Genomic DNA, 55,950 nt, shown 5'->3' with positions numbered 1-55,950 from the left:
ACCGGCATCGGGTCGTCGTTGAGGACGTTCACGACACCGGTGTAGTCGCCGACGACCAGACCCTGCTCCGCCTTGGCGAGCACCACCTGCGCCTCGCCCTCGCCGTACAGGGTGTCGCCGGGCACATCCACCGGCACCTCGATCAGCCCGGTGCCGGGCGCGACGGTCGCCTGCCAGGTCACGCTCCCGCCGGAGAGCCGGTCGAGGATCGCCAGCCGCAGCCGGCCGCCGCCACCGTCGCCGCCGCTGATCCGCACCGGCACCTGATAGGTCACCGAACCGGTGTCGCCCTCGGTCACGGTGAGGCCGCCGATGTCCACCCGGGGCAGGGCGACCGGGCGCGGATCGGGGGTGCCGGGCCGGTAGCCCCACGCGTCGAGCAGCCAGGCCTGCCCGCTCGCCGTCCGCGGGGTCAACTCCAGCCCCGCCATCCGGCCGCGGAAGCCTCCGAGCGGCACCCGCAGCTCCTGCGCCCAGTAGGAGGCCCGCATCATGCCGGCCGGCAGGCCGTCGGCGGCGGCGTCGCCGAGCACGGTACGCCGCCCGGCCGTGTCCACGATCGTCACACCGAACCGGGTTCCGGTCGATTCCGGCGGCACGATCAGCCGCAGCGCCAGGTCCCGGGAGTCCCCGAGCGACACCGGCCGGGCCGGCGCCAGGGTCAGTGGTGTTCCGGCCGACGACCAGCTGACGTCGGCCGCCCACCGGCCGGGCTCCGGAACCGTGTTGCGGAACGGGGTCCCGTGCACCGACGGGAAGTAGGTGGCCCGCGGCGCCAGGCACCGGTCGTCGTCGCCGCTGACCAGCGCACAGATCCGGGCCCCGCCGCCGGTGACCGTCGCCGGATCGGGCAGCAGCGCCGGAACCCGGTTGCCGCCGAGCGCGTGGCTGAGCACCCGGGCCGGGCCGGCCGACGGTGCGCGTACCCCACTGCCGTCCAGCAGCGGGCGCATCCGGTCCTCGCCGGTGAACAGCCGGGCCGCGGCCGCGATGTACGTAACCCCGGCGTCCTGCTGCTGCGCCGCGGTCAGCCGGGTCGGCGCACCGGTGCCGCAGACCGGGTCGTCCGGGTCCCAGCCGGCCCAGTCGTCGAACGCGAACGCGACCGCCTGTCCCGGCGTCCACTCGGTGTTGAAGTAGTTGTGATTGGCACCGATCATGAACAGCGCACTGTGCAGGGCCCGGCCCCGGCCGACACCCCGGGTCGCGTCGACGAACATCTGCCCCTGCAGGTCGGCGACGTCGCCGTCGCAACCGGGCAGGATCGTCACCGACGGCACGTCCGGCACCGGATCGTGGCCGAAGATCGTCGGGCCGATCAGCATGAGGCCGCGGATCGTCCAGCGGGTGGCGATCCGGTCACCGGGCGGCGGGGTCAGCGAGTCCATCGCGGCCCGGTTGACGCCCTCACCACCCCGGGAGTGTCCCATCAGGAAGACCTGGCCCATGTCGGCGCGCGGCGCGGACCGGACGATCGCGGGGGCGCCGGCCCGGCCGGTGCCGGACCAGTCCGCCCACCGGGCGAGGTGTTCGCGGACCAGCGAGGAGCGGCCCTGCGCCCCGGCGTCCTCCAGCCCCGCGTCCTGTCCGTTGATGCCGTTGGCCGAGATCGACACGGTGATCCAGCCCTGCGACGCGAGCAGTTCCTGCGCCTGCAGGTAACCCCGGTGGCTCGGGATCGGCTGCGTCCCCTCCGAGCAGGGCCACTGCATCGTCCAGTCGTCACCGGAGTAGCAGGTCGGGTGGCGTCCGTGCAGGAACAGTGCCAGGGGACGGGGACCGGTCGCCCCCTTCGGCGCGACCACGACGGCTTCCATCTCCACCGGCTCGGGATAGTCGGGCAACGTGACGCTGCTCAGCGCGTACCCGCCGGAGATGGTCTTGAACTTGCCCTTGACGCCCGGATCGGTGGTGGTGGCGGGCAGGGTCGGTGCCGGCGACGGTGTGGGTGCGGCGGTACGCCGGGGCAGCGCCTCGACCCGGTCGAGGCGCCGTCCGCCGGTGCGCACCGACAGGTCGGCCAGGCTGAACACCCGGCTCAGGTCGAGGGTGAACGTGGTGTGATCGGCGGTGAACGCGGGCACGCCGAGGCGCCGCTCCCCGGACCAGAACTCGACGGCGGCGTCCCCGGCCGGCACCTGCCGCTCGGCCCGCCAGCCGAGCTTGCCGCCGGCCACGAACCAGCCGTCCGGCAGGGCGGCACCCGGTCCGGCCGGCACGACCGGCGCCGCCGCCACCGGCCCCGTCCCGCTGATCACGAGGGCCGCCGCCAGCAGGACGGCCCCGAACAGTCTTCGCATCCGTCCATGCTTAGTCGACAGATGCAAATGAATGAATCAGCTCTTGCGGCCGACTCCACCGCGCCCGTCGATCGCCGACGCCACCTCGCCGCCGGTCGGACGCCAGTGCGGCGTCGGCACCACACCCGGCTCGACCAGGTCGAGGCCCTCGAAGTAGCCCTCGACCTGAGCCACCGTCCGCGGGGTGTAGGCATGACCCTGCTCCGCGGCCACCTGCTTGCCGGACTGCGCCTGATCGCTGGTGGCGGTCCCCTCCGACAGCGCGAGGTAGCTGCCCGGCGGCAGCGCGCCGAGGAGCCGCTTCAGGATCCCGCGGGCCTCGTCGTAGGAGGCGACGTTCCCGAGGATGCCAAACATCATCAATCCCACCGGCTTGCCGAAGTCGAGAGTCCGGGCCGCCTCGCGCAGGATCCGCTCCGGGTCCTGCACGTTCGCGTCGATGTAGTCGGTGGCGCCCTCGGGGCTGCTGGTGAGCATCGTCCGCGCGTGGGCGAGCACCAGCGGATCGTTGTCGACATAGACGATCCGCGACTCGGGCGCCAGCCGCTGGGCGACCTCGTGCGTGTTGTCGGCGGTGGGCAGGCCGGTGCCGATGTCGAGGAACTGGCGCACCCCGGCCTCGCGGACCAGGTAGCCGATCGCGCGCCCGAGGAACCGGCGCTGCTCGCGGGCCAGCACCGCCATCCCGGGGAACGCCGCCAGCATCCGGTCGGCCAGCGCCCGGTCGACCTCGTAGTTGTCGGTGCCACCGAGGATGTAGTTCCAGACCCGCGCGCTGCTGTGTGTGGTGGTGTCGACATCGGGTTCGTTCATACCGCTCGTCGGATTCACACCGTCCACCGTCCCACCGTGATCCAGGAGGATCAATAAGGGAGGCCGGCGTAGCGGGCGGAGGCGCCCAGCTCCTCCTCGATGCGGATCAGCTGGTTGTACTTGGCGGTCCGGTCGCTGCGCGACAGCGACCCCGTCTTGATCTGCCCGCATCCGGTGGCCACCGCCAGATCGGCGATCGTGGTGTCCTCGGTCTCGCCGGAACGGTGCGACATCACCACCCGGTAGCCGGCCCGGTGCGCCGTCTCGACCGTCCGCAACGTCTCGGTCAGCGTGCCGATCTGGTTGACCTTCACCAGGATCGCGTTGGCGTAACCACCCTCGATGCCACTGATCAGCCGGTCGGCGTCGGTGCAGAAGACGTCGTCGCCGACGAGCTGGAGACGGTCACCGGCCTGGTCGGTGAGCTTCCGCCACCCGGCGAAGTCGTCCTCCGCCATCGGGTCCTCGATCGAGGAGATCGGATACCGCCCGGCCAGGTCCAGCAGATAGCCGATGTGCTCGTCCACCGACCTTTCCACCCCTTCTCCGGTGTACGCGTAAACGCCGTCCCGGAAGAACTCGGAGCTCGCCGGGTCGAGGCACACGGTGATGTCCACCCCCGGCCGGTACCCGGTCTCCTCGACGGCCCGCACCACGAACCGCAGCGCCTCGTCAGCGTCCGCGAAGTCCGGCGCGAACCCGCCCTCGTCCCCCACATTGGTGCCGTGTCCCGCCGCGGCCAGCTGACGCCGCAGCGTGTGGAACACCTCCGACCCCATCCGCACCGCCTCGAAGAAGGACGTCGCCCCCACCGGAGCGATCATGAACTCCTGGAAGTCGAGCGGATTGTCGGCGTGCGCCCCGCCGTTGACGATGTTCATCATCGGGACGGGCAGGACCCGCGCACCGACCCCGCCGACATACCGGTAGAGCGGCTGCCGGTGGGCCTGAGCCGCGGCCTTCACCACCGCCAGCGACACCCCGAGGATCGCGTTGGCGCCCAGACGGCCCTTGTCCTTCGTGCCGTCCAGTTCGATCATCGTCGCGTCGACGAGCGCCTGATCCTCGGCGTCCAGTCCGGTCACCGCCGCGGCGATCTCCCCGTTGACGGCGGCGACCGCCCGGCCGACCCCCTTGCCGTGGAACCTGGCCGGATCCCCGTCCCGCAGCTCGACGGCCTCGTTGGCCCCGGTCGACGCCCCCGACGGCACGGCCGCCCGCCCCGACGATCCGTCCACGAGCACCACGTCGACCTCGACGCTCGGGTTGCCCCGGCTGTCGAGGATCTGCCGCCCGATAACCCGGCTGATGGCTGTCATCCCACGCTCCCTGTTCCGTCGTAACGGCACCAGCCTGGCCCGTGGTGGGCAGCCTTGTCATCGCGAGAAGAATCGCGTTGACCCGTACCCCGAGGTGCGGGTTTAAGGTCCCCGGCAGGCGGCTCCGCAGCCGTGCGGCATCCCGCCTACCAGCAACCGCAACGCGTCGGGACCTCAGTTTCTTACTCAGCCCCGAAGGTCAGCAGGTGCCCGGCCCGGCCGGCGCCGTGCCTGAGCCGGTCAAGGCCGCCCACCCGGAGTTCCACGTGGTCAGGTGAGGGTGAACAGGGTCAGGGCGGCCAGGGACGGCGCGTCCACGATCTGGCCGGTGCGGATCATCGCGGTGATCTCGGCGTCGCTGAACCAGCGGTGGATCATGTCCTGTTCGCTGGCCTCGCGGTCGGGTTCGCCCTCTTCGAGGCCGGTCGCCAGGTAAACGTCGAAGCCCTGCGTCGAGTAGCCGTACGCCTCGTAGAGATGCCCCAGGTGGACCATCGACGCGGCGCGCAGGCCGGTCTCCTCGGCCAGCTCGTGGCGGGCCAGGTCGGCCTGGTCGCCGCCGGTGGCCTCCATGCCCCAGCCGCCCTGCGGGAACTCCCACGCCCGCCGCCCCACCGGATAGCGGAACTGTTCCACCATCCAGAACCCTTCGCGGGTACGGGGCAGGACGAGCGCGAAGTCCGGCTTCTCCACGACGCCGAAGATGCCGGGGCTGCCGTCCGCCCGCCGAATCTCGTCCTCCCGGACCGTCATCCACGGATTGCGATAGACCACGCGACTGCTGACCTGTTCCATCGCGTGATGATCTCAACACCGGGCAACAGGGTTAGGCTGACGCGGTGCCCCTGTTGTTCTCCTACGGAACGCTGCGCGACCCGGCCGTGCAGAAGGCCACGTTCGGCCGTGAGTTGACCGCCCGCCCGGACCGGATCGTCGGGTTCCGCCTCGACCGGGTGCTGATCACCGATCCGCACGTGCTCGCGGTGAGCGGCCTGACCCACCACCCGATCCTGCTCGCCACCGGCGACACCGCCGACACGGTGGACGGCTCGGTCCTCGAGGTCACCGACGCGGAGCTGGTGGCCGCCGACCAATACGAGGTCGACGACTACCAGCGGGTGTCAGCGCCGCTGGCCTCCGGAGACACAGCCTGGGTGTACGTCGCGGCGCCCCAGAACTAGTCACGTTTCGTCATCGGGGTCCGCGTGGTGACAGCCACCCATCCCGCCCGAAAACACCACACCCCACCACGGGTGTGGTGACTTGGGGCGTCCAGCCCGCCCGTAATCACCACACCCCCACCGGTGTGGTGATTTGGGGCGTCCAGCGCGCCCGAAATCACCACGCGGACGGGCTTCGCACCCTGACCACGAAACGTGTTCAGGCGAACTGGGCGGTCCGCCACGCGTCGTAGTCGGCGTCGGACTGCCGGCGGGCGGCGGCGCCGTCCAGGGTGTCGCCGCCGACCCGGAAACGGGTCAGGCCGCTCTCGTCGGTGGCCGCGGTGAACACGGTCGCGGCCACGTCGTCCTCGGTGGCGAGGTATCCGGCCGGTGGCTGGACGTCGAAGGCGGCGATCTGCTTCTGGATGTACGGCAGGTACGCCTCCGGCGCCGGAATGGCCGCGAACCGCGCACTGGTCTGCGTGAAGAATCCGGTCGTCGGCACGAATCCCGGCTCGACCGTCCGGACCTGGATGTTCTGATCGGCCAACTCGTATTCGAGCCCCTCGGAGAACACCGTCAGCGCCGCCTTCGACGCGCCATAGGCCGCCTGCAACGGGGTCGGAACGGTCGCACTGCTGGAGGTCACGTTCACGATCCGGCCACCACCCTGGGCCTGGAACACGGGCAGCACGGCACGGATGACGCGCATCGGCCCGTACACATTGGTCTGGAAAAGGTCGTCGATGACGCTCTGCGGGGTCGTCTCGAAAACCGAGAACAGTCCCATCCCGGCGTTGTTGACCACCGCGTCCAGGTGCCCGAAACGCTGGGTCGCGGCGGTCACCGCCGTATCGATCGAGGATTCATCGCGTACGTCCAAAGCCCGCACCAGCAGTCGGTCGGATGCCTCACCGTCCCAGGCCGCCGGGTCGCGCAGTGTCGCGACGACGTTCCACCCCTGGGCGAGGAACGTGCGCACCGTGGCGCGGCCGAAGCCGGACGAGCTGCCGGTGACGAGAACGGTCCGTGTCATGTCGACCCCTTAACTATATGCCGTAAATTTACGGCGTATAGCGACCGTAGCCGGAGCCGGGGACGATCGTCAACGGCCCAGCTATACGAGATATAGTGAACCGCATGGCACCCCGACCACCGGCCTCCGAACGCCTCGACCGCACCGAGGTGCTGGCCGCCGCCCTCGCCATCGCCGACACCGACGGCCTCGACGCGGTCACCCTGCGCCGGGTCGCCACCGCGTTCGGTGTCACGCCGATGGCTCTCTACTGGCATTTCAAGGACAAGGACGCCCTGCTCGACGCCCTCGTCGAACGGGTCCTCGGCGAGATCGACCTGAGCGACGGCCCCAGCCGGGGCGACGGTTCCGACCTGGGCGACGGCCCCGAGCTGCGGGCGGTGATGACGGCGGTGCTGCGCGTCCTGCGCGCCCACCCGGCGCTCGCCGAGATCATGCCGATCCGGCTCATGCGGACACCCGCCGGCCTCGACCTGGGCGAACGGGTCCTCGGCCTGCTCCGCGCCGACGGCCACCCCCCGGTGGCGGCGGCCCAGCTGAGCATCCTGATCCTCACCACCCTGATCGGCCTGGTGACCAACCAGCCCGACGACGTCGCGGTGCCCGACCCGGCCCTGCGCGCGAAGCTGCTCGCCGACAAGCGCGCGAAGCTGAAGTCCCTGCCGTCGCAGGACTATCCGCACCTGACCGAGACCGCCGACTTCTTCCTGGAGGTCCCGGACGAGCAGGACTACTACGAGCGGGGCCTGACCCTGCTGATCAATGGAGTCCGCCACGGCTGACCGGTGAGCGGCGGCGGACTCAGCGGCGGCGAAGGCGGGGAATGCCGCACAGGGTCACCGGGACGTCGAGGACGGCCGGGCTTCCCGAACTCTTGATGAAGTCGTCCTGGTAGATAGTGCGGCCGATGTCGATCCTGGTCTCGATCGCGGCGGACGCAGGGAGGGCCGAGGTCGCCAGTGCGGCCGTCAGCAGTCCGAGCGCCGTGCCGATCGCGGTGAACTATCGCGATCGTCGCCTGATTCACCCCGGCACTGTATGCGGTTCACCGGCGTGGTCCTCGACGACTACGGGCGCTACACGGCCCGTTTCACCGAGGCCCTCGACGACTTACTCCGGCCCGCAGGTCAGCAGCCGCCGCCGGGGTAGCTGCTGTAACCACCCGGCGGCGTGGCGGATGGCATCGCGGACGCGCTCACACCGGTCCACCTGCCCTGCGGTTGCGCGTTTGCGGGGCTCGCCACCACCACCTCGCTGGGCAACCGGGCGAGCTCGCCGTGCCGGTCCTGGCCGGCGAGCAGTCGGCGCAGCGCGGCCAGGGCGTGGGCGTCCTTGCCCTTCGTCCACCGCAGCCGGGCATCCTCCTCCAGTTCGGCCACCAGGCCGTGCTCCAGCAGGAACTCCTCGGCCTCCGGGAAGGCCGGCCGGGTGCCGGGGTCCCCGTCCCGGATCAGAGCGACGGCCTCGGCGAACCGGCCGCTCCCGGCCAGATGCCGCGCCAACCGCAGGTGGAAGCCCTTCGCCCTGGCCCCGACCAGAGCACGCCACACCTCCGGATCGGGGCGGCCCGCCGCCGTCAGCAGAACATCGAGGCTGCGTAGGGCGGCGGAGGGTTCGGTGAGCACATGCCGCTCCCGGTCGGCGACGGCCAGCAGCGCCTCCCCGTCGATGCCCGGCCAGGGCGTGCCGAGCGGGTCGTCCGGGCGCAGACCACCGCCCCGGCTCACGACGCGGCACCGCAGATCCGTCACGTCGGACGGTTCGCCGTGCTCGGTGAGCGTCGCCAGCAGCATCCGGTAGCCGTCCCGGTCGCCGCAGTCCACCGCCCGGCGCAGCAGCCAGATCTGCTCGTCGTGGTCACCATCGGCCGCCCGCCGAGCGGCGAGCTTCACGTACAGCGGACCCGCCTCCGCGGACCCGGCGTCGGCGATCTGTGCCCGCAGTGACGTCTCCGAGATCGGCAGGACCAGGAAGAGGAGGATCCCCAGCGGATACACCACGATCACCGCGATGGCCAGGGCGATGCCGGCGGCCCACGGCACGCGGCCCTGCATCAACGCCCAGGAGATCAAGAACCCTCCGACGACCACACCCAGCACAGCGAGCCAGGAGGTGCGCACCGCTTCCTTCAGCTTCCGCTCGTACCTGATGGACTGCCCCATCCCTCCAGAGTGCCCCACCTCGCGGCCACCCGGAAGATGTCAGGACGGCGGCCATCGGGTGGTCCAGGCAGAATGACGACGCCGGCCAGCAGGACGACGACGAGCGGCAGCGCCCCCGCGCCGATCCCCGAGCCGGCCTGACCGCACGCGTACGCGGCCCACATCAGGCGCAGCGCCCGGCCCGCACCCTCGTCCACAGTGTCCTCCACGAGCGCGCCGGGAATTGAGGGTCGAACACCCCTGGCATAACAGAAAGAATTGTGATGTGCATTCGATAAGGCTTTACTTAACCATTTACGAATTCGCTAATTTGCCATTCATGCCTTACGATCTTGCCGACCGGACGCCCGAACCGGGAGCGACGGCAAATCATGGGGAATCGCATGGGGAAAGCAACCCACCACACTCGACGATGGCTTTCGGCCGTTCTGGTGGCCTTGATGGCGACGATCGGCCTGAGTGTCGTGTCGCCCGGCGCGGCCGGGGCGGTCCCGCCGGACTGCGCCGAGTTCGCCACCACGACCAACGGCAACGGCAGCGCTCTGATGCTCGACACGTACCCGCTGAAGACCGGCCCGTACGGTGACTGCGCCAAGACCTCCACGGACGGGGTGAAGGCGGGAACCCGCCTCTACTTCTGGTGCTACACGATGAATTCGTACGACAACAAATGGTGGTACGCCCGGGTCGACGGCACCACCGACTACGGCTGGATCTACGAGACGCACCTGACGTCGGTGAATCTCTCCTCGGATGCTGACACGAGCACCCCGGTCAAGGAGTGCGTCTTCACCGGGCAGCCCGCGGTCGGCGCCCGGTCCAGTGTCCCGGCGACCACCTGCGTCACGTCCGGCTCCGGACCGGTGCTCGCCACCACCCGGCCGTCGTTCTCCGCGGTGGTCACCGACCCGCAGGGCGATCCGGCCCGGGCCGAGTTCGAGTGGTGGACCGCCGACGGCGCCACCCTGGTCGGCGGCGGGATCAGCGCCACGGTGGCGTCCGGCGGCACCGGCTCGGTGACCGTCCCGGCCGGCGCGCTGGCGAACGGCACCGGATATTCCTGGCGGGCCCGCGCCACCGACGGGGCGACGCTGTGGAGCCCGTGGAGCGGCCTGTGCCGGTTCACCGTCGACACCGGTGTCACCGCGGCCGCGACCGCGACGTCGGCGACCTACCCGCGGGACACCTGGTCGGGGGCGGCCGGCACGGCGGGCACGTTCACGCTGTCGCCGCCGCCCGGGCAGACCGCCACGGCGTACCTGTACGCGCTCAACAACACGTCACCCACGTCCAAGGTGGCCGCGGCCGCCGACGGCACCGCCACCGTCACGCTCACCCCGGGCCGGGGTGGCATGAACCGTCTCTACGTGCGGGCGTTCGACGCCGCGGGCAACCTGACCTCGGCGCTCGGCTACCACCAGTTCGGTGTGGGCCGCGGCGCGGAGGACGTGGCCGAGCAGCCCGACCGGGCGATGACCGCGGCCGAGACGACCGCGATGGCCACTCTGGAACCGCTGGCCCTGACCTTCCTGAAGAACCGGGCCGCGGCCATCACCGGCGAGAACCCGTCCGGCACGGTCCCGCTGTGGACCGGCATGGCCGCGCAGGAGGCGACCGGCGCGGGCGAGCTGGCCCAGGCCCGGGCGGCGCTCGCCGCCGACGGCCTGTCGTACGTGTCCTCCACCGTCACCGTGGACGAGGGCATGGTGCAGCTCAGCGGCAGCGGCAACGAGGCGTACTACTGGACGGTCGAGTCGGCGGCCCTGACCCCGGCCGCGGGCAGCGACGAACCCGCCAACGAGTACCAGGCGAACCGGGTCTTCGTCTTCGTCCGGGACGGCTCGGCGTACAAGCTCGCGGACGAGTCCCTGACATACGGCGCGCACCTGCCGCCGGTCACCGAACCGGCCGGCCGGATCAGCACGGTGATCCCGCCGTCCGTCGAGGAGGCGACCGCGGCGACCGACGACGAGGCGCTCTACGACAGCGACCCGTCGGAGAGCTACAACGCGGCGGACGGAATGATCTACCCGGATGCGGTGCAGGCCACGGTCGCCGGCAGCGACCCGGTGGGCACGGTGGAGAAGGTCGACGACACCACGGCCGAGGGGACCTTCTCGGCCCAGGCCATCCCGAAGGGCCTGTGTTACAGCTGCATCGTCAAGTACGCCCGGAAATACGCGAAGAACCGCAACAAGGACTACCGCGATTTCACCAAGAAGGGCGGCGACTGCACCAACTTCGTGTCCCAGGCGCTGCGGGCCGGCGGCTGGAAGAACGACACCGGCTGGTACCGCAGTGACAAGAACTGGTGGTACAACTGGGCCAACCAGACGTACACCTGGACCTCGGCCGAGCGCTGGTCCCGCTTCGCGCCCCGCCGCACCAAGGCCCTGACCAACGTGTGGCAGCTGAGCCTGGCCGACGTCCTGCAGGTCGACTTCAACCGGGACGGCCGGATCGACCACACCACCATCGTCACCAAGGTGACCAAGAAAGAGATCTATCTCAGCTATCACACCAACAACACCTTGGACAAGCCGCTCAGCTCGTTCCTGAAGGCTTATCCGAACGGCTGGTTCTACGCCTACCGCACGTAGGGAACCGGACGGCGGGCCCGGCCGCAACGGCCGGGCCCGCGTCGGGGTCAGGCGACGTCGATCGCGTCCAGCTCGGCGAAATTCGTCCCCTTCGCGTACGCGACGAGATTGTCCCCGGCCTTGAGCGTGATCGACCGCTCGCTGATCTGCCAGTTGTCCCAGCCCGTCACGGGATAGTCCACGGTGCCGGCGTCGACCCCGTTCACGGTCAGGGTGTGGCCGGCCGCACCGGCGTCCGAACCGTTCGCGTACCGGCTGAAGAGCCGGTAGGTGCCGGCCCGCGGCACATGCACGGTGAACGTGATCCGGCTGTCGGCGAAATCGATGCCGCCGACGACGACGCCGTTGCTTGCCCCGCCCGCCGCGTAGCGCGCGTTGGCACGGGTGAAAGCGGCGTCCTCGGCCTCGTAACGGATCTTCGCCCCGGCCACGATCGGCCGGCTGCCCTGCCAGTCGAGCCGCTGCGAATACACCGCCCGGTAGGTGAAGTCCGCGTTCCAGCCGTGGAACACGATCCGGTCCCGGCCGTCCGGTCCGGTCACGATGTCCTGGCCGCCGGGACCGCGCACGTCACCGGCGAAGGCATCGGTGGTCATCAGGGGCTTCTCCGCTTTCGTGTACGGTCCGCGCAGACTGGCCGAGGTGGCGTAGCCGCTCACGTAGCTGCCGTTGCCGAAGAAGTTCGCCGAGTAGAACAGCACGTACGTGCCGGCGTGCTTCCACAGTGTCGGCGCCTCCACGAGGGTGCCCTCGAACGGCTTGCTCTGCTTGATCAGCTGAGTCACCGGCCCAGTGCGGCGCAACCCGTCCGCGCTGACCTGCTGCAGGTGCAGCCAGGTGTCCTGGGAGCAGCAGTTGCCGTCGTTCTTCCACAGCAGGTAACGGCGGCCGTTCTCGGCGTACGAGGACGCGTCGATCGCGCCACCGATCTCCGGCGTACAGACGAGGGAGGTCTCCTGCGGCTGGAACGGCCCGCCGGGCGCGGTGGCGGTGGCCGCGCCGATGCACTGTTTGCCGGAGGCCCGGTCGTGCGCGGTGTACCACATGACGAAGCTGCGCGGTCCGGTGGCGAACACCTCCGGCGCCCAGACGCCGTGGTCGCCGGACCCGCCGGGCGGGAACGACCAGTCCGGATCCACCCAGGCGCCCAGGGCGGGCAGCGCGTCGCTCTCCCGCACCTGCCAGGTGACCAGGTCGGTGGAGGTCGCCCACTTGATGTTCCGGCCGTCGCTGTTGGTCGCGTACGCGTAGTAGGTGCCACCGACCTTCATGACGTCCGGGTCCGCGAAGTTCTGATCGATGACCGGCCTGATGACGGCCGGGGCCACCGCCGCCGTGCGCAGACCCGCCGCCGACGACAACGCGCCGGCGACCAAACCCGGGACCAGCATCACCGAGGCGACGGCGACGGCGACGGCCGCCAAGCCCGTCGATCCGAACCGGGCACGGAACTGAATCATGAAGTCTCCTGCCATCGATGGATCTTCATCATGGTCATTTCCGCGGGATTTCTGTCAAGAGAAGTTTGTCGATCAGCGATGATCGGGGGGTGGAGCTCACGACCTGGTACCTGGAACAGACCGACCCGTCCCGGATCCGCCCCGCGCGACAGCCGGAGGTCCCGGTGGAGATCCGGCGCGCCGAGGTGCCCAGCGTCGAACTCAACCGCTACCTCTACACCGCGGTCGGCGGCGGCTGGCACTGGACCGACCGTCTGGGCTGGGACTGGCAGCAGTGGCAGGACTGGGTGACGGCGCCCGGCGTGGAGACCTGGATGGTGTCGGTCCGGGGCACTCCCGCCGGGTACGCCGAACTGGACGGCCGCACTCCCGGCGAGGTCGAGATCGCCTATTTCGGTCTGCTCCCCCAGTTCGCCGGGCAGCGGATCGGCGGCCACCTGCTCACCACCACCCTGACCGAGGCGTGGCGGCTGCCCGACCGCTGGCCGGACCGGCCCCCGGTCGGCCGGGTGTGGGTGCACACCTGCAGCTGGGACGGCCCGGCCGCGCTGGCCAACTATCAGGCGCGGGGTATGGAGCTGTATCGCACCGACGTGACCTCAGTCGACGAGCCCGCCGCCACCCCCGGCCCCTGGCCCGGGGCGAACCGCCCCTGACGCGAACCGCACGACCCGGTCGGCGCGCTCGCCGGGCTCCCACATCACCAGGTCGTGAGCGGCACCGGGGACGATCTCGGCGACCGCGTGCGGCATGTGGGCGGTGACCCGCGCGGCGACCTCCCGGGCATCGTAGAGCTGACTGTGCCCGCCGACCACCAGCAGCGTCGGCGCGGTGATCCGGGCCAGGTCGCCGTCGGTGAGCGGCGTCGGCAGGATGTGCCGGCGCCGGAACCCGAACGTCGCCTTGACCAGCCGCACCGCGTCGTCGTCGCGCAGGGTCACGTTCCGCAGGGTACGAGCCAGCGCGTGCCGCACCGGCCGGGGCGTGAACGTGGTAAGCCCGCCCGCGATCATCCAGACGATGAACCCGCGGCTGACCTCCCCGAACCCGCCCGGGTCGAACAGCGACAGACTCGCGACGGACTCCGGCGCGTGCAGCGAGTGACAGAGGGCGACCCAGCCGCCGTAGGAGGTCCCGACCAGGTGGGCCTGCCGGACGCCCAGCCCGGACAGCACCTCGCCGAGCCACCGCGACCAGTCCGCGCCACTGTCGATCGCGCGGGTCTGCACGGACGGCCCCGGCTCGCCGACCGGGTCGACGGCGATCACCGGGCGGGACGCGGCGAGCCGCCGCACGTAGGCGTGCCACATCAGCGACGGCCCGCCCGAGCCCGGGAGCAGCACGAACGGCACACCGTCGCCGGCACCCCCGCCCAGCCGGTGCACGCGGGTGGTGCCGAAACCGGTGTCCACGTCGGAGGGGACCGACTCGGGCGGCCAGAGCCGGTCCATCAGCTCCTGGTGGACGGCGTGGAATCGATCGCGGGCCTGGTCGTTGCGGAACTCACCGACGGGCATCAGGGCCTCCTCATCGATACTAAGCGATGCGCGCCGCCCCCACGTGGGTCGCGGACCGCCACACTTGCCGGGCCCAGGCCAGGTCGTCCTCGTCGTCGTAGAGGCAGGTCACGCAGAGGACCCCGGTGGCCGTCGCGGCGTACCCGTAGAACTCGTGGTGTGCCGTCGTCAGCCAGAAGGCCGCACGCAGAAGGTCACCGTCGTTCTCGGTCAGGCGGCCCGCGCAGCGCTCGGCGAGACCCGCGCTCAGCGCCGCGACGGCGGACGCGGCCGTCTCCCCCGCCGGCACGGCGAACACCTCGACCCGCACCGTCCGTCCCGGACCGGCGAACACCGTGACACCGTCGTCGTCACGCGGACCGAGACCGGCCGTACGCTCGAGCGACCACTCGGCGGTGACCGGCTGCCGCACGCTCATCGGCAGCGGATGCGCGATCCGGCTGAGCACCAGGTCCCGGTCCCACCCGATCGGAGTGGCTGCGCAAGCACCTCGGCTCCCTCGTCTCCTGAGCCTGCGCCCTCACGCCGAGACAGCCGAAGGCGCTGAAGGTCCCGAAGGCAGCGCCGGGTAGTCGGTGTAGCCGGTCTCGCCGCCGACGTACATCAGGTGGCGGTTGCGGACCTGGTTGACCGGCGCGCCGGTGCGCAGACGCTCGACCAGGTCGGGGTTGGCCAGGAACGGCCGGCCCAGGGCGGTCAGGTCGGCGCGAAGCCCGCGTCGACGGCACGCCGGGCGGTGGTGGCGAACTCGGCGACCGTGGCCCGGATGCCCGCGCCGGTCATCTCCCGCGGCACCACCGGCGACGGCGGGCTCGAACAGGCCGGCGATGGAATTCATGCCGCCACCATAGGAGTTGACACCAGTGTCAGCTTCAAGTCCCGATGGCCGCGATCCTCGCGGCAGCATCTCCCGTCACACGTCCGTGAGCGACGGTGTGAACAGGAGATTTCCGGATTGTGGATGACGGAACCCGGGCCGCCTCTCCCCACTAGCCTTATGCGCAATAAAGGGCTTATGTCAGGGGAGGTGGAGGATGCGACGGCTCGCGGCGATCCCCGTCGCTCTGCTGGCCTTCCTCCTGCTGCTCCTGCACATGTCCATGCCGCACCACGGGCAGCCCCGGGCCACGGCCGGACGGGTCTCCACGGTGTGTACCGGCCGGGTCGGCTACCAACCGCAGCCGCCCGCGCCGGAGATGCACGAGCCCGCGACCGAACGGGTGAACCTGCCCGACCGCCAGGCTCCGGCCGCGGTCAGCGACGTGGAGTCCGAGGTCGTCTGCGAGGTCTCGGCCCCCACGCCCCGCGGGCACCGCGGCACCACCCGGCCGGCGACGACCGGCCGGCAGCCCGCATTACACGTCGTCCTTCAGGTGTTCCGGTGCTGACAGGTTCCCGGCACGACCGCTGATCGCTGACTCCGCCGCCACGGGCCGCGGGTCACGGCGATGCGTGCCGTCCCGCCACCGTCAGTCTCGTTCCCGGGCATCGAAGGAATCCACCATGCGCATTTTCGGTCTCCCCGCACCACCCCGTGCCGACCTCACCGCCTCCCTCGTCGTCTTCCTGGTCGCGCTGCCGCTGTGTGTCGGCGTCGCCGTGGCCTCCGGCGTCCCCGCCGAACTCGGCCTGGTCACCGGAATCGTCGGCGGTCTCGTCGTCGGCGTCCTGCCGGGCAGCACCCTGCAGGTCTCCGGCCCGACCGCCGGACTGGCCGTGCTGGTCGCCGAGGCCGTCGGCACCTACGGGCTGCCCGCTCTCGGCACGATCGTGCTGGCCACCGGTCTGGTGCAGGCCGCCCTCGGCGTCGCCCGTCTGGGCCGCTGGTTCCGGGCGACGTCGGTGGCCGTCGTCGAGGGCACGCTCACCGGCATCGGCCTGATCATCATCGCCGGTCAGGCGTACGCGATGGCCGGTCTGACCGCGCCCACCAGCGGCTGGGACAAGATCCGGGGGTTGGCCGTGCTCCCGGCCCGGATCGCCGCGTCGCCCACCGCCCCGGCCACGTTCGCGGTCGGCGCCGGAACGCTCCTGCTGCTTCTCGCCTGGCGGCACCTGCCGTCGCGGATCAGGTCGGTCCCCGGCCCGCTGGCAGCGGTCGCCGCCGGGACCCTGGCCACCAGGATCGGCGACCTGCCCGTCGCCCGCATCGAGATCCGCGGCCTGCTGGACGCCGTCCAGCCCCTCGGCGGCGGCTCGATCGCCGTGCTCGGCGCCACCGGATTCGCCGGGACGGTGGTCGCGTTCACCCTGATCGCCTCGGCGGAGAGCCTGTTCAGCGCCGCAGCCGTCGACCGGTTGCACAACGGTCCGCGTACCGACTACGACCGGGAACTCATCGCCCAGGGCGCCGGGAACGCGGTGTGCGGTCTGCTCGGCGCGCTGCCGATGGCCGCGGTGATCGTCCGTAGTGCCGCCAACGTGCAGGCCGGGGCGCGTACCCGAGCATCCCGCGTGATGCACGGCGCCTGGCTGCTGCTGTTCGCCGCACTGCTGCCGGCCGTCCTCGCCCAGCTCCCGGTGGCAGCGCTGGCGGCGGTCCTGGTCCACTCCGGCGGAAAACTCATGCCGGTCGGTTTCCTGCCCGGCCTGTGGCGCGAACACCGCGGCGAAGCGGTGATCCTGATGTCCACCGCCGGAACGGTCGTGCTGTTCAGCCTCTTCGAAGGTGTCCTCGCCGGCCTGCTCCTGGCGATCACCAAAACGGCGTGGCAGTCTTCGATGCTGTCGGTCGTCACCCACGACACCGGCAGCGGCCCGGTCCGGGTGCGTGTCGCCGGAACCGCCACGTTCCTGCGGCTCCCGGTGCTGCTCGACGCGCTGGAGGCGGTCCCGGCGGACCGGCCCGTCCTGCTGGATCTGACCGCGAGCCGCCTCGACCACGCCTGCCGCAGCGCGGTCACCGGCTGGATGGAACAGCACGGCAACCGCTGCGAACAACCACCGGGCACACCTTCTCCGGCCTGACGGTCACTCTCCTTCTCTCGTACGCGTAAAAGCACGCCGCCGTGGTCAGCCGGCCTCCTGGATCAGTCGAGTCCGCACGGCGGTCACGTCCTCCGGTGACAGACCGGCCGCGACCAGCACGGCCTGCGCGTCGAGTCCGGCGAGCAGGTCGTGCAGGACCGCCGCGATCGTGGTGCCCCGCTCGGCCAGCCGGTCCGCCACCGGATCAGCCACCGTCGGATGCGCGAAATAGGCCCGCAGCCGTTCCCCGCTCGCCGCATAGTCCTCGACGATCGCACCCGGCTCCACCCCGGCCAGCGCCAGCAGGAGCAGGGCGACCAACCCGGTCCGGTCCCGGCCGATCCCGCAGTGGATCACCACACCGCCGGGGCCGGCCCGGGCCACGGCGCGGACCGCGGCCACACACCGCTGCGCCTTGTGTTCCAGGAACGGCCGGTAGATGAGCGGCGTGCCGTCGATGTCCTCGTCGATCCAGCGGTACCAGAACGCCGTGTCGTCGTTGTCATCCAGCGGCACCGGGACCACGGTGATCCCTTCCGGACGGGACACCGCCTCGGCACGCTCGTCGTCCTCCCGCAGGTCGACCACGGTGCGGATGCCGTGCGCGTACAGCTGAAGCCATCCCTGCGGCGTCAGCCGATCCAGGCTGTCCGTGCGCACCACCGCGCCCCACCGCGTGGCCCGGCCGTCCGAGGTGGGGAGTCCGCCCAGGTCACGGGCGTTGTAGCAGCCCGCCCACTCGAGATGTCGATCGACGTTCATGCACCGACCCTAGACACGTTTCGTGGTCAGGGTGCGAACCCCATCCGTGTGTTGATTTGGGGCGCGCTGGACGCCCGAAGTCCACACACCCATGCGGGGTGTGGTGAATACGGGCGCGCTGCACGCCCCAAATCAACACACCCGTGGGGGCGTGGTGAATACGGGCGGGATGGGCGGGCTGAAGTCACCACGCAGGCAGACCCTGATGGCGAAAGGTGTCCAGCGGCGGCAGCCAACAGCGCACGACGTGCGACGGCAGCCTCGGGATAGTCTGTCGTCGCGCACTCTCCTTATCGGTGGGTGCTGGAGACCGCGGGCAGGATCACGTTTCGGTACGTCCGGTGTCTTCGGAACGTGTCTCCAGGCGTTCGTACCTCTGCTTGGCCGCCTGCGGTGTATTGAGTCCCAGGCCGAAGGCGATGTCCTGCCACGTCATGCCTCTGCTCCGGGCAATCCTCAGCAGGGCCAGCTCGGTGGAGTCAAGGTCGGCCCGGACGCTGGGCAGCAGGGTCAGCGCCGCGACGACGTCGTCGTGATCTACATCCTGCTCACCCGGCTCCGGGATGATCGAGCCGCTGGCAAGTCCCGCTACGAGTCGAATCACCTCATGTGGAGCGGGCATGGTGGGATGCGCCTGCCGTGATCGGCGGGCGGGACTGTCGGCGTGCCGGTCGATCAGATGCGTCAGGGATCGGTAGGTGCGCGACGCGCGCTGCGCCGCAGAGTCAGGTCGAGCAAAGAGGTCGGACACGCGTTGAAGCATGACTTATCAACGCCACGTTTTCAACTATCTGTTGAAAAAAGAATCGCTGACCTTGATGTGAAGCACGGCAAAGCGGTCGGGCCCCTTCGATGAGGATGAGCAGACCGATCCCGATCAACAGGACGTGTCTTTGCACCTTCGCGACGACCCGTCGGGCGTCGAAGACCGGCATGTCAGGTCACCACCAGAACGGCCGGTCACCAATAGAAGAAGAACGCTCTGGCCAACGTGGGCCCCAGGGTCCAGAACGGCGGGAACGGCTCCTCGGGGTCGCCGGAGAGGAGAGCCGCCAGGATGAGGACCGTGAAGGGAACGAGGACGAGCGCCGGTGGGGTGAGGACGACGATCAGCGGCACCGGGTGGCGGCGCCAGGCGTGTCCGGCCGCCGCTCCGGCCAACGCGCCGAACAGGGCGCCGATCAGCGCTCCGGCGGTCGGCCCGATGGTGGCGCGGTAGAACGTCAGCTCCGGCCCGAGCCCGTGGTTGACGTAGACCACGACCAGGTCGTCCTTCTGCGCGCGCCAGCTCGCACAGATGTACCCGGTGATCTCGGCGAAACCCGCCCAGCCGTGCCGTTCCGCGCTGTCCCGGGCGAGCCCGTCCAGGCTGCAGTCGCGGGCTTCGTCGAGGGTGGCCTCGTCATCCTCGGAGGCGTACAGGATCTCGACGTACCCCTGGCCGGACTCCTCGTCGCCCAGCCGCGAACCGTAGACGTAGTCGCGCCGGTCGAGCTCACCGGCCGGGACGACACCCGGCACGATGTCCGCGGCCATCCGCAGTGCCTCCACGTTGTCCGGCAGGGGCCCCGGGTTGAGGCTGCCGATCCACGAACCCGCGGTCGCGCCGATGATCCCGAACGCCACCGCACCGAGGACCACCGCCACCGCGCGGGCGAACCGCTCGCTTTCCGCCACTGTCGTCCGGCCCCTCTCCACGGCTCCGCCGACCGGGACCAGACCATAGACGATCTTGTTATATCTCGGGTACGCGCCGCCGCAACAGGCAGAACTCGTTGCCCTCCGGGTCGGCGAGCACGTGCCATGTCTCGTCGCCGGTCTGCCCGACGTCGGCGGGGCGGGCGCCGGCCGCGAGCAACCGGTCCAGTTCCTCGGCCTGGTCCCGGTCGGTCGGGTTCACGTCGATGTGCAGGCGCAACTGGCCGCTCTTGGGTGTGTCGGTACGGCTGAGGATGATCGTGGGCTGCGGGCCGCCGAACCCGGCACCGGGCGGGCCGATCTCGATGTCGTCGCCGTCCCGGCCGAGTTCCACATAGCCCAGCACCTCGCACCAGAACCGGGCCAGCAGCTCCGGATCGCGGGCGTCCAGGACGAGTTCGGTGATACGCGCTGCCACGCCGCCACGATACGCCGCGATCACCCGTCGCAGCGGGACCAGCGCAGCGCGTACCCGAGCAAGGGCGCCTCAGGGCAGCGTGGCGCATTAGGATCGCGGCATGGCTCGGACGGATACGGCTTCCCGGACGATCGTGGCACCGCTCGACCGGGTCTATGCGGCGCTCGTCGACCCCGCGGCGCTGACCAGGTGGCTGCCTCCGGAGGGGATGAGCGGCCGGTTCGAGCGGTTCGACCTGCGGCCCGGCGGGTCGTACCGGCTGGTCCTCACCTACGCCGACGCCTCGGCCGCGCCGGGCAAGACCACCGCGGACTCGGACGTCGTCGAGGCCCGGTTCGTGGACGTCGTCGACGGTGTGCGGGTGGTGCAGGCGGTCGACTTCGTCTCGGACGACCCGGACCAGGCCGGCACCATGACGATGACGTGGGAGGTCACCGCGGTGCCGGACGGCACCCGGGTGGACATCCGGGCCGACGACGTTCCGGCCGGCGTCTCCGCCGCCGATCACGCCGCCGGCATGAACTCCTCGCTGGCGAACCTCGCCGCGCATCTCGAGGACTGAAGAACGGGATTCAGGACAGGCCGGCGGCGGTGTCGTAGCGGCGGCGCAGGTCGGCCATCTCCGTCTCGGTCAGCGCCTCGGTCCGGGCCACCTCGGCGTACTTCGGCGGGAACATCTGCCGGAGCCGGTCGGCGTACCGGATCTGCTCGGTCGCCTCGACCACCTGGATCCCGGTGGGGTCGGTGGACATGTCGAGGATGACCGGGCCGGCCAGTTTGACCGCGATGTCCCACGGGCTGTTCGGCTCGGCGACGCCGCAGAGGTGGAAGCCGTAGACCGTGCGCACCTCGGTGATGCCGGCCGCCCCGGACGGTTCGTAGCCGTAGACGCGGACGCCGCAGATCACCGGCGCGGATCCGGCCTGATGGCCGGCGTGTTGATGCTGGTCGGGACTCGACTGTTCGAGAGTGTCCCGCATCCGGGCGGTCAACAGCTCGTCCAGGTCGGGTGTGCCGCCGGCCCGGGTCAGGACGACCGTGCCCGCTGCGACGACCAGCAGGACCAGTGCCGCCCACAGATAACGCCACCGCATGACATCACCCCTGCCCGAGGAGAGAACATCCGGTCCGGGACGCCGGTGGGACGTCCCGGACCGGTGACGCCGGTCAGGCGAAGGTCACGTCGCTGCACCACATGTAGGCCTGGTCCAGGTGCGAGGCCTGCCAGATGACGAACAGGACGTGGTGGCCGGTGTAGCCGGAGGTGGTGATCGGGAACGAGATGTTGTTGGCCGGCGCGTACTTGCCGGTCTGCGTGATGAAGTCGAGGTTGCCCCAGCCGAGGGTCTGGGTGGTCGGGTCGAACCCCTGCTTGCTGACGTAGACCTTGAAGTAGTCGGCGCCGTGGCTGGCCTGGTCGTACAGGTTGACGGTGAAGTTGCTGGTCACCGTGGTGGACTTCCAGTTGCCGGCCTTGTTGAGGCTGGCGTTGCGGGACAGGTTGTTGCTGCACAGGGTCCCGTCCGGGGTCTGTGCCTGGAACTGTCCACCGAGGCCGTCGCGCAGGGCGCTCATCCAGTTCCACATGGTGTCGGGGTTCGCCTGGAACGCCTGGTAGCACGTCGGGTCCTGCGTCTGCATGAGCGGGTCGGTGTGGTGGGTGCCCCAGTCCTGCCAGCACTGATAGGCGCGGCTGGCCGGGTTGACGATGGTGCCGTGGGCCTGCGCGGCGCCCGCCGACTGCAGGGTGCCCACCACGAGCGCCACGAGCAGGACCAGGATTTTGAGGGTACGCGGAAGAGCTGAGCGACGAGACGTGTGAGGACGCACGGTTCGACCTCCCAGAGGGGGTTTCGGGGGATACGGGGATTGGGAGCGCTCCCAGGTAGGATTCCACCCCACTGTCCGAATATCAACCCAGATCTATGCCTAAAGTCGCGACGGCCCCTCCGCGCCACGGGCGTGCTTCACCTCGTACCCGATAAGGGGATTTTGATCTCTTTCGGTACTCTGGGCGTCCCCCGCGGCCATGGAGCTGAATGTGATCGAGCAAGGCAGGCCCGGACACGGCCCGCTGCAACCGGACGACCCCCGCTTCCTCGGCGACTACGAGGTGGTCGGCCGACTCGGAGCCGGCGGGATGGGCGTCGTCTACCTCGCACGCGGCACCAACGGCCGGCTCGTCGCCGTCAAGGTCGTACACGCCGCGGTCGCCGACGACCCCGAGTTCCGCAGCCGGTTCCGCGACGAGGTGGCCCGAGCCCGGCAGGTGCCGCCGTTCTGCACCGCCGAAGTCCTCGACGCCGACCCGGACGCCTACCGCCCCTACCTCGTCGTCGAATACGTGGACGGGCCGACACTGGGCCACGAGGTCCGCTCGAAGGGCCCGCTGTCCCCGTCCAACCTGCACGGCGTCGCGATCGGGGTGGCCACCGCACTGGCCGCGATCCACGGCGCCGGAGTCATCCACCGCGACCTGAAACCGGGAAACGTCCTGCTCGCGCCGGGCAGCCCCAAGGTGATCGACTTCGGCATCGCGCGAGCACTGGAGGACACCCAGAGCCGGCTCACCCGCACCGGCGTCTACATGGGCACGGTCAGCTACATGGCGCCGGAACGGTTCGACGAGCCCGCCACTCCCCTGACACCTGCGGCCGACATCTTCGCCTGGGGCTGCGTGATCGCCTTCGCCGGGACCGGGAACCCGCCGTTCGACGGCGGCACCCCGATGGCCACCATGGCACAGATCATCAACGGCAAGCCGCGGCTGGACGGCATGCCGGACGGTCCGCTGCGGCAACTGGTCGAGGAGGCGCTGGCCACCGACCCGCGGCGGCGGCCGACAGCGGAGCAGTTGCTGGCGCGGCTGCTCAACGGGCGTCCGGCTGCGGCAGCGCCCGCGTCCGGCCCCTCTTCCGCCTCCGGCTCCTCTTTCACCTCGGCTTTCTCCTCCCTGGAGCATCCGACGCGGCTCCTGGGTGACCCGGCGTCTCCCCGTCGCCAGCGGCGGCGCCTGGTGGTCGGCGCGGTGGCCGCCGTGGTGCTGGCGGCCGCGGCGGTCGGCGGGATCATCGCCGCCACCTCGTCGTCGTCCTCCTCCGCAGAACCCGTCGCCTCGCCGACGACACCCTCCCCGACGCCCACGGTGGAGGAACGCGACCAGCCGCCGATCAACGCGGTCGACGTCGCCGAGGGCACCGCGGACTACGGGCCGTACTTCGTGCACAACATGGCCACCGGCCTGTGCGTCGACATCCCCGGCGAGGGCCCCGGCCAACCGAACGGTCCCGTGCTGCAGGACCTCTGCAAGAAGCTGACCGAAGACAACCAGGAGTTCCTCTTCGTCCCGAACGGCGAGGACGAGGACGGCAACCAGCTCTACTGGATCCGCAACACCGACGACGACATGTGCCTGGACGTGCCGGGCGCGGAGGCGGTCGACGCCGGCACCGACGTCAGCGAGGTACAGTGCTTCGCCGACGACAACCAGGACTACCGCCTGGAGAAGCAGCTGACGTCCCGGGGCTGGGACTACTACCGCCTGGTCAACGCCTCCTCCGGCCTGTGCCTGGACGTGTCCGGCGTGGGGGACGGCGGCCAGGGCGCACGCCTGACCCTGACCACCTGCACCTCCGGCGACGACCACGAGTGGGCCCTGGTGAAGAAGTCCGAGTGGTGACGGCGTCCACCGCGACGTCACGCCGCCAGGTATCTGTTCCCGTGCGGCATCGTGCCATCGACATGCCGATCGCGGGCTGACCGTCGACCGGAGACTCCACCCGTGATCGGCGGCGTCCACCAGGCGTGCCGTGGGGCCACGTACAGTGATGGGGCACAACGAAGGAGATCCACGGTGACCGACATTTCCCCTGAAGACTGGCAGATGCTGCGCACTCGCGCCCGCGAGGCGATGGCCAAGGCCTACGCGCCGTATTCGAAGTTCCCGGTCGGGGTGGCCGCCCTGGTCGACGACGGACGGGTGGTCACCGGCGCGAACGTCGAGAACGCGTCGTACGGTCTCGGCCTGTGCGCCGAATGCTCTCTGGTCACCGACCTCATCATGACCGGCGGCGGCAGCCTGACCGCGTTCGTCTGCGTGGACGGCGACGGCAACACGCTGATGCCGTGCGGGCGGTGCCGTCAGCTGCTCTACGAACACTCGGCCGAAGGCATGCTCCTGGAGACCCTGACCGGCATCAAAACCATCGACGAGGTCCTGCCGGACGCGTTCGGGCCGCGTACGCTACGCGCCTACCAGGACAGCCACTGATCAGTCCGGGTCGTCGGGCGGGTCGAACGTCAGCGTGAGCGTGCTGCGGTAGGCGCCGCCGCCCGCAGACCGGGTCCGCTCGACGGGTTCCGTTCCGTGCCGCCACAGCCGGGTCGCGCGGAACGCCCAACCGTCCTGGCGCGCCGCCTCCCACTCCAGCATCACCTGGTCACCGGCGTCGAGGGCGGCATACCCGGCGACCGCCACCGCGCTGAAACCCGCCCAGCAGCCGCCCGGCGTCTCCGGCGAGTCGACGACTCCCCAGCCCTCGTCCGCGTCCCACAACCGCACCGTCCCCCGAACCGCCATCCCCGACATCATCCCTCACCCCGCCGCGGCAGACCGGGTCCATCAGCCGACGCCAGCCGCTTGCCACTGGACACGTTCAGTCGTCGGAGCCAGCGTGGTGATTTCGGGCGCCCAGCACACCCGAACTCACCACACCCACAACAGCGTGGTGATTTGGGGCGTCCAGCACACCCGAACTCACCACACCCACAACAGCGTGGTGATTTGGGGCGTCCAGCGCGCCCGTAATCACCACACCGCCACGGGTGTGGTGAATTGGGGCGTCCAGCGCGCCCGTAATCACCACGCGGACGGGCTTCGCATCCTGACCGCGACTCGGCGACTCGGCGACTCGGCGATTTTGGTGCGGAGACCACCGCATGAGGTGGCCGTCGCACCAAGATCGCCAACGAGGCGCGGGCGGGCGAGCGGGGGCGGGCGAGCAAGTGCTCAGGGACGGCTGGGCTCCGCGAAGCGGGCCTGCGCGTCGGTGACCACGTCGGCGTAGCGGGTGGCCCACTCGCCCATCGCCTGCATCGGTTCCAGCAGGGCCGCGCCGGCCTCCGTCAGCGCATAGTCGACCCGCGGCGGCGCCTCCCGGTAGGCGCGGCGTTCCACCAGCCCGTTGCGTTCCAGGCGGCGCAGCGCGTCGTTGAGGGACTTCGGGCTGATGCCGCCGATCCGGGCGAGCAGCGTCGCCGGGCGGGCCGGGCCGTGTGCGTCGATCGTCAGCACGACGACGCTGTCCCAGCGGTTGGCCAGCACCTCGAACGCCACCCGGGCCTGGCAGTCGGCCGTGAATCCGGATCTCATCGGACCATCCTGCCCGACCCCACGCACACCGTTCGGTGCGTATCGGCCTGCCTACCGTTTCCCCGCACAACCGCTGCTGCATCAAGGGGACACAAAACATGAAGATCGGCATTTGGGGTACGGGGACGATGGCCGCCAACCTGGGCGGCGCCTGGGTCGCGGCCGGCCACGACGTGGTGGTCGGTGGCCGGGACGAGCGGCGGGCGGCGCGGACCGCCGAACGGATCGGCGCCACCGGACACGGGAGTCTCCGGGACGCCGCCGTTCACGGTGAGGCGATCCTGCTCGCGGTGCCCGCAGGCGAGGCGCCGACGCTGGTGCACGGTCTCGCCGGGGAGGTGGCCGGGCGCACCCTGATCGACTGCACCAATCCGCTCGAGCACACACCCGACGGCCTCATGCTCGGTGCGGGCGGGGCCGCCGCGGTGGCGGCGAGCGCGACGGAGGCGTACACCGTGAAGGCTTTCCATCTCTGTCATGCCAGCATCTGGACCTTGCGGCCGCCGGTGTTCGAGGGTGTGCCGCTGGCCGTCCCCTACTGCACCGACCATGCCGGGGCCGCGGCCGTGACCGAATCGCTGATCACGTCGCTGGGCTGCACCCCGGCCGCGTGCGGCGGGCTGGCCCGGGCCGGTTACCTGGAGGCGGCGTCGGCGCTGGCGATCGGCCTGTGGTTCAGCGGCGCCCAGCCGCGGGCGGCGTTCCCCTTCCCCGCCGAGGCCTGACAGCGCAGGCCGGTGATGATTAGGCGTGTCGTTGTACTGGGATCCGACGGGCGCCCTGACGCCCGGACAGCGTGAAGACTTCCGGGGCCGCTGGGAGGATCTCCTGTGGCTCAACGTTCCCGGGCCGTTCTGGACCGGCGAGACCGACAACGGCTGGACTGGCCGGATGTACGCCCCCGGCCACGTTCTCTACGGCGGCGAACACTTCACCGAGTTCGTGTTCCGGCAGCCACGAACGACGGCCGAGGTGGCTGCGGTCGTCGCCGCAGCCGGGGATGATCCCTTCGGCGGGTACGGCTGCGACGGCGACGACCGGTGGACGCCGGAGACCGTCCGCGCGTGGTGGCAGGACCGCGACCGGGCCGTCGAGCACGTCGAGGGATTGCGCCGGCAGTGGACCGACGGTGAGCGTGCGGACGAGCGGGAGGCCGCGGACGGGCTGGCCGACTTCGCCTCCTATCTCGACGGGTCGCTGCGGGAGGATCTCCGGATCTACCTGTTCTGGTTGATCGAGCGCCGGTCGCCCCGTCCCGGGGAGCCGCTGCCGGCCCTGTGAGCCGCTCAGCGGGATCCGGCGGCGACCAGCTTCGCGGTGATCGGCTGCAGGAGGGTGATCAGTTCGTCGAGCTCGGCGGGGGTGAGGGTCTCGTAGGGCGCCTCGGCCAGCTCGTCGGTGGACGCCTCGATCGCCTGCCGGGTGGCGCGGCCGGCGTCGGTGAACCGGCCGTCCGCGTCGACGAGACCGCGGGTGCGCAGGCCGTCCAGCACCGCGGCCAGGCGCTTCTTCGGCAGGTGGTGGATGCGCCCGAACGTCTCCGGCGGGTGGATGCCCATGGCCAGCGCGCTGAGCACGTGTGCCTCGGTGCCGCCGATCCGCGCGCCGACGAGCGCCGCGATGTGCCCGTCGGCGCGGTGTTCGCGCAGCATGGTCGCCGCGTGCCACAGGCGGGCCACCGGGTCGGCGGGGATCGGGAGGGTGCGCATGCCCGCGTACATCATCCGGCCCGCGGTGGGCGCGCCGGTCGCGGCCCGGGTGGTCAGGTCGGCGGCCCGGGACAGGCCTGGCGAGCCGGCGAGTTCGGCGCCGAGGATCCGGCGCAGCGAGTTCGCGCTGCCCCGTTGCCGCGCCGCGACGGACTCCTCGGGCGGGATCGTCTCCCACGCGCTCGGGATGTGCCGCGCGGCTTCCCCGTCGGCGAAGCTGTAGAACGCCGCGTGCACCACCTCGGCCGGCACCCGGCCCAGCGGGGCGGCCCGGCTGGCGAAGTAGCCGTCCCAGTAGGTGCGGTGGCCGAGGGCGGCCAGTTCCGCATTGCACTCGTCGGCGAAGAAGGTGACCAGGCAGATCGGTTCGAGCAGCTCGTACATCCGGCGCGCGGTGGTGGGCATGGCCGCCATCATCGCCCGGCACGGCGGTGGGCAGCCGCGACACTCCCCCGGCCGGGTGAGGAATCACCCCGGCACCGGCATCGGCGCCTAGCGTTGTGATCATGAAGAAGGGGTCAGACAGCGACTCGGACATGAGGGCGTCCGACGCCCGCGGCGACAACAAGGCGATGATCCTGACGGGTGTCGGGGTCGGGCTGGTCGGCTTGACGATGGCGAACTTCCCCGCACACGACTGGGCCGTCCTCCTCGGCACCGCCGCGGTCGCGTTGACCTACGTCGCGATCGGCATCCTGATCTGGGCGCTGCGGTCGAACATCGGACCGGGCAGCGGACTGGGCAGCACGTCGTGGTCGCGGCTGAAGGACGCCGAGGACGTCGACGAGGTGCTGGCCATGACGACCCACGAGTCGCCGGAGGCGCGGCAGCGACGCGAGGCCGAACTCCAGTGGCTGCTGGCCCGCCGGGTGTGGCGCAAGCACCGCCTGATCGTGACCGCCGTCCAGCTCATGCTGGTGGCCGTGGGCATGTTGACCGTCGCCCAGATCCCCGACGGCCTGGATCGCCTTCACCACTCGGTGACGTCGACGGTGACCGGCGAGGTGGGACGGGTGACGCAGGACGGCACCAGCCCGGCCTCCCGCTGACGGGGCGTCAGACAGTTCGGCTCGCTCGTCACCACCGTGCCGGAACGCAACTTCACCAGGCACTCGCCGCAGTTGCCGACCGTGCACGAGTAGGGCATCGTCACCCCGGCGGCCAGGCCCGCGTCGAGCAGGGTCGTTCCGGGGTCGACGACGACCGTGGTGACCGGCTCGCCGTCCTGTTCGACGGTCATCGGGTGTGGTCCGGTCGCCGGGACGTCCCCGTCGAGCGCGCTGGCGTAACTCTCCACATGGATCCGCTGCGCCGGCACGCCCCGCGCGGTGAGCACGGCCCGCGCCGCCTCGAGCACCCCGTCCGGGCCGCACACGAGGTATTGCGCCGACTCGGCGGGGGCGATCGCGTCCAGCCAGGCGGTGATGGCCGGCTCGTCGAGGCGTCCCCGGTCGCCGGTCCAGCCGGGTGCGGGCCGGGTCAGCCGGTGCGTCACCGACAGGCGACCGCGGCGCTTGCGGGTCAGGCGGGCCAGTTCCGCTGCGAACAGTGTGCCGCCCTCGTCCCGGTTGCCGTAGAGAAGGGCCATCCGCCCGGGCGCGCCGCCGCGGATCATGCTCATCATCGGGGTGACCCCGCTGCCCGCGGCGATCATGACGAGATCGGTGGCGTCGGGACCGCTGTGGAACGTACCCGATGGTCCCTTGACCTCGAAGTGATCTCCGGGGCGGATGCTCTGGCTCGCGTGGGTGGAGAACAGCCCGCCGGGAACCCGTTTGACGGTGACCTCCAGGTTTCGTGAGCCGGGCGCCGACGACGCCGAGTAGGCGCGCCGGACCGGACGACCGTCCACCTCGGTGACCAGGGTGAAGAACTGTCCGGGCCGGAAGTCGATCGGCCGGCGTGACGCGGTGTCGCGCAGCACGACGGTGACCGCGTCCGGTGTCTCCCGGCGCACCCGCACGACCCGCATCCGCCGTGTCCCGCTCACCGGCTTGTCCGATGCCGCATAGCCCTCGTCGGCCAGCGCCTTGCGGTAGGAGAGGTCCATCACCCGGCGCAACACCCCGGACAACGCGGTGACCGGCCGCAACAGCACGCCTGCGGGGATCCCGGCGATCCGGTCGGCGCCGCCGGTGGCATGCCGGGCGCCGATCGCCACCATGTTCGGTGTCCGCGACGGATCAGCTCGCTGCGCGGCCCGCCACAACCGCGACCCGGTCACGGCCGCGTTCTTGCGCAGCGACGCATCGTGTACGCGAAAAAGCAGCGCCGCCTGCGGTGCGACGTCCCGCAGTCGCATCGTGTCCAGCAGTTCCGGATCGACGGTGATCGTGGCGGTGCCGTGCACGTGCAGGACGTCGGCGCTGCCCGGGCGCAACGCGGCGAAGGCGATGCGGTCGTCGTCGAGCAGGTTGTGGAAGGTGTCGGCCCGCTGGTTGCCGCGGCGGTCCGGGATGATCAGGGTGTGCCCGTCGAGCACCCGCACGAAGCCGGGCTGGTCGCCGCGCGGGCTGGTGTCGTCACCGGTGCTCAGCACCAGGAACGGGCTGACCTGCAGGAACTCCCGGACCAGCCGGTCACCGAGCGGGCCGCCGAGCTCCGGCACGTCCCGGAATTCCCGGTCGACGGCCGGCTGCCACAGCCGGGACCGCAGCACCGCCCGGGCACAGTGGATGTACGTCTCCCGGACGTCGACTGTCAGCCGCCCGTCGCGGAATCCGGCCGCCACCCCGTTGAGCCGCAGCGTCTCCCCGACCCCGGGCAGCAGGAACAGCATCGACACGCCCGCACCCACCACCGGTCCGTCCCCCGCCACTTCGAAGGAGATCCGCTCCGGTGACTGGACCCGGGCGAACCCGGCTGCCCCACCGACGTACGTCGACCGGCGGTTGCCGTCACCATCGAGATAGCCGAGACCGGCGATCGGGGAGAACTCCAGCACCTGCACGCAGCCGTCGTCGAGCCGGTCGAGCTGCTTCCTCATGACGATCGCGGCGGGCCGCCCGATGGTGGCCTCCAGTCGCTCCACGGCCTGCACGGTGTTGGTATTTTCCCAGCTCATGACACTATTCTGAGCTGTTGCTCACCTTTCGGCTACTCGCTTTTGCGGCCCTCGAGGAGGACCCCTGTGCCCCGCGACAACAGCCCACGTCGCAAGCCCCGGCAGGTACGCGCGGAACTCACCCGCGACCGCATCCTGACCGCCGCTGCTCACATTTTCACCGAGCACGGGTACGCCGCCGGCACCACCAACCGCATCGCCGAACGGGCCCGCGTCTCGATCGGCTCGGTGTACCAGTACTTCCCCAACAAGGAGTCGATCCTCGCCGCGCTCCTGGTCGACCACATCGAACGCGACGCCGCGGCCGCCCTCGACCTGGACGGTCTGCCCCTGCCGGAGGCGCTGCGCCTGTTCGCCCGCCGCACCATCGACAACCACCAGCACGACCCACGGTTGCTCCGCATGATGATCGAGGAGGCCCCGATCGACGCGGACTTCATCGGCAAGGTCCTCGCGTACGAGCAGGAACGCGTCGCCCAGGTCCGCGCCCTGCTCGCCGGCCACCCGCAGATCCGCGTCGACGACCTGGACACCGCCGCCCTGATGATCGTCAACACGGTCGAGATGCTGCCGCACAAACTGCTCGCCACCCGGCAACTCGACCCGCGCCGGCTGGAGGACGAGCTCGTCACCATGCTCACGCGCTACCTGACAGCGTCTGACCAGACCGCGGGGTGACCGGCTGGGATCGACTCGCACGGGGCCGGCCGCCGGCATCGCCCGTCTCGGCGGCGAGCTGCGAACGGACGACGCCGGCCCCGCCGTATCAGGGACGGCACTTCCGCGCGTACCAGAAAATCACGCCGCACCGGACACGCGGTCGCGACCCTCGCGTTTTGCCTGGTAAAGGCGGGAGTCGGCGGCCCGCAGCAGCGCCTCGACCGGAGTGCCGGGACCGGCGGGGGCGGTGGCCACGCCGATGCTGACCGTGACGTGGCCGCGAGGGGCGGCGGCGTGTGGTTCGCCGAGGGCGTGGACGGCGGCGCGGATGCGTTCGGCGACCTGCAGGGCGATGTGTTCGTCGGCGTCGGCGAGCAGGACCGCGAACTCCTCGCCGCCGTAGCGGATCACCACGTCGGTCTGGCGCACGGCCGCGCCGATGGCGGACGCGACCCGGCGCAGGCATTCGTCGCCGGCCTGGTGGCCGTAATGGTCGTTGTACGGCTTGAACCAGTCGATGTCGATCATGGCGACGGCGACCGTGTCGTGGGCGTCGTCGAGGCGGCGCCGGTTCGGCAGTCCGGTCAGGGCGTCGGTGCCGGCCTGCCGGGCGAGCTGGGCGTTGGCGTCGGCGAGTTCCCGGGTCCGGTCGGCGACCTTGCGTTCCAGGGCGGCGTACAGCAGCGCGTTGTTGACCGACACGCTGAGCTGGCCGGTCAGCAGGCTCACCGTGTCGAGCCGGTGAGTGGCGAACGCGCCCCGGCTGTCGGTGTTCTCCAGGATCAGCACCGCGGTCGGCAGGCCCCCGTTGAGGACCGGCACCGCCAGCAGCGAGCACTGTTCGAGCGGCCGCAGGAACGGATCGTGGGCGAACCGGTCGTCGGCGGTGGCGTCCACGACGATCAGCGGCTCCCGGGTCCGGGCGGCGTAACGGGCGACCGTCACCGGCAGCAGCGCCCCGGCGGCCGGGTCGGCGAGCGGCAGCAGGTCCCCGCCCGCGGTCGCCACCGTCCACGCCTCGGCCCGGTCCGGGTCGTGGATCACCAGGTGGGCGGCGGTCGCCCCGGTCAGCGCGCACAGCACCTGGCTGAGCTGGGGGACGAGCCGGTCGAGGCGGGTCTCCGAACTGATCGCCTGACTGGACCGCAGCACGGCCAGCAGGTCCACCGACTGCGCCGTCACCCGCCCGGGACCGGCCGGGGCGTCCTCGTCCGGCAGCCGGAACTCGGCCCGCAGGTCGGCGGCCTTGCGGTGCGCACCCCAGGCGGCATAGCGGCGGCAAGCGTCACCCAGGGTCTGCTTTCCCAGGTGTACGGCCTGCTGCTCGACCAGGTACCGGCCGTACCGTTCGGCGATCAGCGCCTGGTGCCACGGCCGCTGCACCCCGTCGGCGTCACGTTGCGCCCGGTCGAAGGCGCGGACCACCTCCGGGAGGTCCCCGGTGCCGCGGGCCCGTTCCGCGCGCAGCCACGACGCGAGGTGCGCGAAGTTGCCCGGTGTCTCGGCGGCCCGCTGCTCGAACCACGCCAGATGCTCGGCGAACGCGGTAGTGCCGGCCCGCCCGGTGTCGCCGAGCGCCAGGGCGTGCACGAGGTGCGCGGTGACGACCGTCGGGAGGCCGCTGAACGCCGGGATCAGCGCGGCGGCCCGGTCCGCCTGCCGGACCAGGGTGGCGCGGTCACCGAGCAGCAGGGCGGCCAGCGCGTGGTAGACGTGATCGCCGAACACCGCGGTTCCGGTCCCGGCGTACAGGCGCTCCGCGTCGATGGCGTCCCGGGTCCCGGACAGCACCGCGACGAACTGACGGTGGATCTCCAGGTTCTGGGCACCGGTGCGGTTGTGGGTCGCGGCGGCGAAGGCCATCCCCCGTTCCGCCTCGGCCCGGGCGTCGTCGAGGTCGGCGGCACAGTCGAGCATCAGCGGGGTGGTGGCGGCGAACGTGAACGCCGCGTCGTAGGAACCGCCCACCCGGATGAGACGCTCGTGCATCTCATGGCCGAGGGCGATCACCGCCCGCAGTGGTTCGAAGAAGGCCGCGGCGCTGACACTGTGCAGGAACCGGGCGAAGGTGGCGTCCGGTTCGACGCCGGCCAGCTCGGCGAACCGCATCATCCGGCGCAGGATCCGGTGACCGGTGACGTAGTCCTGGTTCCAGCGTGCCAGCACCAGGTACCCGTTGGCGAGCGGCCCGGTCAGCGGGGTCGACGGGCCGTCGGTGGTCCACCGGTGTGCCGCGACCCGGATCAGCCAGGGATACAACGGGTCGTCCGCCAGGTAGGCGGCCTGCAGGAACCGGTTGACGACCCGGTCGACGGCGTCGGCGAGGGCGTCGGCGGCGCGCGGGTGGGCGGCGTCCTGCTCCGCGGAACCGGTGGCCGCCCACCCGGTCAGCTCCCGCACGGCCCGGGCCGCCTCGTCGGCGCGTACCGGGTCGGCGGGCACCGCCATGCCGCAGGCGGCGAGCGTGTCCCGGCCGACCCGCAGCGCCTCGTCCAGCCGGTTCTGGCAGGTCAACGCGATCAGGTGCAGTTCCGCGGCGGCCAGCCTCACCGGCAGCGCGGCACGGCTCAGGTCGGCGCTGTGGTAGAGGTCCGCGGCCTGCTCGAACCGGCCGGTCGCCAGCAGCACCGCCTGCCGTTCCAGGGTCGTCCGCAGCACCAGGTCCGGGTCGGTGGTCAGGCCGGGCACCGCGATCAGCATCTGCTCGGCGAGCCGGTAGTTGACCGACCGCCGGGCGTCCGCGGCCGCCGCGCACAGCAGCGCGGCGACATGGGCGCGTTCGTCCGGGGAGTCGAGCCGGTCGAGAGCCAGAAGGTACTGCTCGGCGACGATGAGCTGATGCCCGGACTGGGACTCCAGGGCGCGGGCGATGGCGAGATGGTGGTCTCCGCGGCGGCCGGCCGGCATGCCGTCGTTGACGACCTGGCGGATCCGGTCATGCCGGAAGGCGTACGTCTCCAGGGTCCGGTCGATGACCACCAGACCGGATTCGATCGCCTCCTGCAGCCCCGGGCCGAGCAGCGCCACCGCGGGAAGCCCCGCCGCGGCGCTCAGCGAGTCGGCGGCGACGTCCCCGCCCAGGCAGCAGAGCACCTCGACCAGGTGCCGGGCCGGTCCGGGCAGCGCCTCCAACTGGTCGGCGATGACGTCGGCGCCCGCACTGATCGACCGGCCCCGCCGGTCGTCGTAGGCCCAGCCGTCCTCGGCGGGACGCAGCGCCCCGCCCCGGCGCAACGCGTTGATCAGTTCGATCGTCTCGAACGGGTTGCCGCCGCCGCGTTCGGCCACCGTGGCCAGCAGCTCGCCGACCCGGTCCACCGGCAGCCGCAGCATCTCCCGTATCAGCGCGGACGTCTCCGCGTCCGGCAGGTTCGCCAGCGGCAGCCGGGTCGGGGCGTTGACCGCACGCGGCCAGCGGGCCAGGGCCGTGGCCAACGGGTGGATCGCGGGCAGCGGGTCGTCGCGGTGCGACCCGACGAACAGGAAACCCGGGATCGCCCCGGCGTCGATCACACCGTCCACGAAGTCGATCGCCGGCCCGTGCGACCACTGCAGGTCGTCCACCACCATGACCAGGGGCCGGGCCGCGGCGACGATCCGCACGATCTCGATGCCGGTCAGGCGCAGCCGGTCCAGGGCGTGCACCGGGTCACCCATGTCGGTCTCGGGTTCGATGTCCAGGGCGGTGGCGAGTTCCGGGACGACCGCGGCGATGATCCCGGCCCCGGCGGCCAGCCCGGCCGTGAGCAGAGCGCGGATCCGGCACAGCTCCGCGGGCGGTTCGGCGAGCAGCATCTGCCCCAGAGCCCGGAACACCTGCCGGACCCCGTCCGCGTCCGGGCCACGCCGGAACTGGTCGAACTTGCCGGCGACGAACCACCCGCCGGCGGTGGCGACCAGCGGGCGGAGCTGATCGATCAGGGCGCTCTTACCGGCCCCGGACGGCCCGCTGACCAGGATGACGTTGCCGGTGCCGCGCAGCGCCGCGGTGAGGGCCGCCTCCAGCGTCGTGATCTCGGCGTCCCGGCCGATCACCCGGGACGGGGCGGTCAGCTCCCACGGGAAGTCCCGCTCCCCCAGCGCGAAATCGGCGGCCGGGGACTCCGCCGCCAGCCGGCGCAGATCGTGGAGCAGGCCGTCGGCACTCTGGTAGCGGCGGTCCGGGTCCTTGGCCAGCAGACGCGCCACCATCGCCGCGAACAGCGGCGGCACGTGCGGCGCGGGGCCGGTGAGCGGTTCCGGGGTACGCGTGAGATGGTCGTGCAGCAGTTGCAGCGGATCGCCGGTGGTGAACGGCGGGCGGCCGGCCGCCAGTTCGTACAGGGTGGCGCCCAGCGAATACAGGTCGGACCGCTGGTCGACGGGGCGCCCGGTCCGCCCGGTCTGCTCCGGCGACAGGTACGCGAGTGTCCCGCTGATCTCGCTGTGGTGGGTGAACCGGGGCCGTTCCAGCGGGTACGTGGTGGCCAGCTCGAACCCGTCCAGACGCGGCGTGCCGGACGCGTCCCGGCGAACCGCCGCGGGGGTGATGTTGCGGTGCAGCACGCCGCGCTCGTGCAGCCCGGCGAGCACCGACGCCACCGCCGTGGCGACCGCGACCAGTTCGGCCGGATCCTCGACCGGGCAGCCGAGGTCCCGCTCACCGTGGTCGGCGAGCTCCAGTTGCCGGGCTTCGGCGTCGACGCCGAGCAGCACCGGCACCCCGGGCAGGCCGGCGAGCCGGCGCAGCACGAGCGCTTCCTGATGCAGCCGGATCTCAGCGTCCGCCCCGGTGAACGCCTTCCGCACAGCACTCACCCTAGGCCCGGGCCGCCGCCCGGTGCCGACGAACGATCAGGCTTTCTCGAGCGCGGACGCGGGCGCCATCACGATGCGCGGTTTCCTGGCCGGTTTGAGCCACGTCAGCAACCGGACCATGTTCGCCCGGCTGACCGACACGCATCCGGCCGTCGAGCCCTTGCCGCTGGCGTGCAGGAAGATGGCCGAGCCGCGTTTCGTGTTCGCCTTCGTCGACGCGACGTATTGACCGCGCGCGGCGTTCCAGGTGACGCCGCTCGCCCGGTTGAAATCGATGACCGCGACGTGCGCGTACTGTTTCGGATAGGCGGCGAGCCGCTCGGCCTGCGACTTACGCCAGGTCCGTTTCGCCGACGCCGACGGCTGGAACAGGTTGTAGGTCTTCGCGTCCTTGTTGTCGCCGACCCAGTAGTCGTTGCCGTCCACCTTCCGGTACGGCAACGCGGTGCCCGGATCGGCGCGCACCCCGAAGGCCTCGGTGATGGTGAACGTTCCGGCCGGCGTCTTCCCGGTGTCCTGCACCCGTTTCGACGCCCACACCCATCCGCCGTACCCGATGCGTGCTGCCATCGCCGGAAAGGCGAGCCGCCATTTCCCGTCGGAACCGCGCTGATAGGCCCGCACGGTGGCGTGGGTCGACGTCCAGCTCTTACCGCTGACCACGATGACCTGCTTGGATTTGCCCAGGTGGGTCAGGCCGTCGGGCAGTGCCGCCTCAGCGGGCGACGACGGCACCATCAGCCCGGCCAGCACCATCGCCACCACCGCCGCCGATCTGCGCACAGCCTTCTTATCGCCCGGCCGGCGGGCGGGTTTCTCTTTCCTGGACAGGCGCATCGTCATCGGCCCTCGACCGTGCACAGCGGCGGGGCGGACTGCAGCGCGTCGACGAGCCCGGTGGCCGCCTTAGTGTGCTTCGCGTACGCCTCCGGATAGGCGGAGATCTGCACCGCCTGGGCGGCCTCGGTCAGCCGCATCTTCTCCCAGCCCTTGACCTTGGCGAGTTTGTCGTAGAACTTCTTCGTCTGGTACGCCGGGTCGGACAGCTGTTTCGGCGTGCCCCATCCCTGGCTGGGCCGCTGCTGGAACAGGCCGATCGAGTCCCGGTCGCCGCCGCGCAGGTTCCGCAGACTCGACTCCTGCAGCGCGGTCGCCACCGCGATGACGAGGCCCTTCTCGGGTACGCCACGCTCCTCGCCGATACTGACGATGACCTTCGCATTGGCCACCTGGGCCTTGCTCCAGTCCTTCAGCGCGGTGTCGGGTGTGGATGCCGCCGGAGTGGGTACGCAGGAGGCGTCGGCCCGCAGAAGGGGACTGAGCACGAAACCGGCGAGCACGGCGGCAGCGATGACGAACAACAGGCGCACAGTGGGGAATGCCCTTTCGCAGCGGAAACCGACGGCCACCATCCTGTCCACAACCGTCGATCCAGGACGGTAGCAGGATCTTGCCCCGGTGATCATCGGCCGACCGGCTTCGATGCCTCCTGACCGCCTGCTGGGCACCGCGGGGTCAGCCCCACCCAGTTCCAGCCCGCACGCTCAGCCCAGCCCGCACCCGGCCGCGCACCCGGACCCACACTCCAGCCGTCACCCGGCCGGCTAACGACAGCCGGGCACCACAAACGACGGCCGGGGCTGCCGACGACAACCGTGACCGCCGACGACGGCTGGGCACCCCCGAGCCGTCGCACACGGTCCCTACAGGAGCCGACAACAACCCTGAACGACGGCAAGGCACCCCGAGCCGTCGGGCACGGTCACGCCACGGCGCCGCACCAGCCGCGGACGACGGCGGGCCGGAACGAGCCGTCGCCGACGGCTGATGCGGCCGTCTCGGATCAACCATGGACGACGGCTGGCGCAGGCGGTACAACGTCCTCTCAACGTTCCGGGGCCAGTGACCGCCGAAGAACCGTGCCCGTGATGCGGCCTTCGGTCAGGATCGCCACCCGGATTCGCCACGACGGCGCCCGGCCGTACACCGAACTGTCCGGGTCGGCGCCGACGATCGTCACCCCGCCGGCCACGGCAGATCCACCTCGACCGGCACGGAGTAGTCGACACCCGGCACGTCGAAGCCGTACAGGGCCCGGAACCGGGTGCGGAACCACTCCAGGTCGGCGACCTCGCCGATCGTCTCCGGGGTCGCCGCCTCCCACCGCCGGACCACCGCGGCCTGCACGTCCGGGTCCAGCTCCCACCGGTCCAGTCGGATCCGGCCCTGCTCGTCGAGGTCGAACGGGCGGTCACCGGTCAACTGCTCCCACAGGTGGACCGACTGCTGCACGGGTGTCCGCATCCGGTCACCGAGTTCCGCCCGGACCAGGGCCAGATAGAGGGCCAGCCCCGGGATCGCCATCGACGCCTGGGTCACCGCGGCGCCGTTGACCGACGTGAACGCCCGCCCCGCCCAGGGCGCCAGCCGGGTGGTCAGCGCGGCGGCGGTCGCGTCGACGTGCGCCTTCGCCGCGCCGATCGTCCCGTCCCGGTAGACGGCGTCGGTCAGCGACGAGCCGATGTAGGACAGCGCGACCGTCCGGAAACCCTGGTTGACGAGGCCCCGCCCGGCCAGCGCATCGATCCACAGCGCCCAGTCGTCGCCGCCCATCACGCGTACCGTCGCGGTGGTCTCCGACGCGCTCGCCGGTTCCGCGGTCACCTGCAGCAGGCCGGGCCTGCCGTCGCTGTCGAACTCCAGGTTGCGGATGGTGTGCGCGGCCCCGATCGGTTTGATCACCGACTGGTGGACCTCGCCGGTGCCCGGATCGGTGCGCCGCGGCGCCGCCACGCTGTAGATCAGCACGTCCAGGCCGCCGAACCGTTCCTCGATCAGGCCGAGCACCGCATCCTTGGTCGCGCCGGTGAAGGCGTCCCCGTTGACGAAGGTGAAGTCACCGCCCGTCTCGGCCACCATCGCGGCGGTCGCGATCGTCCGGTACCACCCGGCCGTCGCGGACCGCCGCGCCGCGGGACGCTCGAACCCGACACCGACTCCGCGGATCCCGTGCCGTGCCAGTCCGGCGATCGTCGCCGCCAGGCCGTACCCGGCGCTGGATCCGATCACCAGCGCCACCGGCCCGTCCGCCCGCCCGTCCGCCTTCATGTCCGCGCCGGTCACCGACTCGGCACGCATCTGCTCGACCACGGCGAAACACCCGGCCGGGTGCGCGTCGAGAAGCAGAAACCCACGCCCCGCCGGATCCACCACACGCACGACCATGGGAAGCCCTCCACCTCACCATCATCAAAATTCCATTTAAGGGTACGTTTCGGAGCATTCGTCCCGTTATTCCCCTCGGACCACTCGGTCCCCGAGCCGGACACGTACGCGGAACTATCGGGACCGGCGCCGACGCTGCTCCAGCCCGGAGGCGGCGACCGCGAGCAGGATCGACGCGGCGGCCAGGGTGAGCGGCAGGTACAGCGCCGCCGCGACGATCGCGCCGGCCAGGGCGGTGCCGGCCGAGTTCGCGGCGATCTTCAGGGCGCCGATCCAGACGAAGACCTGACCACGGGCGGCCGCCGGGGCGTACTCGCTGCGGGCCGCCAGTGTCGCCGCGAAGAAGAACGAATTGCAGATCCCCGCCATCGTGTACGCGGCGAGAGCCCACCAGAACCGCCCGGTCACCGCCACCAGGATCATCGCCGACGCCACCGTGGTGGCCAGCACGGTCATCGCCCGGTCGGCGTCGCCGGGCAGCGGGCGGACCATGATGGCCGCCGAGGCGAGCAGGCCGCCCAGGCCGTACCCCGCGGTCAGAAGACCGGCCGCCGCGGGATCGACCCCCAGACGGCCGGTGGACGCGACCGCGGTGATCGGCAGGGCGGCCACGGCGAGGGCCACGGTGACGGTCAGGTACAGGGTCCGGCGCAACGGCCCGATCGCCAGCATGATGCCGAGCGTGCGCACCGGGCGAGGCACCTCGTCGGCCTCCGCGGCGGGCGGCGCGTAGGGCAGCACCCGGACCAGCGCGGCCGCCAGCACGGTGGCGCCGGCCAGGATCAGCGCCGCCACGGTAGGGCTCGCCCACGCCGACACGGCGGCGACGATCGTCGGCCCGACGGTGCCGCTGATGCCGTAGGTGGCGACGTCCCACCCTTGCGCCCGCCGCTGCCGGTGCCGCTCCGGCCCGGCGATGGCCGGCAGCCGGCTGCTGATCCCACCGGTGAGCAGCGGACCGGCCAGTCCGGAAACGATCAGCAGCAGGGCTGCCGCCCACACCACCGGATAGACGAGGACCGCCGCCGCCAGTGTCACCCCGTGCACCAGGCAAGCGACGGCGATCACGGTCCGCCCGTCCCGCGCCGTGTCCAGCCGCCGGGCCAGGAACGGCCCGGCCAGGTGCGGCGCGGTGATCGCCGCCCCGAGCAGCCCGGCCACCCACCCGGGCGCGCCCCCGGCGGTGGCCAGCAGCACGATCGCCACCACCGCTCCCCCGTCGGCGCTGCGGGCCAGCGTGGCCGCCACGACATACCGGGCAAGCCCACCCCGCCGCTCGCGCACCGCCCCGACGGTCACCAGGCCGCATCCCGCACGCGCGGCCCCTCGACCACACCGACCGCCCGCACTCCCGGCAGCCCAGGTCCCGGCAGCACCGGCAGTCCCGGTGCGACCGCCCTCAGGTAGGCACTGAGCCCCGTGAACATGCTGACTCCTTGAGGACGACACGGTTGACCATGTGGATGTCACGTCCCGCCGGGCGATGAGGCTGGGGCGTGTCCTGCGGATCTTGTAGTCGCCGGCGGACGGCCACCGGCCTTCGATCCCGAGATCTATCGCCGGCGCAACGTCGTCGAGCGCTGCATCGACCGCCTGAAGCAGTTCCGTGCCTTCGCCACCCGCTACGCCGAGCGGGCCGCCTACTTCCGCAGTGAAGTGATCATCGCCTGCATCATGCCGCACCTCCGCTGATCCACAAGCCCCGGTCCGGCCGACGGCTTGCGCCAGACCGCCCCAGTCGGGCAGGCGTCACAGCTCGACGCCTCCCGCGGTGGCCCGGGTCCGATGTTCACCACCCTTGTTAAGAACATCTAACTCCATGTACGCTCCACTTAACATTGACATGGGGAGGCGGTCGCCGTGCCGTACCGGGAGAAGATCGCTTGGCTGTCGTTGATCGCGATGGCGGTCACCTTCGGCCCCTACTTCGCCTTCGCGGCAGCTTCCGGCGGCGGTGACCGACTGCCCGGGCTGCGCTTCCTCGTCCCGTTCGGGATCGCAGCGATCGCCCAGGCGGTCCTACTGGGGCTGGGGCACTGGTTCCTGCGGCGCCGATCACCGCTGGATGCCCGCATGCCCCTCGATGAGCGCGACCGCGCCATCGACCGCCGCTCGGTCACCCTGGCGTACTACGCCCTGATCGCCGGCATGATCCTCGTCGGCGTCGTGATGCCCTTCAACTCCGCGGGGTGGAGCATCGTCAACGCCGCGCTCTTCGCCATCATCATCGCCGAGGTCGTGCACTACGCCTCCGTGGTGACGAGCTACCGCCTGCAGTCATGATCGAAGGAACGCTGACCAACCGGATTCGCACGCTGCGCTTCCTGCACGGGGAGATGTCGCAGAGCGAACTGGGCCAGCGCATCGGCGTCACCCGGCAGACGATCGCTGCGATCGAAACCGGCAAGTACTCACCCTCACTGGAAGCGGCCTTCCGCATCGCGCACGTTTTCGGCGCCGACCTGCAGGACGTGTTCCAGTGGACTGCCCCGCCAGTTGGCTGACGTCCTCACCCGACGGTCATCCGCCTGCGATGCCCGTCCGGAGTCTCGGCAGAGGAACCCGCACTTCATCGCGGACATGCCTGCGCGACTGCCCGCCTGGTCAACAGTCTCAAGGGCGTGTCCTCGCGTCGCCTTCGGCAGGAGTTCCCCGACCTGGTGCGCCACTACTACCGAGCCAACAAGCTCTGGTCGGGCTCGTACTTCGCGGGCTCCGTCGGCGGCGCACCGCTGAGCGTCGTGAAGCAGTACACCGAGCAGCAGAACCGTCCCGGTTAAGGCACTGCTCGGGCCTGGCGGCCCTCCCAGCGCGGGCCTTCACCCCCGGCCTGAAGGCCGGAGCACTGGCCCGCATCCCGGTAGCACTGACTACATCGACAACCCTCGTCACGTCGACTCTGCTGGCCGCGTGGTGACTTCGGGCACCCAGCACGGCCAAATTCACCACGCCCACAACGGGTGTGGTGAATACGGGTGCCCAGCACGCCTGAAGTCACCACGCGGACGGGCTTCACACCCCCGAACGCGGAACGCGTCTCGCACCCGGCACGCCAGCCGTCTCAGCCGCCGGACGAGGTGCCCTTGACTACGGACGAGCCGCCGCTGCTGCGGCCCACCACGTTGGTCTTGACGGTGCCGTTGGCGACGTGGCCGGTGGCGGGCAGGCTGAAGGCGCGGCGGCTGGACCTGTCGGTCGCGGGGAAACTGTCGCCGCCGTCGAGGGACATGCCCGGTGACATCCCGCGGGCGTAACCGGTCGAGTGCCACAGGAAGACCGGGGTGACGGGATCGGGGTCGTCGCAGAGGTCCTCGTCGACGATCTCACCGTCCTCGTCGGCGCAGTAGAAGATCTCGTCGCCCGACTCGCCGAACTCGTCCGACTCATCCGAATCATCTGACTCATCCGAATCGCCTGACTCACCCATATCGTCGTCTACATAACCGTCGCCGTCGAAGGATTCCGAATAGTCCGATGAATCGGACTCGGCGGAACTCTCGTAGACATATGTCGACGAATCCCCGGACGACTCCCACTCCTCCGAATCGGATGCGTCACAGGCCGCGACCCGCCCGACGCCAGCGCCAGGAATGTTGCCGTCAGAACCACGCTACGGGAACTGATCCGGCGGTTCACCGAACGACCAAGCTCATCATTCCGGCAGCGTAGATCACCACATCCACCCTGTTCAGGCTGGACATTCCACGCGCATACCCCAGAACGGCAGCGCCTGCCGCACAGTGATGGGGCCTTTTGCGCGTACCCCACAAAGGAGAGGGCGGGGAACGGCCTGTGCGGCGGCTGTGAACCCTGGGCGGGGCGGTGATCGCGCTCTAGATCATTAGGTTAGCCTTACCTGCATGGACAACATGCAGTGGCCGGGCCGTGTCTGAGAGAGACGCATTCCGGAGAGACGCGCTCACCGGCGACGACCTCACCCTGGCCTACGACGGGCGCACCGTCGTGCACGGCGCGCACCTCGCGTTGCGGCCCGGCGCCGTGGTCGCCCTCGTCGGTCCCAACGGGTCCGGCAAGTCCACACTGCTGCGTACGCTGGCGCGGCTGCACACGCCGACCGCCGGTTCGGTCACGCTGAGCGACCGTGACAGCGACAGCGACCACGACGGCATCGACGCCCTCGCGCTGCGGCCGAAGGATTTCGCGCGGCAGGTCACGCTGCTCACCCAGTCGCGGCCCACGCCCGGTGGGGTCCGCGTCCGGGAGGTCGTCGCGTACGGCCGGCACCCCTACCGGGGGCGGTTCGGCGGCGGTGACCCGGACGGGCACGAGCACGTCGAGCGGGCGATGCGCCTGACCGGTGTGCACGCGATGGCGGACCGGCCCGTCGACGAGTTGTCCGGCGGCGAACTGCAGCGGGTGTGGCTGGCGACCTGCCTCGCCCAGGACACCCGGGTGGTGCTGCTCGACGAGCCGACCACCTATCTCGACCTGCGGTACCAGGTGGAGACCCTGGACACCATCCGTGACCTGGCCGACGAGCACGACGTCGCGGTCGGTGTCGTGCTGCACGACCTGGACCAGGCGGCCGCGGTCGCCGACCACATCGTGCTGCTGCACGCCGGGCGCGTCCGGGCGGCCGGCACCCCCGCCGAGGTGCTCACCGCCGAGCTCCTCACCGACGTCTACGGCCTGCGCATCGACGTCACCGTCGACGGCTCGGGGCGGGTGCACACCCGCCCGGTGGGCCGACACAGCGACCGTTTCCTGCCGACCACCTGATTTCTGTCGAACACCCCCCGAAGGATATTCATGAGGACCAACCTGTCCCGCCGCGCCCTGGTGGGTGCGGTCACCGCCGCCGTCACCGCGGTCGCGCTGAGCGCCTGTGGCACCACCGAGGAGCCCGCCGAGACCGAGGCCAGCACGGCCGTCTCGGCCGGCCCGGTCGACCTGACCGACGAGCGCGGCGCGGTGCACCTCGACGCCCCGGCCACCAAGGTCGTCTCCCTGGAGTGGGGCCCCACCGAGACGCTGCTCGCGCTCGGGGTGAAGCCGGTCGGTGCCGCCGACGTCAAGGGTTACAACACCTACGACACGCAGGCCCCGCTCGACGCGGCCACCGCCGACCTGGGCACCCGCGGTGAGCCCAGCCTGGACGCGATCATGGCGCTCACCCCGGACCTGGTCGTCACCACGGTCGACCTGCCGGAGAACGTCATCAAGCAGATCGCCGACCAGGTCCCGGTCATCGCGATCAAGGGCTCGGACGGCGCCGACCCGATCGGCTACATGCGCAAGACGGTGACGCTGCTGGCGCAGGCCACCGGTACCACCACGCAGGGTGAGAAGCTGCTCGCCGACTTCGACGCGAAGATCACCGAGGGCAAGGCGGCGCTCGCCACCGCGGGCAAGACCGGCGCGCCGTTCACCATGGCGGACGGGTGGCTGCAGGACGGCACCGTCGCGCTGCGCATGTACACGCCCGGCTCGTTCTTCGGCGCGGTCGCCAAGGAGCTGGGCCTTACGAACCAGTGGACCGAGGGCGGCGACAAGGACTACGGCCTGGCGCAGACCGACATCGAGGGCCTGACCAAGATCACGAACGCGGACAGCAAGTTCGTGTACGTCGCCAACCAGTCCGAGGGTGGCAAGGAATTCGAGGCGGCGCTGACCGGCAACGCGGTGTGGAAGACCACCCCGTTCGGCAAGGCCTCCAACACCGACCGGATCCCGGACGGCATCTGGATGTTCGGCAGCGTTCCGTCCGCGAACGCGTACGCCGACGCCCTGATCGCCACCTTCACCGGCAAGTAACGATGGTCGTCACCTCCGTCGCGCCGCCCGGCGCGACGGGCACCTCCCGGGCCGGCCGTGTGGCCGGCCCGGTGGTCGCCTTCGGCGCCGCTCTCGCGCTGCTCCTGCTCCTGTCGGGCGTGCACCTCACCCAGGGTTCCGCCGACCTCGGCCTCGGCGAACTGGTCCGCGCGTTCCTGCCCGGCACCAGTGACGCCGGCGAACAGACCGTCGCCGTGATGGTCGCCAGCCGGGTGCCCCGCCTGTTCGCCGCCCTGCTGGTCGGCCTCGCCGTCGGTGTCGCCGGCGCGCTGCTGCAGTCGGTGGCCCGCAACCCGCTCGCCGCACCGGACACCCTGGCCGTCAACGCCGGCGCGTACGTGGCGGTCGTCGCCGTCGCGGCCTTCGGCGTGACGCTGCCGTTCGCCCTGGGCGGCCTGGTCGCCTTCGCCGGCGGCCTGCTGGCCGCGAGCCTGGTCCTGGTGGTGGCCCGAGGTGGCGCCGCCGGCCCGGCCCGGCTCGTGCTGGCCGGCTCGGCCGTCGCGCTGGCCCTCAACTCGTTCACGTCGGTGCTGCTGATGCTCTTCCAGCAGAACACCGTCGGTCTCTTCGCGTGGGGCGCGGGCAGCACCGTCCAGTCCGGCATGGCGAAGGTGCAGTTCGCTGCGCCGCTGGTCGCCGCCGGGCTGCTCGGCATGTGGCTGCTGGCGCACCGCCTCGACGTCCTCGGCCTCGGCGACGACACCGCCCGCGTGCTCGGCGTCGACGTGCGCAACACCCGCGTGCTGTCCGTCCTGCTCGCCGTGATGCTGGCCGCGACGGCCGTCACCGTCGCCGGGCCGATCGGCTTCGTCGGACTGTGCGGTCCGGTCATCGCCCGCATCGTGGCCCGCCGCATCCCCGGCATGGGACCGCACGCCCTGGTCGTCCCGTTCGCCGGTGTCGTCGGCGCGCTGGTGGTCGTCGCCGCCGACGTGCTGCTGCGGATGTTCGTCCCCAAGGACCTGTCCATCGCCGTCCCCACCGGGGTGATCACCTCGCTGGCCGGTGCGGTGCTGCTCGTCCAGCTGGCCCGCAAGCTGCGCGACGGCGGGCCGGCCGCCGGCGACACGTCCCGCGGCACCCGCGGGACCGTCCGGTCCACCCGCTGGACCGCCGCGGTCGGCACCGTCCTCGGCGTCGCCCTGGTCGCCGCCACCGTCACCGCGCTGCTGCTCGGCGACCGGATGGTGCTGCTCGGCGACGTCGCGAACTGGATCAGCGGGGCGGCCGGGCGGCAGGTCACGTTCGTCCTGGACCAGCGCTGGCCGCGGGTTCTCGCCGCGCTGCTCGGCGGTGCCGCGCTGGCCCTGGCCGGGGGCATCGTGCAGGCCGTCTGCCGCAACCCGCTCGCCGAACCCGGCCTGCTCGGCGTGACCCCCGGGGCGAGCCTCGGCGCGGTCGCGGTGGTCCTGCTGGTCCCCGGCGTCGGCATCTGGCCGGTGATGGGTGTCGCCACCCTCGCCGCCCTGCTGACGTTCGCCCTGGTCACCCGGCTGGCGGCCCGCCGCGGTACCGCCTCGGACCGGATCGTCCTGGTGGGTGTCGGCGTCAGCGCCGCGGCGGCCGCCCTGACCACGCTGACCGTGGTGATCTCCTCGCCGTGGGACACCTCGCTGGCGCTGACCTGGCTCTCCGGTTCCACGTACGGCCGGTCGGCGTCCCAGCTGCTCCCGGTGACGATCGCGCTGCTGGTGGCGGTGCCGCTGGCCCTGGCCGGTTCCCGCACCCTCGACCTGGTCTCGCTCGACGAGGACGTCCCGCGGGTGCTCGGCGTGCCGCTCGACCGGGCCCGGTACGCGTTCCTGGGCCTGGCCGCGATCCTCACCGCCGCGGCGGCCTGCGCGGTCGGGGCGCTCGGCTTCGTCGGCCTGGTCGCCCCGCACGCGGCGCGCGCCCTGGTCGGCGCCCGGCACTCCCGGTCGCTGCCGGTGGCCGCCGGGCTGGGCGCGCTGCTGGTCGTGGTCGCCGACACGGTGGGCCGGACCGCGATCGCCCCGTCCCAGATCGCCGCCGGGCTGGTCACCGCGATGATCGGTGCGCCGTACTTCGTCTGGCTGCTGCGCCGTACCCGCGGCTGAACCGGGTGTCCGGACCGTCAAGATCCGGACACCCGCGACGTCGTCTGGACGGCGGGACCGGAGCACTGCGCCGTGGCGCCCTCGTGAGGTGTCACCAGGCACACCGGTCCCATTCAGCGGCGATGCCGATGAAAGCAAGCCGCGGCTTTGACGACCGTATGACCGGTTTGCGGCGGGGGATTTGCTGCCTGGCACGTTGGTGAGTCCATGACGCGAGCGCCGGGTGACGATCCGGTCGATACGGTCGGATCATCCCGCCGGGCCGCCTCCGCTCCGGCGCACTGACCATGGAGCCGCTCGATGACCATCAGTCAGCAGATCTTCCAGCCGGCCGGGGCCGGGGGCCCGGGCACGCCCGCCGGGGCCGCCTTCCTGACCGACCGGGAGCGTCAACTGATCGCGCTGCTGCGCGGTGGGCACACCGACGCGAGCGCGGCCGGACGCCTCGGGGTCAGCACCCGGACCGTCACGAACATCCTGCGTTCGGTCATGGACCGTCTCGGGGTGGCGAACCGTTTCCAGCTCGGGTTCGTGCTCGGCACACTGGCCCGGCCCGGCCGGTCGGCCGACAGCCGGACACCGGGGCACCCACCCCGGGCCGTCAGGACAGGGCCGAACATCTGATCTTGCCGTTCAGGTCCGGGCCCGGGGCATCCGCCCCGGCCCTCAGGCCAGAGCGGAACGTCTGATCTTGCCGCTCGGGGTCCGGGGCAGCGTTCCGGCCCGGGCAGCAACGATCTCCAGTCCGGGACGGCCCAGCTCTGCGACGAGCCGGGCGATCCGGTCCGCGGGCACCGGTCCGTCCTGGCGGCCGTGTTCCACGTAGCAGCGACCGTCCACCACCGCCGCGTCGGCGACGCCGGGCAGCAGGCGGATCCGGTGCTCCAGCAGGGCCGAGGTGCCGTCGCCGTCCTCGTCCAGCCGGCCGAGCACGGTCAGGTAACCGTCGCTGTCGAGCAGGCCCAGATCACCGGTCCGGATCGGCGGGGCCGCCGCGGAACCCCGGTCGGTGGCCCGGAGGCGGACCACCACCTCGCCGATCCCGCCCGCCGGCAACTCCCGGCCGTCCCGCACGATCGTCAGCTGTACGCCCGGAAGCGGGCGCCCCACCGACCCGGGACGCCGCATCCACTCCGCGGCGCCGATCTCGGTCATCGTGCTGTGCGACGTGCCGTAGTACTCGTGCAGCACCGGGCCGAGCAGGTCGAGCGCGGCCCGTTTCACCCGGGGCGGGCACGCCGCACCACCGTGGAAGACCACCGCCAGGCGGCGGCGCGGGGCGATCCCCGACTCGGCGACGTCGAGCAGCCGGTCCGGGCTGAGCATCGCGCTGTCCGCGGCGTGCCGGTCGGCCAGCTCGGCGAACTCCCCCGGCGACCAGGACCGTTGCACGACCACGGCACTGCCGGCGTCCAGGGCGTACAGCGCCGGGCCCAGGGTGCCCAGGTGGTAGGTGGGGTTGGCCATCACGAACGGCCCGCGATGAAGGCCGGCGCCGTAACGCTCCTGGACGGCGACGCCGCGGTACGGTCGGCGCGGGCGGGCCCGGGCGACGGCCTGGGGTTCGCCGGTGGTGCCGGACGTGCTGAAGACCAGGTGACCGGCGCGGGCGGCGGGGGCGGGTGAACCGCCCGCGGCGGCGAGTTCGTGGTGGTCGAACCAGGTCGGTCCGCCGGTGGGGTGGCGGCGGGCGCCGTCGGTTATCCCGTACCCCGACGAGGCCTGATGTGCCATGGCCGCGCCGCCCGGTGTCGCGAGCCGGGACCGGGTGACCGGGAAGAGGCCGTAGCCGTAGCGCAGCGCGGCCAGCGCCACCGCGAAGAAGTCCGGTCCGGTGTCGAGGTCGCAGAGCAGGACGGCCCCCTCGGGGACGCCCCGGTCCTGCAGGCCGGCGGCGATCGCGTCGGCCCGGGTGGTCAGCTCGGCGAAGGTGGACCGTTCGTCGCCGGCGATCACGGCGATCCGGTCCGGCTGGGCGGCGGCGCTCGCCCAGGAACTCCAGACGTAGGGGCGGGCGCCGGTCACGGCAGGCTCCGGGCGAGCGCGGCCAGGGACCGGGCGGCCATCACGAGTTCCGGGTCGACCTCGTCGCCGCGCGCGTCCTCCAGCAGGGTCGCGAACTCCACCGCGGCGACGGAGTCACCACCCAGGTCGAAGAAGTTGTCGTCGGCGGTGACCGGCCCGCCGAACACCTCGCCGGCCGCTTGCAGCACCTGGGTGAGACGGGATTCTGACATCACACTCCGATCAGGGAACGGTCGAGATGGTCGAGTACGGCCGCCGCCTGGCTCAGGGGTGCCCGGCGGCCGTCGTTGACGAGGGTGAGGAAGACGTGGTCGCGGTACTCGTCGACGCGCAGTTGCAGCGCGGCCGAGTTGCTCCGGGTGATGCCGCGCATCGCGAACGCGTCGGTGGTGACCCGCAGGCCGTGCCGTTCGCGGGTGGCCCGGTGCCGGCCGGCAGCGAACTGCCGGATGTTGACGTAGACGTCCACCGGGGCGCCGGGGGTGACGCCGGTCTCGCGCATCACCGCGCTGCGCTGGGCCGCGGTGATCCGCGAGTACCGCAGCGCCTCGAGCAGCTGGGCCCGCACGTCGTCGACGGTCTCCCGCACGGTGGCGCCGGTGGTGCGGACCGGCACCGGGACCAGGCTGGTGAACATGCCGACGACGTGACGCTGGGTGTGGGCGCGGCCGTCGATGGTGGTCCACAGCACCGGGTCGGCCCGCGGGGTGCACGCGGTCAGGGCGGTGGCGAAGGCGCCCAGCAGCCGGTGCACCAGCGTGCAGCCCCAGCGGTCGCACTCGCGGCGCAGCGCGGTGACCCGGTCGCCGTGCAGTTCCAGTCCGAGCACGGCCCGGTCGAGCGGGCCGTCCACCAGGGTGAGCGCCGCCGCGGCCGCGGCGGCGAGACGGGTCCGCCAGCTGCGCAGGGTGCGGTCCCGCTGCGTGTCGGTGAGGGGCCGCCGCTGCTGGGCGGCCGCCTCGGCGAACGAGGAGCCCGGCAGGTCGGGAACCCCCGCGTACCCGTCCCACAGCTGACTCGCGAACAGGTCGTGGGCCCGGCCGTCGAAGACCAGGCTCGGGAACGTGGCGAGCAGCGCGTGATGCCCGTCGTCGCGGCTGAACAGCCGGATCGTGTACGGCGGGGTGCCCGGCTCCCACGGTGCCACGAAGTCGCGGGCGGCGATCAGCCCGGCGTACGCGTCGAACTGCTCCGCCGACCGGGCCTTCACCCGCTGCCGTACGAGGAGCGGACGGTCCACGGCTGCGGGTTCGACGTGCTGGCCGGTGGCGCCGACCCGCATCCGCAGCGCGTCGTGGCGGGTCACGAAACCGGCCGCGGAGTGTTCCAGCGCGTCCACGTCGAGGTCGCCCTCGATCCGGAACGAGATCCGGATGTGGTGGCCGGTCCCGGTGCCGGTGCGCTGCCCGCGGGCGTACCACTCCTGCTCGTACGTCAGCGGGATCGTCAGGTCAGGCATGCGAACTCCGTACCGTCGGCGTGCAGGCTCGCCGGGTCGCCGGCCTCCACGACCCGGCCGCCGCGCATGACGACGACCCGGTCGGCGTCGTCGAGGACGGTGAGCCGGTGGGCGATGACGACCACGGTGATGCCGGCCCGCAGCAGCCCCTGGAAGATCTCGCGTTCCAGTGCCGGGTCGAGCGCGCTGGTGGCCTCGTCGAAGATGATCAGCCGGGGCTCGCGGGCCAGCGTCCGGGCGAGGACGACCCGCTGGCGCTGACCGCCGGACAGGCCGTGCCCGTGCGGCCCGACGATGGTGTCGTACCCCATCGGCAGGGCGAGGATCTCCTGGTGCACCCGGGCGAGTTCGGCGTGGCGTACCAGATCGGGGTGACCGAATCCGTCGACGCCGAAGCCGATGTTCTCCCGGATGGTGCCGCTGAACAACTGGGCGTCCTGGTTGACGTAGCCGATCTGCCGCCGGTAGGTGGGCCCGTCCAGGGTGGCGAGGTCGTGACCGTCCACCGTGATCCGGCCGCCGGTCGGCGGCTGGAGACCGGCGAGGAGCAGGCCGAGGGTGGATTTTCCGGATCCGGACCGCCCGATCACGGCGACGAACTGTCCCGGTTCGACGGCCAGGTCGACGCCGGTGAGCGCGTCGGCGGTGGCGCCCGGGTAGCGGAAGGACAGGTCCTCGGCGGCGATCCGGCCCGGCTCGGCGACACCGGTGCCGGCCAGCAGACCGCGCGGCTCCGGCCCGGTCCGCAGCACGTCGTCCAGTTTGACCAGCGCCGGGCGGACCGCGGCGAGCTGGGTGGCGCCGTCGAAGACCCGGCCGAGCGGCACGAACAGGGCGATGGTCAGGGTGGCGAACGCGAGAGCCCCGCCGAGGCCGGTGTCCCCGGCCAGCACCCGCGCGCCACCGGCCAGCAGCACGAGCAGCGGCGCGCTGAACTGGACGCCGCGGCTGAGCGAGGTCATCACCGACAGGCGGCGGCGCGCGTGCAGGCGCTTGTTCACCTCGCGGGCCAGGGTGTGCGACCAGCGTTCGGCGGCCAGGCCCTCGACGCCCGCGGCCTTCAGGGTGCCGATGCTGGTCAGCAACTCCATCAGCTCGTCCTGGGTGCGGGTCTGCCGTTCCAGGACCTCCTGGCTGAGCGCGGTCTGCTGCCGCCAGGTCAGGCCGAGCACGCCGACCTGGACGGCGATCAGTGTGACGACGACGGCGGCGAGCGCCGGGTCGATGACGATCAGGGCGAGCAGGTACGCGACGATCAGCACACTGTCCAGCGCCGATCCGATCGTGGTGAGGCTCAGCACCTGGTTGAGGGTGCTGCTGGTGCGGACGCGCATGGCCAGGTCGCCGGCCTGCCGGGTGACGAACCAGGGGTAGGGCAGGGCGACCAGGTGCGCCGCCGTGCCCCAGGTGAGTTTCTTGTCGGCGATCGCCTGACGGCGGGCCATCAGCAACGCCCGAGTCAGCTGGAGCACGACGAACAGCACGGTCACGCCGACGGCGGCGATCGCGGCGCCGGCCAGGGTCACCCCGTCTCCGGCGGGCAGGACCGTCTGCACCAGACTCGCGGCGCCCAGCGGCAGGGCGAGTTCCAGGCTCATCAGCAGGGTGGAGAGCCCGAGCAGACCGGTCAGCTCCCCGCGCGGAGGCAGTACGGCGCGCAGGCGCGACCAGGGTGCGGGGGTGTCGCCGGAGGCCTTCGCCGCGCGGGTCCCGTGCAGCGGCGCCTCGACCTCGAGGGCGACCCCGGTGAACGACTCGGAGAGAGTGGCAGCGGTGATCCGGCGCCGCCCGAACGCCGGGTCCACGATGTCGGCCCAGCCGTCGGACATCCGTTCCAGCACCACGAAGTGGTTGAAGTTCCAGAACAGGATCGCGCCCGGAGACAGGCGGGCGAGTCCCGCCAGGTCGGTGCGGACGCCCCGCGCGGTGAGGCCGTGCCCGCGCAGCAGGTCGAGCAGCGCGCGGGCCGAGGAGCCGCTGCGGCCGGGGTCGACCCGGGAGCGGATCTCGTCGAGGGTGACCTCGATCCCGTGCAAGCGCAGCGTCATCACGACGCAGGCCGGGCCGCAGTCGCTGATCTGGGTCTGCAGGCACACCGGCACCCGCGGACCGGCGCGGCGCAGCAGCCGGAACCGTCTCCGGGTCTCGGGCGCCGCCGGTTCCTCGGGCTCGTGCCCGAAGACCGCGCCCAGGCCGTCGGTGTTGCGATGGTGTTCGACCGCGCGTTCGCGGAACCGGGTTCTCGGGGCCATCAGGTATCCCTCTCGCACGGGGCGCCTAGGTGCCCCGGGAGCACGCGGCTCCCGGGGCACCTATCGGCGGGGATCAGGAAGCCGGGCAGCCGTCGGGGGTGACGGTGCCGGCGCCGCCGACGATGTCGTCGAGCTGCTCGTCGGACAGGTTGGTGATGTCGAGCTCGTTCATTTCCACTCCTCAAGTGGTGTGCCGGAACCGCATTGACGCACCGGATCCTCTGTGTTGCGGCTCCGTTCTCCGGTGCCCCAAAAACGTATTCCGAACGGTGCGCCGGCGTCAATGAACGCTTCCGTTTCCCGCAATCACGATGCCCCCACCTGCAGTTTTGCGCGGTTCAGCATTTCCCTTTCACGCAATACCGTTCCACCCGCACCATTTCCTCGTTACGTTCGCTCATGTTCACCCGAGACATTCACGCACGTAAGGAGAGGGAAATGACGGGCACCGGGACCTTCCCGCTCTCCGCGGAACAGCGGACGGTCTGGCTGCACAGCCAGACGCACGAGGACCCGTGCGCGTACATGCTCTCGGTGGCGCACCGGCTGACCGGCCCGCTGGACCCGGCCGCGCTGCGGATCGCCCTCGACGCGGTGATCGCCCGGCACGAGGCGCTGCGCACCGGATTCCGGCTCACCGCCGGCGGGCCGGTCCGGGAGGTGCGGCCACCGGTGCCCTGCCCGGTGACGATCGACGAGGCACACGACGGCGAGGACCACGACGGCTGGATGCAACGGGTGTCCGCTGCGCCCTTCGACCTCGGACGGCCGCCGCTGCTGCGCGCCCACGTCCGCCTCGAGGGCCCGGACCGCGCGGTCCTGCTGATCCTCGTGCACCACCTGGTGTTCGACGGATGGTCCGTCGGGGTGCTCCTGGCGGAGCTGTCCGGCGCGTACCGATCGGCTACCGGCGGCGGTACCAGGGCGCTGCCGCCGCCGGTCCCCTCCCGGCGGCACACCGGCGAGCCGGACCCGGCCGTCCGGGACGCCAACGCACGCTACTGGGCCGGGACCCTGCTGTCCGGCCGCGACGCCGCGTTCGCCTTCGACGGCGCGCACACCGCCCCGGCCCGGCTGCCCGCCACGCCGTTCGCCCTCGGCACCGAGGCCACGGAGGCGGTGACCCGGCTGGCGGAACTCCTCGACACCACCCGGTTCGTGGTGGTGGCCGCCCTGGTCACACTCGCCCTGTCCCGCCTGCACGGTGCCCGGCGGGTCGTTCTCGGCTATCCGGTGGCGGACCGCGGGCCCGAGGCGGAACACACCATCGGGCTGTTCCTGAACACCCTGGCGCTGGCCGTCGACGTCCGCGACGACATGTCGTTCGGCGAGCTGGCCGAGACGGTCGAGGACGCCCACTTCGACGCGCTGGAGCACAGCCCGCTGGAGGGGGACCGGGTGGTGGCCGCGTCCGCCACGCCACGCGACCGGGCCGGGACGCCGCTGTTCAGCGTCCTGCTGGCCTTCCAGAACGTGCCGCCGGGCGCCCTGGACCTGCCGGGTGTCACCGCCCGCCGCATCCCGGGACCGCCGCGGCCCGCCGAGTTCGACCTGACCCTGGCGGTGGAGGCCACCGAGCCCCGGCTGGCCGGGCAGGTCGAACGCGACGGCCGCGCGGTGGGCGCCGGTGACGTGCGGCGGCTGCTCTCCGCCGTCGAGGTGCTGGCCGCGCGGGCCCTCGACGACCCGAAGCGGGCGGTCGGTGAGCTGTCGCCGCTCAGCGCCGCCGACCGGCGCCTCATCGGCACCGAGGTCCCGGCCGCTGCCGGCGGCGGCCTGCTGCACGCGCTGGTGGAACACCGGGCAGCCGTGGCCGGTGACGGCGTCGCCCTGATCGGCGGCGGACGGCGGCTGTCGCTGACCGACGTGGACACGGCGGCCTCCGCGCTGGCCGCCCGCCTGGCCGCCGCCGGGATCGGCCGCGGTCGCCTGGTCGGGGTGGCGATGGGCCGCTCCCCGGAGATGGTGGTGGCGCTGCTCGGCGTGCTGAAGGCCGGGGCCGCGTACGTCCCGCTGGACCCCGCCTACCCGGCCGACCGGCTGCGCCTGATGGTCGAGGACTGCCGCCCGGCCGTGATCCTCGCGGACACGCCGGTGGACTGGCCGGACGTGCCGCTGTGGACCGTGGACCTCGACACGACGGGGCCGGCGGACGTCCCGGATCCCGGCACCGGGCCGGACGATCCGGCATACGTGATCTACACGTCCGGGTCGACCGGCCGCCCCAAGGGGGTGGTGATCCCGCACCGCGCGGCCGTCAACGTGGTCCGGGCCTTCGACACCCTGATCGGGTGTGGGCCGGAGGACGTCTTCCACGCGGTCACCAGCATCTCGTTCGACATCGCACTGCTCGAACTCTTCTGGCCGCTGTCGGCCGGCGCCCAGGTCCGGCTGGGTTCCCCGCACACGCCGGGCGTCGACGGGACGACGGCCGGCGATCGTCCGGTCACCCACTTCCAGTGCACGCCGAGCCTGGCCACCTCGATCGCCGCCGACCCCGCCTGGCGCGAGCGCCTGCGCGGGCTCAAGCACTTCCTGCTCGGCGGCGAACCGGTACGCCCCGACCTGGTCCGCGATCTCCGCGACGCCGTCGGCGGCGAGATCTACAACGTGTACGGTCCGACCGAGGCCACCGTCTGGTCCAACGCCCGCCGGATCGAGGCCGTCGACGACGCCGCGCTGATCGGGCGGCCACTGCCCGGCTGTGCCGCGTACGTGCTGGACAGCGCGGGACGGCTGGTGCCGCCGGGGGTGCGCGGCGAACTCTGCCTCGGCGGTGTGCAGCTGGCCACCGGCTACCTGGACCGGCCCGAGCTGACCGCGGAACGCTTCGTCACCGGCTGGTCCGCCGACCTTCCCGGGGTCCGCCTGTACCGCACCGGCGACGTGGTCTCGCTCGGCGGCGACGGCCTGTTCCGCTTCCACGGCCGCTCGGACGACCAGGTGAAACTGCGCGGCCACCGGATCGAGCTGGGCGAGGTCGAGGCGGCGCTGGCGGCGCACCCGCAGGTCACCGCGGCGGCGGTGACCGTGACCGGCACCCGGCTGGCCGCGTTCGTCACCGGCACCCCCGCGGACCTGCTCCCCTTCCTCCGGGAGCGGCTGCCCGCCGTGATGGTGCCCGCCACCGTGACCGTGCTGGACGCGCTGCCGCTCACCCCCAACGGCAAGGTGGACCGCCGGCGCCTCACCGCGCCCGTGGCCCGCGCCGAACCCAGCGGACCGGTCGCCACCGGCCCGCTGGCCCGGATCTGGAGTGCGGTGCTGAACGTGCCCGGCATCGACCCGCGGGCCACCTT

At 71.6% G+C, this 55,950-nt stretch carries 53 protein-coding genes and 2 pseudogenes (2 of these 55 cut by a window edge); 22 read left to right on the top strand and 33 right to left on the bottom strand.

Annotation, left to right across the window (positions count from 1 at the left end; genetic code table 11):
• The 4 genes from QSK32_RS22060 to QSK32_RS22045 form a co-directional block, all read right to left on the bottom strand.
• Positions 1-2,300, bottom strand: partial view of an alpha/beta hydrolase family protein gene (locus QSK32_RS22060; RefSeq protein ID WP_285472996.1) — the 5' portion only. The gene continues 370 nt to the left of window position 1, outside the view; only the first 2,300 of its 2,670 coding nucleotides appear in the window; the start codon lies at positions 2,298-2,300; its stop codon lies beyond the left edge, outside the window.
• A gap of 36 nt (positions 2,301-2,336) precedes the next feature.
• On the bottom strand, positions 2,337-3,113 hold the full coding sequence (locus QSK32_RS22055) for an SAM-dependent methyltransferase (RefSeq protein ID WP_045741200.1): 777 nt from the start codon (positions 3,111-3,113) through the stop codon (positions 2,337-2,339).
• A gap of 50 nt (positions 3,114-3,163) precedes the next feature.
• Positions 3,164-4,432 carry a phosphopyruvate hydratase gene (eno, locus tag QSK32_RS22050; RefSeq protein WP_285472995.1) on the bottom strand — a complete coding sequence of 423 codons (1,269 nt, stop codon included), beginning with the start codon at positions 4,430-4,432 and terminating at the stop codon, positions 3,164-3,166.
• 270 nt (positions 4,433-4,702) lie between these two features.
• Positions 4,703-5,227, bottom strand: a complete 525-nt coding sequence (locus QSK32_RS22045; RefSeq protein WP_285472994.1) for an NUDIX domain-containing protein — start codon at positions 5,225-5,227, stop codon at positions 4,703-4,705.
• Positions 5,228-5,271: 44 nt separating this feature from the next.
• Between QSK32_RS22045 and QSK32_RS22040 the strand changes: the two genes are divergently transcribed.
• The gene (locus QSK32_RS22040; RefSeq protein WP_285472993.1) at positions 5,272-5,613 is read left to right on the top strand and encodes a gamma-glutamylcyclotransferase family protein; all 342 of its coding nucleotides are present in this window, start codon (positions 5,272-5,274) and stop codon (positions 5,611-5,613) included.
• Positions 5,614-5,812: 199 nt separating this feature from the next.
• Here the strand turns inward: QSK32_RS22040 and QSK32_RS22035 are convergent, their stop codons facing one another.
• On the bottom strand, positions 5,813-6,631 hold the full coding sequence (locus QSK32_RS22035) for an SDR family oxidoreductase (protein WP_285472992.1): 819 nt from the start codon (positions 6,629-6,631) through the stop codon (positions 5,813-5,815).
• Between the two features lie 104 nt (positions 6,632-6,735).
• Between QSK32_RS22035 and QSK32_RS22030 the strand changes: the two genes are divergently transcribed.
• Positions 6,736-7,413: a TetR/AcrR family transcriptional regulator gene (locus QSK32_RS22030; protein ID WP_285472991.1), complete on the top strand. Its 678-nt coding sequence runs from the start codon at positions 6,736-6,738 to the stop codon at positions 7,411-7,413.
• Positions 7,414-7,758: 345 nt separating this feature from the next.
• Here the strand turns inward: QSK32_RS22030 and QSK32_RS22025 are convergent, their stop codons facing one another.
• Together QSK32_RS22025 and QSK32_RS22020 are read right to left on the bottom strand one after the other, a co-directional pair.
• Positions 7,759-8,793 carry a hypothetical protein gene (locus QSK32_RS22025; protein WP_045743556.1) on the bottom strand — a complete coding sequence of 345 codons (1,035 nt, stop codon included), beginning with the start codon at positions 8,791-8,793 and terminating at the stop codon, positions 7,759-7,761.
• A complete protein-coding gene (locus QSK32_RS22020; RefSeq protein WP_285472990.1) occupies positions 8,760-9,002 on the bottom strand; it encodes a hypothetical protein in 243 nt (80 codons plus the stop codon). Before QSK32_RS22020 ends, QSK32_RS22025 begins: the two co-directional genes overlap by 34 nt.
• A 231-nt stretch (positions 9,003-9,233) precedes the next feature.
• On the opposite strand from QSK32_RS22020, the gene QSK32_RS22015 reads away from it, so the two are divergent.
• Positions 9,234-11,393, top strand: coding sequence for an amidase domain-containing protein (locus tag QSK32_RS22015; protein WP_157411114.1), 2,160 nt, complete (start codon positions 9,234-9,236; stop codon positions 11,391-11,393).
• Between the two features lie 47 nt (positions 11,394-11,440).
• On the opposite strand, the gene QSK32_RS22010 is transcribed toward QSK32_RS22015, so the two are convergent.
• On the bottom strand, positions 11,441-12,853 hold the full coding sequence (locus QSK32_RS22010) for a family 43 glycosylhydrolase (RefSeq protein WP_285472989.1): 1,413 nt from the start codon (positions 12,851-12,853) through the stop codon (positions 11,441-11,443).
• 89 nt (positions 12,854-12,942) lie between these two features.
• Here QSK32_RS22010 and QSK32_RS22005 point away from each other — a divergent pair, with 89 nt between their 5' ends.
• A complete protein-coding gene (locus QSK32_RS22005; RefSeq protein ID WP_285472988.1) occupies positions 12,943-13,509 on the top strand; it encodes a GNAT family N-acetyltransferase in 567 nt (188 codons plus the stop codon).
• Here QSK32_RS22005 and QSK32_RS22000 read toward each other — a convergent pair.
• The 3 genes from QSK32_RS22000 to QSK32_RS45745 all read right to left on the bottom strand — a co-directional run bounded on the left by QSK32_RS22000 (position 13,453) and on the right by QSK32_RS45745 (position 15,208).
• The gene (locus tag QSK32_RS22000; protein WP_285472987.1) at positions 13,453-14,370 is read right to left on the bottom strand and encodes an alpha/beta fold hydrolase; all 918 of its coding nucleotides are present in this window, start codon (positions 14,368-14,370) and stop codon (positions 13,453-13,455) included. The two genes, QSK32_RS22005 and QSK32_RS22000, sit on opposite strands and share 57 nt — an antisense overlap.
• Before the next feature lie 19 nt (positions 14,371-14,389).
• The gene (locus tag QSK32_RS21995; protein WP_285472986.1) at positions 14,390-14,818 is read right to left on the bottom strand and encodes a hypothetical protein; all 429 of its coding nucleotides are present in this window, start codon (positions 14,816-14,818) and stop codon (positions 14,390-14,392) included.
• A gap of 72 nt (positions 14,819-14,890) precedes the next feature.
• Positions 14,891-15,208 (bottom strand): hypothetical protein, encoded by a 318-nt coding sequence (locus tag QSK32_RS45745; RefSeq protein WP_502872545.1) that lies wholly within the window; start codon positions 15,206-15,208, stop codon positions 14,891-14,893.
• Between the two features lie 196 nt (positions 15,209-15,404).
• On the opposite strand from QSK32_RS45745, the gene QSK32_RS21985 reads away from it, so the two are divergent.
• The gene (locus QSK32_RS21985) at positions 15,405-15,758 is read left to right on the top strand and encodes a hypothetical protein (RefSeq protein ID WP_045743562.1); all 354 of its coding nucleotides are present in this window, start codon (positions 15,405-15,407) and stop codon (positions 15,756-15,758) included.
• A 115-nt stretch (positions 15,759-15,873) separates the two neighbouring features.
• Positions 15,874-17,337: a SulP family inorganic anion transporter gene (locus QSK32_RS21980; protein WP_285472985.1), complete on the top strand. Its 1,464-nt coding sequence runs from the start codon at positions 15,874-15,876 to the stop codon at positions 17,335-17,337.
• Between the two features lie 45 nt (positions 17,338-17,382).
• Here QSK32_RS21980 and QSK32_RS21975 read toward each other — a convergent pair whose 3' ends face one another.
• From QSK32_RS21975 to QSK32_RS21960, 4 genes are all read right to left on the bottom strand, one after another.
• On the bottom strand, positions 17,383-18,099 hold the full coding sequence (locus QSK32_RS21975) for a tyrosine-protein phosphatase (protein ID WP_285472984.1): 717 nt from the start codon (positions 18,097-18,099) through the stop codon (positions 17,383-17,385).
• A 322-nt stretch (positions 18,100-18,421) separates the two neighbouring features.
• Positions 18,422-18,850: a DNA-binding protein gene (locus QSK32_RS21970; RefSeq protein ID WP_245674024.1), complete on the bottom strand. Its 429-nt coding sequence runs from the start codon at positions 18,848-18,850 to the stop codon at positions 18,422-18,424.
• A 209-nt stretch (positions 18,851-19,059) separates the two neighbouring features.
• The gene (locus QSK32_RS21965; protein WP_285472983.1) at positions 19,060-19,776 is read right to left on the bottom strand and encodes a hypothetical protein; all 717 of its coding nucleotides are present in this window, start codon (positions 19,774-19,776) and stop codon (positions 19,060-19,062) included.
• 58 nt (positions 19,777-19,834) lie between these two features.
• Entirely contained in the window at positions 19,835-20,215 is a 381-nt protein-coding gene (locus QSK32_RS21960; protein ID WP_285472982.1) for a VOC family protein, read from the bottom strand.
• A 100-nt stretch (positions 20,216-20,315) separates the two neighbouring features.
• Here QSK32_RS21960 and QSK32_RS21955 point away from each other — a divergent pair, with 100 nt between their 5' ends.
• Positions 20,316-20,777: an SRPBCC domain-containing protein gene (locus tag QSK32_RS21955; protein ID WP_045743568.1), complete on the top strand. Its 462-nt coding sequence runs from the start codon at positions 20,316-20,318 to the stop codon at positions 20,775-20,777.
• 10 nt (positions 20,778-20,787) lie between these two features.
• Here QSK32_RS21955 and QSK32_RS21950 read toward each other — a convergent pair whose 3' ends face one another.
• On the bottom strand, positions 20,788-21,309 hold the full coding sequence (locus tag QSK32_RS21950) for a hypothetical protein (protein ID WP_285472981.1): 522 nt from the start codon (positions 21,307-21,309) through the stop codon (positions 20,788-20,790).
• Between the two features lie 73 nt (positions 21,310-21,382).
• On the bottom strand, positions 21,383-22,045 hold the full coding sequence (locus QSK32_RS21945; protein WP_245674025.1) for a lytic polysaccharide monooxygenase auxiliary activity family 9 protein: 663 nt from the start codon (positions 22,043-22,045) through the stop codon (positions 21,383-21,385).
• Between the two features lie 211 nt (positions 22,046-22,256).
• Here QSK32_RS21945 and QSK32_RS21940 point away from each other — a divergent pair, with 211 nt between their 5' ends.
• Together QSK32_RS21940 and QSK32_RS21935 are read left to right on the top strand one after the other, a co-directional pair.
• Positions 22,257-23,894 carry a serine/threonine protein kinase gene (locus QSK32_RS21940; protein WP_285472980.1) on the top strand — a complete coding sequence of 546 codons (1,638 nt, stop codon included), beginning with the start codon at positions 22,257-22,259 and terminating at the stop codon, positions 23,892-23,894.
• Positions 23,895-24,068: 174 nt separating this feature from the next.
• Positions 24,069-24,485 carry a cytidine deaminase gene (locus QSK32_RS21935; RefSeq protein WP_245674027.1) on the top strand — a complete coding sequence of 139 codons (417 nt, stop codon included), beginning with the start codon at positions 24,069-24,071 and terminating at the stop codon, positions 24,483-24,485.
• Here the strand turns inward: QSK32_RS21935 and QSK32_RS21930 are convergent, their stop codons facing one another.
• Both QSK32_RS21930 and QSK32_RS21925 read right to left on the bottom strand, forming a co-directional pair.
• Positions 24,486-24,794: a cold-shock protein gene (locus tag QSK32_RS21930; protein WP_045743571.1), complete on the bottom strand. Its 309-nt coding sequence runs from the start codon at positions 24,792-24,794 to the stop codon at positions 24,486-24,488.
• A 429-nt stretch (positions 24,795-25,223) separates the two neighbouring features.
• Positions 25,224-25,586: a winged helix-turn-helix transcriptional regulator gene (locus tag QSK32_RS21925; RefSeq protein ID WP_285472979.1), complete on the bottom strand. Its 363-nt coding sequence runs from the start codon at positions 25,584-25,586 to the stop codon at positions 25,224-25,226.
• Positions 25,587-25,684: 98 nt separating this feature from the next.
• Here QSK32_RS21925 and QSK32_RS21920 point away from each other — a divergent pair, with 98 nt between their 5' ends.
• Together QSK32_RS21920 and QSK32_RS21915 are read left to right on the top strand one after the other, a co-directional pair.
• The gene (locus tag QSK32_RS21920) at positions 25,685-26,311 is read left to right on the top strand and encodes an NADPH-dependent F420 reductase (RefSeq protein ID WP_285472978.1); all 627 of its coding nucleotides are present in this window, start codon (positions 25,685-25,687) and stop codon (positions 26,309-26,311) included.
• Between the two features lie 25 nt (positions 26,312-26,336).
• Positions 26,337-26,867, top strand: a complete 531-nt coding sequence (locus QSK32_RS21915) for a hypothetical protein (RefSeq protein WP_285472977.1) — start codon at positions 26,337-26,339, stop codon at positions 26,865-26,867.
• 5 nt (positions 26,868-26,872) lie between these two features.
• Here QSK32_RS21915 and QSK32_RS21910 read toward each other — a convergent pair whose 3' ends face one another.
• Positions 26,873-27,700 (bottom strand): SCO6745 family protein, encoded by an 828-nt coding sequence (locus QSK32_RS21910; protein ID WP_045743575.1) that lies wholly within the window; start codon positions 27,698-27,700, stop codon positions 26,873-26,875.
• A gap of 101 nt (positions 27,701-27,801) precedes the next feature.
• Between QSK32_RS21910 and QSK32_RS21905 the strand changes: the two genes are divergently transcribed.
• Complete coding sequence (locus tag QSK32_RS21905) at positions 27,802-28,344, top strand: Pycsar system effector family protein (RefSeq protein WP_285472976.1); 543 nt, start codon at positions 27,802-27,804, stop codon at positions 28,342-28,344.
• On the opposite strand, the gene QSK32_RS21900 is transcribed toward QSK32_RS21905, so the two are convergent.
• A complete protein-coding gene (locus QSK32_RS21900; RefSeq protein ID WP_285472975.1) occupies positions 28,266-30,359 on the bottom strand; it encodes a 2Fe-2S iron-sulfur cluster-binding protein in 2,094 nt (697 codons plus the stop codon). The two genes, QSK32_RS21905 and QSK32_RS21900, sit on opposite strands and share 79 nt — an antisense overlap.
• Before the next feature lie 66 nt (positions 30,360-30,425).
• On the opposite strand from QSK32_RS21900, the gene QSK32_RS21895 reads away from it, so the two are divergent.
• The gene (locus tag QSK32_RS21895) at positions 30,426-31,037 is read left to right on the top strand and encodes a TetR/AcrR family transcriptional regulator (RefSeq protein ID WP_285472974.1); all 612 of its coding nucleotides are present in this window, start codon (positions 30,426-30,428) and stop codon (positions 31,035-31,037) included.
• 120 nt (positions 31,038-31,157) lie between these two features.
• Here QSK32_RS21895 and QSK32_RS21890 read toward each other — a convergent pair whose 3' ends face one another.
• The 7 genes from QSK32_RS21890 to QSK32_RS21860 all read right to left on the bottom strand — a co-directional run bounded on the left by QSK32_RS21890 (position 31,158) and on the right by QSK32_RS21860 (position 40,468).
• Complete coding sequence (locus tag QSK32_RS21890) at positions 31,158-35,807, bottom strand: diguanylate cyclase (protein ID WP_285472973.1); 4,650 nt, start codon at positions 35,805-35,807, stop codon at positions 31,158-31,160.
• Positions 35,808-35,852: 45 nt separating this feature from the next.
• Positions 35,853-36,599, bottom strand: a complete 747-nt coding sequence (locus QSK32_RS21885) for a L,D-transpeptidase family protein (RefSeq protein ID WP_285472972.1) — start codon at positions 36,597-36,599, stop codon at positions 35,853-35,855.
• Positions 36,600-36,655: 56 nt separating this feature from the next.
• Positions 36,656-37,186, bottom strand: coding sequence for a transglycosylase SLT domain-containing protein (locus QSK32_RS21880; protein WP_045743640.1), 531 nt, complete (start codon positions 37,184-37,186; stop codon positions 36,656-36,658).
• A gap of 515 nt (positions 37,187-37,701) precedes the next feature.
• Complete coding sequence (locus tag QSK32_RS21875; RefSeq protein WP_157411119.1) at positions 37,702-37,848, bottom strand: hypothetical protein; 147 nt, start codon at positions 37,846-37,848, stop codon at positions 37,702-37,704.
• Positions 37,833-39,041, bottom strand: coding sequence for an enoyl-[acyl-carrier-protein] reductase FabV (gene fabV, locus QSK32_RS21870; protein ID WP_285472971.1), 1,209 nt, complete (start codon positions 39,039-39,041; stop codon positions 37,833-37,835). Before fabV ends, QSK32_RS21875 begins: the two co-directional genes overlap by 16 nt.
• A gap of 114 nt (positions 39,042-39,155) precedes the next feature.
• Positions 39,156-40,325 carry an MFS transporter gene (locus tag QSK32_RS21865; protein ID WP_285472970.1) on the bottom strand — a complete coding sequence of 390 codons (1,170 nt, stop codon included), beginning with the start codon at positions 40,323-40,325 and terminating at the stop codon, positions 39,156-39,158.
• An 11-nt stretch (positions 40,326-40,336) separates the two neighbouring features.
• Entirely contained in the window at positions 40,337-40,468 is a 132-nt protein-coding gene (locus tag QSK32_RS21860; protein ID WP_285472969.1) for a hypothetical protein, read from the bottom strand.
• Between the two features lie 94 nt (positions 40,469-40,562).
• Between QSK32_RS21860 and QSK32_RS21855 the strand changes: the two are divergent.
• The 4 genes and pseudogenes from QSK32_RS21855 to QSK32_RS21840 all read left to right on the top strand — a co-directional run.
• Positions 40,563-40,733: pseudogene (locus QSK32_RS21855) on the top strand (IS5 family transposase); the annotation flags it as partial.
• A gap of 168 nt (positions 40,734-40,901) precedes the next feature.
• Complete coding sequence (locus QSK32_RS21850; protein ID WP_285472968.1) at positions 40,902-41,324, top strand: hypothetical protein; 423 nt, start codon at positions 40,902-40,904, stop codon at positions 41,322-41,324.
• Entirely contained in the window at positions 41,321-41,545 is a 225-nt protein-coding gene (locus QSK32_RS21845; RefSeq protein ID WP_285472967.1) for a helix-turn-helix transcriptional regulator, read from the top strand. The genes QSK32_RS21850 and QSK32_RS21845 overlap by 4 nt, the downstream gene beginning before the upstream one ends.
• A 96-nt stretch (positions 41,546-41,641) precedes the next feature.
• Positions 41,642-41,821: pseudogene (locus QSK32_RS21840) on the top strand (transposase); the annotation flags it as partial.
• Positions 41,822-42,102: 281 nt separating this feature from the next.
• Here the strand turns inward: QSK32_RS21840 and QSK32_RS21835 are convergent.
• Positions 42,103-42,468, bottom strand: coding sequence for a hypothetical protein (locus QSK32_RS21835; RefSeq protein ID WP_285472966.1), 366 nt, complete (start codon positions 42,466-42,468; stop codon positions 42,103-42,105).
• A gap of 458 nt (positions 42,469-42,926) precedes the next feature.
• Here QSK32_RS21835 and QSK32_RS21830 point away from each other — a divergent pair, with 458 nt between their 5' ends.
• The 4 genes from QSK32_RS21830 (at position 42,927) to QSK32_RS21815 (ending at position 47,539) form a co-directional block, all read left to right on the top strand.
• A complete protein-coding gene (locus tag QSK32_RS21830) occupies positions 42,927-43,781 on the top strand; it encodes an ABC transporter ATP-binding protein (RefSeq protein WP_045743580.1) in 855 nt (284 codons plus the stop codon).
• A 30-nt stretch (positions 43,782-43,811) separates the two neighbouring features.
• A complete protein-coding gene (locus QSK32_RS21825) occupies positions 43,812-44,816 on the top strand; it encodes an ABC transporter substrate-binding protein (protein ID WP_285472965.1) in 1,005 nt (334 codons plus the stop codon).
• Between the two features lie 2 nt (positions 44,817-44,818).
• The gene (locus QSK32_RS21820) at positions 44,819-46,915 is read left to right on the top strand and encodes an iron ABC transporter permease (RefSeq protein ID WP_285472964.1); all 2,097 of its coding nucleotides are present in this window, start codon (positions 44,819-44,821) and stop codon (positions 46,913-46,915) included.
• Between the two features lie 300 nt (positions 46,916-47,215).
• Complete coding sequence (locus QSK32_RS21815; protein WP_083449135.1) at positions 47,216-47,539, top strand: helix-turn-helix domain-containing protein; 324 nt, start codon at positions 47,216-47,218, stop codon at positions 47,537-47,539.
• A gap of 42 nt (positions 47,540-47,581) precedes the next feature.
• Here the strand turns inward: QSK32_RS21815 and QSK32_RS21810 are convergent, their stop codons facing one another.
• Genes QSK32_RS21810 through QSK32_RS21795 form a run of 4 tightly spaced genes read right to left on the bottom strand, consistent with a single transcriptional unit; the run spans position 47,582 to position 52,651 of the window.
• Positions 47,582-48,940 (bottom strand): class I adenylate-forming enzyme family protein, encoded by a 1,359-nt coding sequence (locus QSK32_RS21810; protein WP_285472963.1) that lies wholly within the window; start codon positions 48,938-48,940, stop codon positions 47,582-47,584.
• On the bottom strand, positions 48,937-49,152 hold the full coding sequence (locus QSK32_RS21805; protein WP_045743584.1) for an acyl carrier protein: 216 nt from the start codon (positions 49,150-49,152) through the stop codon (positions 48,937-48,939). Before QSK32_RS21805 ends, QSK32_RS21810 begins: the two co-directional genes overlap by 4 nt.
• Positions 49,152-50,399 (bottom strand): condensation domain-containing protein, encoded by a 1,248-nt coding sequence (locus QSK32_RS21800; protein ID WP_285472962.1) that lies wholly within the window; start codon positions 50,397-50,399, stop codon positions 49,152-49,154. The genes QSK32_RS21805 and QSK32_RS21800 overlap by 1 nt, the downstream gene beginning before the upstream one ends.
• Complete coding sequence (locus tag QSK32_RS21795) at positions 50,387-52,651, bottom strand: peptidase domain-containing ABC transporter (RefSeq protein ID WP_285472961.1); 2,265 nt, start codon at positions 52,649-52,651, stop codon at positions 50,387-50,389. The genes QSK32_RS21800 and QSK32_RS21795 overlap by 13 nt, the downstream gene beginning before the upstream one ends.
• 438 nt (positions 52,652-53,089) lie before the next feature.
• Here QSK32_RS21795 and QSK32_RS21790 point away from each other — a divergent pair, with 438 nt between their 5' ends.
• Positions 53,090-55,950: the 5' portion of a non-ribosomal peptide synthetase gene (locus tag QSK32_RS21790; protein ID WP_285472960.1), read on the top strand. It continues 1,375 nt past the right edge of the window; the window shows 2,861 of its 4,236 coding nt (coding positions 1-2,861); it begins with the start codon at positions 53,090-53,092; the stop codon falls past the right edge of the window.

The organism is Actinoplanes sp. NBRC 101535 (assembly GCF_030269225.1).
Classification (GTDB): domain Bacteria; phylum Actinomycetota; class Actinomycetes; order Mycobacteriales; family Micromonosporaceae; genus Actinoplanes; species Actinoplanes rectilineatus.
The sequence above is the reverse complement of the archived record's forward strand: the minus strand, read 5'-3'. Positions and strand labels throughout refer to the sequence as shown.

What these genes read in the sequence shown, in the direction of transcription:
- QSK32_RS22055 (WP_045741200.1), bottom strand. Translation starts at nt 3,113, where the DNA reads ATGAACGAACCCGATGTCGACACCACCACACACAGCAGCGCGCGGGTC.
- eno (WP_285472995.1), bottom strand. Translation starts at nt 4,432, where the DNA reads ATGACAGCCATCAGCCGGGTTATCGGGCGGCAGATCCTCGACAGCCGG.
- QSK32_RS22045 (WP_285472994.1), bottom strand. Translation starts at nt 5,227, where the DNA reads ATGGAACAGGTCAGCAGTCGCGTGGTCTATCGCAATCCGTGGATGACG.
- QSK32_RS22035 (WP_285472992.1), bottom strand. Translation starts at nt 6,631, where the DNA reads ATGACACGGACCGTTCTCGTCACCGGCAGCTCGTCCGGCTTCGGCCGC.
- QSK32_RS22030 (WP_285472991.1), top strand. Translation starts at nt 6,736, where the DNA reads ATGGCACCCCGACCACCGGCCTCCGAACGCCTCGACCGCACCGAGGTG.
- QSK32_RS22025 (WP_045743556.1), bottom strand. Translation starts at nt 8,793, where the DNA reads ATGGGGCAGTCCATCAGGTACGAGCGGAAGCTGAAGGAAGCGGTGCGC.
- QSK32_RS22015 (WP_157411114.1), top strand. Translation starts at nt 9,234, where the DNA reads ATGGCGACGATCGGCCTGAGTGTCGTGTCGCCCGGCGCGGCCGGGGCG.
- QSK32_RS22010 (WP_285472989.1), bottom strand. Translation starts at nt 12,853, where the DNA reads ATGATTCAGTTCCGTGCCCGGTTCGGATCGACGGGCTTGGCGGCCGTC.
- QSK32_RS22000 (WP_285472987.1), bottom strand. Translation starts at nt 14,370, where the DNA reads ATGCCCGTCGGTGAGTTCCGCAACGACCAGGCCCGCGATCGATTCCAC.
- QSK32_RS45745 (WP_502872545.1), bottom strand. Translation starts at nt 15,208, where the DNA reads ATGAATTCCATCGCCGGCCTGTTCGAGCCCGCCGTCGCCGGTGGTGCC.
- QSK32_RS21985 (WP_045743562.1), top strand. Translation starts at nt 15,405, where the DNA reads ATGCGACGGCTCGCGGCGATCCCCGTCGCTCTGCTGGCCTTCCTCCTG.
- QSK32_RS21980 (WP_285472985.1), top strand. Translation starts at nt 15,874, where the DNA reads ATGCGCATTTTCGGTCTCCCCGCACCACCCCGTGCCGACCTCACCGCC.
- QSK32_RS21975 (WP_285472984.1), bottom strand. Translation starts at nt 18,099, where the DNA reads ATGAACGTCGATCGACATCTCGAGTGGGCGGGCTGCTACAACGCCCGT.
- QSK32_RS21955 (WP_045743568.1), top strand. Translation starts at nt 20,316, where the DNA reads ATGGCTCGGACGGATACGGCTTCCCGGACGATCGTGGCACCGCTCGAC.
- QSK32_RS21950 (WP_285472981.1), bottom strand. Translation starts at nt 21,309, where the DNA reads ATGCGGTGGCGTTATCTGTGGGCGGCACTGGTCCTGCTGGTCGTCGCA.
- QSK32_RS21930 (WP_045743571.1), bottom strand. Translation starts at nt 24,794, where the DNA reads ATGGCGGTTCGGGGGACGGTGCGGTTGTGGGACGCGGACGAGGGCTGG.
- QSK32_RS21925 (WP_285472979.1), bottom strand. Translation starts at nt 25,586, where the DNA reads ATGAGATCCGGATTCACGGCCGACTGCCAGGCCCGGGTGGCGTTCGAG.
- QSK32_RS21920 (WP_285472978.1), top strand. Translation starts at nt 25,685, where the DNA reads ATGAAGATCGGCATTTGGGGTACGGGGACGATGGCCGCCAACCTGGGC.
- QSK32_RS21910 (WP_045743575.1), bottom strand. Translation starts at nt 27,700, where the DNA reads ATGCCCACCACCGCGCGCCGGATGTACGAGCTGCTCGAACCGATCTGC.
- QSK32_RS21905 (WP_285472976.1), top strand. Translation starts at nt 27,802, where the DNA reads ATGAAGAAGGGGTCAGACAGCGACTCGGACATGAGGGCGTCCGACGCC.
- QSK32_RS21900 (WP_285472975.1), bottom strand. Translation starts at nt 30,359, where the DNA reads ATGAGCTGGGAAAATACCAACACCGTGCAGGCCGTGGAGCGACTGGAG.
- fabV (WP_285472971.1), bottom strand. Translation starts at nt 39,041, where the DNA reads ATGGTCGTGCGTGTGGTGGATCCGGCGGGGCGTGGGTTTCTGCTTCTC.
- QSK32_RS21860 (WP_285472969.1), bottom strand. Translation starts at nt 40,468, where the DNA reads ATGTTCACGGGGCTCAGTGCCTACCTGAGGGCGGTCGCACCGGGACTG.
- QSK32_RS21845 (WP_285472967.1), top strand. Translation starts at nt 41,321, where the DNA reads ATGATCGAAGGAACGCTGACCAACCGGATTCGCACGCTGCGCTTCCTG.
- QSK32_RS21835 (WP_285472966.1), bottom strand. Translation starts at nt 42,468, where the DNA reads ATGGGTGAGTCAGGCGATTCGGATGAGTCAGATGATTCGGATGAGTCG.
- QSK32_RS21825 (WP_285472965.1), top strand. Translation starts at nt 43,812, where the DNA reads ATGAGGACCAACCTGTCCCGCCGCGCCCTGGTGGGTGCGGTCACCGCC.
- QSK32_RS21820 (WP_285472964.1), top strand. Translation starts at nt 44,819, where the DNA reads ATGGTCGTCACCTCCGTCGCGCCGCCCGGCGCGACGGGCACCTCCCGG.
- QSK32_RS21815 (WP_083449135.1), top strand. Translation starts at nt 47,216, where the DNA reads ATGACCATCAGTCAGCAGATCTTCCAGCCGGCCGGGGCCGGGGGCCCG.
- QSK32_RS21805 (WP_045743584.1), bottom strand. Translation starts at nt 49,152, where the DNA reads ATGTCAGAATCCCGTCTCACCCAGGTGCTGCAAGCGGCCGGCGAGGTG.
- QSK32_RS21800 (WP_285472962.1), bottom strand. Translation starts at nt 50,399, where the DNA reads ATGCCTGACCTGACGATCCCGCTGACGTACGAGCAGGAGTGGTACGCC.
- QSK32_RS21795 (WP_285472961.1), bottom strand. Translation starts at nt 52,651, where the DNA reads ATGGCCCCGAGAACCCGGTTCCGCGAACGCGCGGTCGAACACCATCGC.